At 40.7% G+C, this 54858-nt stretch carries 69 protein-coding genes and 1 pseudogene (1 of these 70 only partly in view); 6 read left to right on the top strand and 64 right to left on the bottom strand.

All coding sequences use genetic code 11. From position 1 onward, the window contains the following. Positions 1–355 precede the first annotated feature (355 nt). The 9 genes from ABES03_RS08395 to ABES03_RS08435 all read right to left on the bottom strand — a co-directional run bounded on the left by ABES03_RS08395 (position 356) and on the right by ABES03_RS08435 (position 3630). The gene (locus ABES03_RS08395; protein ID WP_430116792.1) at positions 356–697 is read right to left on the bottom strand and encodes a hypothetical protein; all 342 of its coding nucleotides are present in this window, start codon (positions 695–697) and stop codon (positions 356–358) included. A 17-nt stretch (positions 698–714) separates the two neighbouring features. Next, a complete protein-coding gene (locus ABES03_RS08400; RefSeq protein ID WP_430116794.1) occupies positions 715–966 on the bottom strand; it encodes a hypothetical protein in 252 nt (83 codons plus the stop codon). 62 nt (positions 967–1028) lie between these two features. Continuing rightward, positions 1029–1307 carry a hypothetical protein gene (locus ABES03_RS08405; RefSeq protein ID WP_430116796.1) on the bottom strand — a complete coding sequence of 93 codons (279 nt, stop codon included), beginning with the start codon at positions 1305–1307 and terminating at the stop codon, positions 1029–1031. A 72-nt stretch (positions 1308–1379) separates the two neighbouring features. Beyond that, a complete protein-coding gene (locus ABES03_RS08410; protein WP_430116798.1) occupies positions 1380–1562 on the bottom strand; it encodes a hypothetical protein in 183 nt (60 codons plus the stop codon). After that, a complete protein-coding gene (locus tag ABES03_RS08415) occupies positions 1537–1779 on the bottom strand; it encodes a hypothetical protein (protein ID WP_430116799.1) in 243 nt (80 codons plus the stop codon). Before ABES03_RS08415 ends, ABES03_RS08410 begins: the two co-directional genes overlap by 26 nt. 14 nt (positions 1780–1793) lie before the next feature. Beyond that, a complete protein-coding gene (locus ABES03_RS08420) occupies positions 1794–2195 on the bottom strand; it encodes a hypothetical protein (protein WP_430116800.1) in 402 nt (133 codons plus the stop codon). After that, positions 2192–2548 (bottom strand): sigma factor-like helix-turn-helix DNA-binding protein, encoded by a 357-nt coding sequence (locus ABES03_RS08425; protein ID WP_430116802.1) that lies wholly within the window; start codon positions 2546–2548, stop codon positions 2192–2194. The genes ABES03_RS08420 and ABES03_RS08425 overlap by 4 nt, the downstream gene beginning before the upstream one ends. A gap of 1 nt (position 2549) precedes the next feature. Further along, positions 2550–3113, bottom strand: a complete 564-nt coding sequence (locus tag ABES03_RS08430; protein WP_430116803.1) for a hypothetical protein — start codon at positions 3111–3113, stop codon at positions 2550–2552. Further along, complete coding sequence (locus ABES03_RS08435; RefSeq protein ID WP_430116804.1) at positions 3100–3630, bottom strand: hypothetical protein; 531 nt, start codon at positions 3628–3630, stop codon at positions 3100–3102. Before ABES03_RS08435 ends, ABES03_RS08430 begins: the two co-directional genes overlap by 14 nt. A 180-nt stretch (positions 3631–3810) precedes the next feature. On the opposite strand from ABES03_RS08435, the gene ABES03_RS08440 reads away from it, so the two are divergent. Then, complete coding sequence (locus tag ABES03_RS08440) at positions 3811–4032, top strand: helix-turn-helix domain-containing protein (RefSeq protein WP_430116805.1); 222 nt, start codon at positions 3811–3813, stop codon at positions 4030–4032. Between the two features lie 48 nt (positions 4033–4080). Here ABES03_RS08440 and ABES03_RS08445 read toward each other — a convergent pair whose 3' ends face one another. The 7 genes from ABES03_RS08445 to ABES03_RS08475 all read right to left on the bottom strand — a co-directional run bounded on the left by ABES03_RS08445 (position 4081) and on the right by ABES03_RS08475 (position 7191). Beyond that, positions 4081–4287, bottom strand: a complete 207-nt coding sequence (locus ABES03_RS08445) for a hypothetical protein (RefSeq protein ID WP_430116807.1) — start codon at positions 4285–4287, stop codon at positions 4081–4083. Further along, positions 4288–4776, bottom strand: coding sequence for a dihydrofolate reductase (locus ABES03_RS08450; RefSeq protein ID WP_430116808.1), 489 nt, complete (start codon positions 4774–4776; stop codon positions 4288–4290). It lies immediately after the preceding gene. Continuing rightward, the gene (gene thyA / locus ABES03_RS08455) at positions 4776–5570 is read right to left on the bottom strand and encodes a thymidylate synthase (RefSeq protein WP_430116809.1); all 795 of its coding nucleotides are present in this window, start codon (positions 5568–5570) and stop codon (positions 4776–4778) included. The genes ABES03_RS08450 and thyA overlap by 1 nt, the downstream gene beginning before the upstream one ends. Positions 5571–5797: 227 nt before the next feature. Beyond that, entirely contained in the window at positions 5798–5995 is a 198-nt protein-coding gene (locus ABES03_RS08460) for a hypothetical protein (RefSeq protein WP_430116811.1), read from the bottom strand. Then, positions 5995–6444 (bottom strand): dUTPase, encoded by a 450-nt coding sequence (locus ABES03_RS08465; protein ID WP_430116812.1) that lies wholly within the window; start codon positions 6442–6444, stop codon positions 5995–5997. The genes ABES03_RS08460 and ABES03_RS08465 overlap by 1 nt, the downstream gene beginning before the upstream one ends. Further along, on the bottom strand, positions 6444–7019 hold the full coding sequence (locus ABES03_RS08470; RefSeq protein WP_430116813.1) for a thymidine kinase: 576 nt from the start codon (positions 7017–7019) through the stop codon (positions 6444–6446). Before ABES03_RS08470 ends, ABES03_RS08465 begins: the two co-directional genes overlap by 1 nt. Next, positions 7012–7191: a hypothetical protein gene (locus tag ABES03_RS08475; RefSeq protein WP_430116815.1), complete on the bottom strand. Its 180-nt coding sequence runs from the start codon at positions 7189–7191 to the stop codon at positions 7012–7014. Before ABES03_RS08475 ends, ABES03_RS08470 begins: the two co-directional genes overlap by 8 nt. 130 nt (positions 7192–7321) lie before the next feature. Here ABES03_RS08475 and ABES03_RS08480 point away from each other — a divergent pair, with 130 nt between their 5' ends. Beyond that, positions 7322–7762 carry a hypothetical protein gene (locus ABES03_RS08480; protein ID WP_430116816.1) on the top strand — a complete coding sequence of 147 codons (441 nt, stop codon included), beginning with the start codon at positions 7322–7324 and terminating at the stop codon, positions 7760–7762. A 37-nt stretch (positions 7763–7799) separates the two neighbouring features. Here the strand turns inward: ABES03_RS08480 and ABES03_RS08485 are convergent, their stop codons facing one another. The 24 genes from ABES03_RS08485 to ABES03_RS08600 all read right to left on the bottom strand — a co-directional run bounded on the left by ABES03_RS08485 (position 7800) and on the right by ABES03_RS08600 (position 36974). After that, positions 7800–10196: a ribonucleoside-triphosphate reductase, adenosylcobalamin-dependent gene (locus tag ABES03_RS08485; RefSeq protein WP_430116818.1), complete on the bottom strand. Its 2397-nt coding sequence runs from the start codon at positions 10194–10196 to the stop codon at positions 7800–7802. Positions 10197–10339: 143 nt separating this feature from the next. Beyond that, positions 10340–10612 (bottom strand): thioredoxin family protein, encoded by a 273-nt coding sequence (locus tag ABES03_RS08490; protein ID WP_430116819.1) that lies wholly within the window; start codon positions 10610–10612, stop codon positions 10340–10342. After that, a complete protein-coding gene (locus ABES03_RS08495; RefSeq protein ID WP_430116821.1) occupies positions 10612–10971 on the bottom strand; it encodes a hypothetical protein in 360 nt (119 codons plus the stop codon). Before ABES03_RS08495 ends, ABES03_RS08490 begins: the two co-directional genes overlap by 1 nt. Then, entirely contained in the window at positions 10961–11902 is a 942-nt protein-coding gene (locus ABES03_RS08500; protein WP_430116823.1) for a PD-(D/E)XK nuclease family protein, read from the bottom strand. The genes ABES03_RS08495 and ABES03_RS08500 overlap by 11 nt, the downstream gene beginning before the upstream one ends. Continuing rightward, positions 11902–14307, bottom strand: coding sequence for a DNA polymerase (locus ABES03_RS08505; RefSeq protein WP_430116825.1), 2406 nt, complete (start codon positions 14305–14307; stop codon positions 11902–11904). Before ABES03_RS08505 ends, ABES03_RS08500 begins: the two co-directional genes overlap by 1 nt. A 49-nt stretch (positions 14308–14356) precedes the next feature. Continuing rightward, the gene (locus tag ABES03_RS08510; protein ID WP_430116827.1) at positions 14357–15730 is read right to left on the bottom strand and encodes a phosphoadenosine phosphosulfate reductase family protein; all 1374 of its coding nucleotides are present in this window, start codon (positions 15728–15730) and stop codon (positions 14357–14359) included. After that, positions 15730–15897: a hypothetical protein gene (locus ABES03_RS08515; protein WP_430116829.1), complete on the bottom strand. Its 168-nt coding sequence runs from the start codon at positions 15895–15897 to the stop codon at positions 15730–15732. The genes ABES03_RS08510 and ABES03_RS08515 overlap by 1 nt, the downstream gene beginning before the upstream one ends. A gap of 71 nt (positions 15898–15968) precedes the next feature. Beyond that, on the bottom strand, positions 15969–16370 hold the full coding sequence (locus tag ABES03_RS08520; RefSeq protein WP_430116830.1) for a group I intron-associated PD-(D/E)XK endonuclease: 402 nt from the start codon (positions 16368–16370) through the stop codon (positions 15969–15971). After that, on the bottom strand, positions 16367–17089 hold the full coding sequence (locus ABES03_RS08525; RefSeq protein ID WP_430116832.1) for a PhoH family protein: 723 nt from the start codon (positions 17087–17089) through the stop codon (positions 16367–16369). Before ABES03_RS08525 ends, ABES03_RS08520 begins: the two co-directional genes overlap by 4 nt. Positions 17090–17152: 63 nt before the next feature. Beyond that, positions 17153–17587: a hypothetical protein gene (locus ABES03_RS08530; RefSeq protein WP_430116834.1), complete on the bottom strand. Its 435-nt coding sequence runs from the start codon at positions 17585–17587 to the stop codon at positions 17153–17155. Between the two features lie 69 nt (positions 17588–17656). Then, positions 17657–18400, bottom strand: coding sequence for a hypothetical protein (locus ABES03_RS08535; RefSeq protein ID WP_430116835.1), 744 nt, complete (start codon positions 18398–18400; stop codon positions 17657–17659). 157 nt (positions 18401–18557) lie between these two features. Beyond that, entirely contained in the window at positions 18558–19268 is a 711-nt protein-coding gene (locus tag ABES03_RS08540; RefSeq protein WP_430116837.1) for an RNA polymerase sigma factor, read from the bottom strand. Between the two features lie 635 nt (positions 19269–19903). Further along, positions 19904–20857, bottom strand: a complete 954-nt coding sequence (locus ABES03_RS08545) for a toprim domain-containing protein (protein WP_430116838.1) — start codon at positions 20855–20857, stop codon at positions 19904–19906. Between the two features lie 386 nt (positions 20858–21243). Further along, positions 21244–22515: a DnaB-like helicase C-terminal domain-containing protein gene (locus ABES03_RS08550; RefSeq protein ID WP_430116839.1), complete on the bottom strand. Its 1272-nt coding sequence runs from the start codon at positions 22513–22515 to the stop codon at positions 21244–21246. Positions 22516–22517: 2 nt separating this feature from the next. Continuing rightward, the gene (locus ABES03_RS08555) at positions 22518–23291 is read right to left on the bottom strand and encodes an ATP-binding protein (protein ID WP_430116840.1); all 774 of its coding nucleotides are present in this window, start codon (positions 23289–23291) and stop codon (positions 22518–22520) included. After that, positions 23291–24214, bottom strand: coding sequence for a hypothetical protein (locus tag ABES03_RS08560; protein WP_430116841.1), 924 nt, complete (start codon positions 24212–24214; stop codon positions 23291–23293). The genes ABES03_RS08555 and ABES03_RS08560 overlap by 1 nt, the downstream gene beginning before the upstream one ends. Before the next feature lie 110 nt (positions 24215–24324). Then, positions 24325–24624 (bottom strand): hypothetical protein, encoded by a 300-nt coding sequence (locus tag ABES03_RS08565; RefSeq protein WP_430116843.1) that lies wholly within the window; start codon positions 24622–24624, stop codon positions 24325–24327. A 154-nt stretch (positions 24625–24778) separates the two neighbouring features. Next, entirely contained in the window at positions 24779–25009 is a 231-nt protein-coding gene (locus tag ABES03_RS08570) for a holin (protein ID WP_430116844.1), read from the bottom strand. Positions 25010–25069: 60 nt separating this feature from the next. Then, the gene (locus ABES03_RS08575; RefSeq protein ID WP_430116845.1) at positions 25070–25297 is read right to left on the bottom strand and encodes a BhlA/UviB family holin-like peptide; all 228 of its coding nucleotides are present in this window, start codon (positions 25295–25297) and stop codon (positions 25070–25072) included. 107 nt (positions 25298–25404) lie between these two features. Next, positions 25405–26505 carry a LysM peptidoglycan-binding domain-containing protein gene (locus ABES03_RS08580; RefSeq protein WP_430116847.1) on the bottom strand — a complete coding sequence of 367 codons (1101 nt, stop codon included), beginning with the start codon at positions 26503–26505 and terminating at the stop codon, positions 25405–25407. A 72-nt stretch (positions 26506–26577) separates the two neighbouring features. Continuing rightward, positions 26578–29595 (bottom strand): DUF859 family phage minor structural protein, encoded by a 3018-nt coding sequence (locus ABES03_RS08585; protein ID WP_430116849.1) that lies wholly within the window; start codon positions 29593–29595, stop codon positions 26578–26580. A gap of 17 nt (positions 29596–29612) precedes the next feature. Beyond that, the gene (locus ABES03_RS08590) at positions 29613–32378 is read right to left on the bottom strand and encodes a phage tail spike protein (RefSeq protein ID WP_430116850.1); all 2766 of its coding nucleotides are present in this window, start codon (positions 32376–32378) and stop codon (positions 29613–29615) included. 70 nt (positions 32379–32448) lie between these two features. Then, entirely contained in the window at positions 32449–34128 is a 1680-nt protein-coding gene (locus ABES03_RS08595) for a distal tail protein Dit (RefSeq protein ID WP_430116851.1), read from the bottom strand. Next, positions 34128–36974 carry a phage tail tape measure protein gene (locus ABES03_RS08600; protein WP_430116852.1) on the bottom strand — a complete coding sequence of 949 codons (2847 nt, stop codon included), beginning with the start codon at positions 36972–36974 and terminating at the stop codon, positions 34128–34130. Before ABES03_RS08600 ends, ABES03_RS08595 begins: the two co-directional genes overlap by 1 nt. 151 nt (positions 36975–37125) lie before the next feature. On the opposite strand from ABES03_RS08600, the gene ABES03_RS08605 reads away from it, so the two are divergent. After that, entirely contained in the window at positions 37126–37581 is a 456-nt protein-coding gene (locus tag ABES03_RS08605; protein ID WP_430116854.1) for a hypothetical protein, read from the top strand. A 5-nt stretch (positions 37582–37586) separates the two neighbouring features. Here the strand turns inward: ABES03_RS08605 and ABES03_RS08610 are convergent, their stop codons facing one another. From ABES03_RS08610 to terL, 14 genes and pseudogenes are all read right to left on the bottom strand, one after another. Beyond that, positions 37587–37832 carry a hypothetical protein gene (locus ABES03_RS08610; RefSeq protein WP_430116855.1) on the bottom strand — a complete coding sequence of 82 codons (246 nt, stop codon included), beginning with the start codon at positions 37830–37832 and terminating at the stop codon, positions 37587–37589. Continuing rightward, positions 37833–37931, bottom strand: a pseudogene (locus ABES03_RS08615) (phage tail assembly chaperone); the annotation flags it as partial. It lies immediately after the preceding gene. Continuing rightward, entirely contained in the window at positions 37931–38230 is a 300-nt protein-coding gene (locus ABES03_RS08620; RefSeq protein ID WP_430116856.1) for a hypothetical protein, read from the bottom strand. The gene ABES03_RS08620 and the pseudogene ABES03_RS08615, both read right to left, overlap by 1 nt. Positions 38231–38326: 96 nt before the next feature. After that, entirely contained in the window at positions 38327–38728 is a 402-nt protein-coding gene (locus ABES03_RS08625; protein WP_430116857.1) for a phage tail tube protein, read from the bottom strand. A 25-nt stretch (positions 38729–38753) separates the two neighbouring features. Then, positions 38754–39128, bottom strand: coding sequence for a minor capsid protein (locus ABES03_RS08630; protein ID WP_430116858.1), 375 nt, complete (start codon positions 39126–39128; stop codon positions 38754–38756). After that, on the bottom strand, positions 39129–39560 hold the full coding sequence (locus tag ABES03_RS08635) for a hypothetical protein (RefSeq protein WP_430116860.1): 432 nt from the start codon (positions 39558–39560) through the stop codon (positions 39129–39131). After that, positions 39560–39868, bottom strand: a complete 309-nt coding sequence (locus ABES03_RS08640; protein ID WP_430116862.1) for a hypothetical protein — start codon at positions 39866–39868, stop codon at positions 39560–39562. The genes ABES03_RS08635 and ABES03_RS08640 overlap by 1 nt, the downstream gene beginning before the upstream one ends. Beyond that, the gene (locus ABES03_RS08645; protein WP_430116864.1) at positions 39865–40236 is read right to left on the bottom strand and encodes a hypothetical protein; all 372 of its coding nucleotides are present in this window, start codon (positions 40234–40236) and stop codon (positions 39865–39867) included. Before ABES03_RS08645 ends, ABES03_RS08640 begins: the two co-directional genes overlap by 4 nt. Positions 40237–40250: 14 nt before the next feature. Then, entirely contained in the window at positions 40251–40454 is a 204-nt protein-coding gene (locus ABES03_RS08650; protein WP_430116866.1) for a hypothetical protein, read from the bottom strand. Positions 40455–40546: 92 nt separating this feature from the next. Next, positions 40547–41455 (bottom strand): major capsid protein, encoded by a 909-nt coding sequence (locus tag ABES03_RS08655; RefSeq protein WP_430116867.1) that lies wholly within the window; start codon positions 41453–41455, stop codon positions 40547–40549. Between the two features lie 76 nt (positions 41456–41531). Next, positions 41532–42188, bottom strand: coding sequence for a hypothetical protein (locus ABES03_RS08660; RefSeq protein ID WP_430116869.1), 657 nt, complete (start codon positions 42186–42188; stop codon positions 41532–41534). A gap of 132 nt (positions 42189–42320) precedes the next feature. Further along, a complete protein-coding gene (locus tag ABES03_RS08665) occupies positions 42321–43301 on the bottom strand; it encodes a phage minor capsid protein (RefSeq protein ID WP_430116871.1) in 981 nt (326 codons plus the stop codon). Positions 43302–43304: 3 nt separating this feature from the next. After that, positions 43305–44819, bottom strand: a complete 1515-nt coding sequence (locus tag ABES03_RS08670; RefSeq protein WP_430116873.1) for a phage portal protein — start codon at positions 44817–44819, stop codon at positions 43305–43307. 109 nt (positions 44820–44928) lie between these two features. Then, the gene (gene terL / locus ABES03_RS08675; RefSeq protein ID WP_430116874.1) at positions 44929–46635 is read right to left on the bottom strand and encodes a phage terminase large subunit; all 1707 of its coding nucleotides are present in this window, start codon (positions 46633–46635) and stop codon (positions 44929–44931) included. A 151-nt stretch (positions 46636–46786) separates the two neighbouring features. On the opposite strand from terL, the gene ABES03_RS08680 reads away from it, so the two are divergent. Then, entirely contained in the window at positions 46787–47320 is a 534-nt protein-coding gene (locus ABES03_RS08680) for a site-specific integrase (protein ID WP_430116876.1), read from the top strand. A gap of 12 nt (positions 47321–47332) precedes the next feature. Then, positions 47333–47527: a hypothetical protein gene (locus tag ABES03_RS08685; RefSeq protein ID WP_430116878.1), complete on the top strand. Its 195-nt coding sequence runs from the start codon at positions 47333–47335 to the stop codon at positions 47525–47527. Positions 47528–47570: 43 nt separating this feature from the next. Here the strand turns inward: ABES03_RS08685 and ABES03_RS08690 are convergent, their stop codons facing one another. The 5 genes from ABES03_RS08690 to ABES03_RS08710 form a co-directional block, all read right to left on the bottom strand. After that, the gene (locus ABES03_RS08690; protein ID WP_430116880.1) at positions 47571–47795 is read right to left on the bottom strand and encodes a hypothetical protein; all 225 of its coding nucleotides are present in this window, start codon (positions 47793–47795) and stop codon (positions 47571–47573) included. Between the two features lie 75 nt (positions 47796–47870). Then, on the bottom strand, positions 47871–48323 hold the full coding sequence (locus ABES03_RS08695; RefSeq protein WP_430116882.1) for a hypothetical protein: 453 nt from the start codon (positions 48321–48323) through the stop codon (positions 47871–47873). A 359-nt stretch (positions 48324–48682) separates the two neighbouring features. Continuing rightward, positions 48683–49096: a phBC6A51 family helix-turn-helix protein gene (locus tag ABES03_RS08700; protein WP_430116884.1), complete on the bottom strand. Its 414-nt coding sequence runs from the start codon at positions 49094–49096 to the stop codon at positions 48683–48685. A 329-nt stretch (positions 49097–49425) separates the two neighbouring features. Continuing rightward, complete coding sequence (locus ABES03_RS08705) at positions 49426–49803, bottom strand: hypothetical protein (protein ID WP_430116885.1); 378 nt, start codon at positions 49801–49803, stop codon at positions 49426–49428. Then, complete coding sequence (locus tag ABES03_RS08710) at positions 49803–49946, bottom strand: hypothetical protein (RefSeq protein WP_430116887.1); 144 nt, start codon at positions 49944–49946, stop codon at positions 49803–49805. The genes ABES03_RS08705 and ABES03_RS08710 overlap by 1 nt, the downstream gene beginning before the upstream one ends. A 185-nt stretch (positions 49947–50131) precedes the next feature. Between ABES03_RS08710 and ABES03_RS08715 the strand changes: the two genes are divergently transcribed. Then, the gene (locus tag ABES03_RS08715; protein WP_430116889.1) at positions 50132–50548 is read left to right on the top strand and encodes a hypothetical protein; all 417 of its coding nucleotides are present in this window, start codon (positions 50132–50134) and stop codon (positions 50546–50548) included. A 160-nt stretch (positions 50549–50708) separates the two neighbouring features. On the opposite strand, the gene ABES03_RS08720 is transcribed toward ABES03_RS08715, so the two are convergent. From ABES03_RS08720 to ABES03_RS08740, 5 genes are all read right to left on the bottom strand, one after another. Continuing rightward, entirely contained in the window at positions 50709–50909 is a 201-nt protein-coding gene (locus tag ABES03_RS08720) for a hypothetical protein (RefSeq protein ID WP_430116891.1), read from the bottom strand. 117 nt (positions 50910–51026) lie between these two features. Continuing rightward, a complete protein-coding gene (locus ABES03_RS08725) occupies positions 51027–51251 on the bottom strand; it encodes a hypothetical protein (RefSeq protein WP_430116893.1) in 225 nt (74 codons plus the stop codon). Further along, a complete protein-coding gene (locus ABES03_RS08730) occupies positions 51251–51406 on the bottom strand; it encodes a hypothetical protein (RefSeq protein ID WP_430116894.1) in 156 nt (51 codons plus the stop codon). Before ABES03_RS08730 ends, ABES03_RS08725 begins: the two co-directional genes overlap by 1 nt. 114 nt (positions 51407–51520) lie before the next feature. Then, positions 51521–53710, bottom strand: a complete 2190-nt coding sequence (locus tag ABES03_RS08735; protein WP_430116896.1) for a DEAD/DEAH box helicase family protein — start codon at positions 53708–53710, stop codon at positions 51521–51523. A gap of 5 nt (positions 53711–53715) precedes the next feature. Beyond that, positions 53716–54858, bottom strand: partial view of a site-specific DNA-methyltransferase gene (locus ABES03_RS08740; protein WP_430116898.1) — the 3' portion only. It continues 621 nt past the right edge of the window; the window shows 1143 of its 1764 coding nt (coding positions 622–1764); its start codon lies off the right edge, out of view — the gene reads right to left on this strand; it ends in the stop codon at positions 53716–53718.

The following is a 54858-nucleotide window of genomic DNA, read 5'->3' on the forward strand; positions in this document are numbered from 1 at the left end:
AACGGGTGTGGCCTTCTCGCTATCGTCACCAGCCAAATATTTATGTCCTACTCGTCAGGGTTTTCCTTTGGAGAGTTCGACCCTGACTTGGTGGGGAATCAATCTTACCTCATAGGGTGAGACCGAAAATGCTCACTAACATACTCAAGTCGTCCTAAACGGAACCTTTTATACGCTCTAACATGAACAGGCTTAAATTGCATAGCCAACACCTCCTCGTCAGTTAAGACGGTAGGACATGTAAATAATACCATTTTACACAGAAACTAGCAATATATTATTGACTCTAATCTCTTCAAAAAAATTTTCTCTTATTATATAAATAACTCTAGAGCATAGCCCTAGAGTTAAGATTCTAAAGTACAGAACGAATTTTTCCATCAAATTTGTAAAATAAGTTTTTCTTACGTAGGTCAAGTTTGTTTCCGTTATAAAATCCAATTTCCTCCCAGTCAAAAGCACCAGCAATTTTTCTGTGTAACTGGAAAACCTTATATGTCCCATTTATCATTTCTTTGTGTTGTACATATCCGTTTGTGTCTATGTTCAAGCGGTTCTTCACTGAAAGGTCAATCAGGGTTAAGTCTTCACGGTCAACAATTGCAATGTGTTCGAAACCAGCTCGGTTAATATGAATAAGAGCAACGTCTCCCTTTAACTCAACAAAGTTTTTAATATTTTTGAAGTTCTTGTTCATATCCATACCTCCCACGATTAAGCTAGAATTTCAAAGTCGTCACTTGCTAACCAGAGAATTTCACCGTTCCCAGAGTCTTTGAATAAAATTCCGTCGGTCAAATATTCCCTGTTATAGTTTTGAGAAAGGACTTCTGGGTCAGTTGCAATTCCTTCTGGGTTTGCAACATGAACCACAACACCTTGACCAGCAGAGTTCGGAACCATTGAAACGAATAAAGCTCCCATTCCGATTGCTTTTACTGTGTTTCCAATTTGAACGTTTATCATATTCAAATTCCCCTCCAAATTTCGTAATTAAGTAATAAAGGAACAGAGAAGCTCTCCAGTAATTAGTTCAAAACAGAATACTCAACATATTCCTCACTCACAATGAAAGCTCGGTTTGCTCCGTGGTCGAAGTAAACAACACCTTCAAGAACGTCTGGAACAACTCCGTCACGGACAGCCATTTCAAAGTTTTCGTTGTAAGTTGCAAACTCCTCTTTGGAAGGGTTAATTGCAAGGACTTCACCTTCAAAGCTTGGAATGTTACCTGAACCCAGAACCAATTCAGCGAACAACATTTCAGCTTTCATTCCGTCGTGAACCACTTTCAAATTCTTCTTCATTTTCAATTTCCTCCTCTTGAGCTTTTAGCTCGTTTTATTGGTTGCCTTACACTTAACACAACGACTCGGTTCTTACTCCGTGACATACTCAATTTCATTTTCGTGAAAAATTCCAATCTCGTTTCCGAAGTTTATATGAAAGCTTGCAGTTCCTTTGCTGGAACGAGTCACGTCAAATAGCTCACCAATTCTCCCAGCAAACTTTTCAATGTAAAACTCACTTTCCGGGTCATTCGTGAGCTTCACTGTTTTCACTCTCACTCTGTCCCCTATATGGAACCTCTTGCTCATGTTCCCCAACCTCCTCGACGTATTGAACTACTTGAAGTCTGTAAACAAGTTTCTGTTCAGTTCGTCCAAACCACTTTTCTCTTTCTTGAAAGTCCTTCTGGACGACATAGAAAAGACCGAGTCTCTCACAGGAAGCCATAATTTCAATTAATTCTTGAAAGCTTGCAACCTCGTAAGTCATGAGACCAGTCCTCCTTAATATCCTCCCTCGTACTCTCCAAAGACCCTAAAATTCTTTGGAGCTTTCCGTCCGTTTATTTTGTGACGAGAGCTGGGACTGAAACTCTCAACAGCTTGGTGAGGGAGTTCTCGTCTTGCTCTTAACTTTTGCTGATGTTCTGAAAGAATTGGATATTCTGTTTTAGTGACCTTGTCTGGGTCTTTTGTTTTATCAACGACCAACCAAGTTGTGAGTCTCGAAAGTTCATAAGAGTCTGGAACCTTCCCTGTTTGGTCAATGTAAGCGTCAGTGAGAGCTTGAATAAGTTTCATTTTGAACTCGTCAGTTAAGTCTTGTTTTATGAGCTTCTCAACTTCTTGAGAGAAGGTTGCTTTATAGTTCCCAGCTGTAAAAAGGTTCTCATAGAGTGTTTTCATGCTTTGCTCTCCTCCTCTTTTGCTACTATCACAATTTTTGCAATAGCGTTGTCGATATGTTTTGAAACAGCTTGTTGAGAGACGTTCATGACTTCAGCAACCTCTTGTTGCGTCAAGTCGAGTTCATAGTGATAGAACAGAGCTTGTTTTTGACGTTCTGTAAGTCTTGCTTTCTCCATGAGTCTCTCGAAGTCTATTAAGATACAAGACAAGAGCGTTGTGTCCGTGCCTTGAAACCTTTGCTCCCTCAACGTGTGAATGTCTTTTAAGACGTTTGTGACTCCAAAAATTTTGGTTATTGGGTAACGAGTTGAGAGAAGTCTTTCCATTGCTGTAAAATCACTGTGAGCCATATTAGAACCCTCCTCCAGTAATGTTGCTCAACATTGCCTGAACTTGAGTAATGAGTTCGTCATAGGTTCCGTTATTGTCGAGTTCCCAGTCAACGGCGAAGGTTCTCACAAAACTCTCTGTTGAGTGATAGAAAGTTTCTGGGTTAAATTCCTCACCAGAAGAAATAATTCGAGCTTTCCTCCTTCCTGGTTTACAGTTCACTCGGGCAATAGTGAAACCAGACTCGACGAGCTTCTCATATTCGTGAGGTTGTCTTAAATCAGTAATGACAACGTTGTCCTCTAATGGGTTAATATCGTTCCAGAGCATTTCTTTAAATAAATAGTTGACCCAGACATTTCTGTCTTGAGCCACACAAAACTGACCGAAGTCTTGAAGAAGTTTACGAGGTTTCTTTCCATTCTTGAATTGCTCTGGAAAGAGACGTTTGCAAGTTTTCACAATTCCGTCTCCGAAAGCAAACCTCTTGAACCCATACTCCTCAACGAGAAACTTTCCGACTGTGTCTTTGCCACTTCTCATTTCTCCAGTAAGAGCAATTTGGACTCCTTTAAAACCTGACATACTTCTTCTCCTTTCCAGCAAAAGTCAGCCAAGAATATTTAAGAGCGTCAATTTTGAAAGACTCTTTTCCTCCGTTTATTCCGTTTGGAGGAATGACTCTTTCACAAGTCCTCCTCATTTCTTTCAAGTCCTCAAATGTCCAGAACGTGAAAGCGGAGACTGGTCTTTCAATTCCGTTCACGTATAGAACAGAAGCTCCTTGACGAATGTACGAGTCAACTTGATTGACCTTGAGGTAAATTGTAGTATTGTGACCAGTGGACGTTTTGACTTCCAGAGGAAGCTTGTTTTCTCCCACTAAGTAGTCAGCTCCAGAGTTCACTTTCGATATATCGTTAATGAAATCTCCAGACATATCGCAACCATTTGGAACAATGTCTCCATAGAAACCAAACTGGTTCTTGAGGAAGTTTTTGAAAAGAATAATTGCAAGTCGTTCTCTTGCGTTTCCTTTCTCAATGTCAACAATGAATTGTTCTTTGGTTCTCACGTCAAAACGGTAAGCGTCCGTTCCCACTTACAAACACTCCTTTTCGTAATTTCGGAAGTGACTTCCTACTCGTGACAACGGAGTGTGTTTTTGACTGTGACAAAAAAAGTTTTAAATTTTTTTGGTAAGAACTTGAAAAGTCTGTATATATTTATTAAGATAAATACGAAATATCGTAATAGAGGAATTTGAAAGGAGAGCTTCATAATGGAACTAACATTTAGAATGAAACTGAAGGACTTACTGGAGCGTAAAGGTATTTCTCAAAAGGAACTTGCTAAGGCGACTGGTTTACGTGAAGCTACTATTTCAGAGTTGGTCAATGACACTCGTTCTGCATATAACAAGAAACATTTGCTTACAATCATGGAAGCACTCAAAGTTACTGACTTGAGTGAGGTTCTTGAAGTGATAGTGTTGAAGAAATAAAAGAAAACCTCCCACCAAAATAGAGATAAGGTAGGAGGTTTTATTGTTTTATTTAAGAACTTCAACTGGTTCTCCGTCTAAATGGTCATTCGTGCTGTCCATATATCCATTTGCGTAAGCAATCTCAAAAATTGCTTTTTCCCTCTCACTCAACTGACCAATGAACATTTCAAACATGGTCATTCCCATTTCAGATTTCTCAACAATCTCCTCTGTGTGTCTCCCTTTTACGTCTTCCAGAGTTAAATTGAACATTTACATTCTCCTTTCAAATTTCAAGAAATAGTGAGGAATGTTTTTCTCGTCAACCGTTCCCTCAATGTTTTCAACGAGTTTCCAATTGCTCTGTGACAACACCGGAAAGAACGTGTCACACTCGAAATTCCCGTCAACCTCCGTGACCAGAACCTCGTCAGCATAGGGAAGAAAGAGTTTATATATTTCAGCTCCACCAATAATAAAAGCTGGTCTTGAGATTTTGTGTAGCTTTTCAAGTAGAGTTTTAAAGTCCCTCTCAACATGAACTTTGTGTTGTTTTTGGAGAGTTGTTGAGAGAACCACATTTCTCCGTCCTCTCAAGGGTTTCCCAATAGACTCAAATGTTTTACGACCCATGACAACAATATTTCCCATTGTGACTCTCTGAAAGTGTTTCATGTCATTTGGAAGATTCCAAACAAGTTTGTTGTCTCTCCCAATTCCTCTAGCTCGGTCATGAGCGACAATTAGAGAAATTTTGCCCATTAAACAGCAACCTCAAGTTTAATTTGAGGGTGAGAGTCATAACCGAGTAAACGAATGTCATTTGGAAGGAAGTCGTAAAAGTTTTGAGTCCTATTTGTTATATGAAGTTGAGGTTTTACGTCTCTCATTATTGGTCTGAACAACATTTCCTTGAGTGGTTCCACATGGTTATCATAAACATGAGCGTCCGTGATTGTATGAAGGAGTTCCCCTACTTCCAGCCCAGCACATTGAGCAACCATATGAACCAGAATTGCATATTGAGCAGTATTGAAAGGAACTCCGAGACCCAAGTCACCAGAGCGTTGTACAAGCTGACAATTGAGCTTCCCTCTATTGACTGACCATATAGTTTGAAAAGCACAAGGTTGAAGACTCATATATGGAAGTTCTTCAATATCCCAAAGGGAAATGATGTGTCTCCGTCCGTGAGGGTTCTCTTTCAAGCCTTGAATGAGTTTATCAATTTGCTTATGTTTCTCGATAATGTAACCATAAGCGTGGCCTATTGTTCCGTCCTTCTGTTCCCACTCGTCCCAAACTTTGACTCCGTATTTCTCACGAAGAAGACGAACGTCATTTGACTGGTCTTGATATATCCAGAACATTTCCTTCTTTGCTGACTCGAAAAAGAGCTTCTTCAATGTTGGAGCTGGGAACTCCTCTTGTAAATTAAACCTCATAGTTTCACCAAAAAGTTTTCTGGTTCCCACTCCAGTTCGGTCAACGACTCTCTCACCGTCAACAATTGCACGGAAAACCAAGTCTCTGTATTGTTCATCAAATTTTGTCATGCCGACTCAACCTCCTTGCTAGTTCGTGAAGTTCTGTGTAAGCTTCACAAATCACACGGAGCTTTCCTTGCTCCATAAGTTTCAAGTCTGGGAGGAAGACTTCTCTGACTTCCTCCTTGACCTTCCACTTTCCGAATAGAGTTGTTATTTCGTTCAACTCTATATGGTCAACTTTCTTGGAGACAAAAATATAAGTCTCTCTTTTGACCATTCCTCGGAACCAGGTATCAATGTGTTTCATTTTTCTTCACTTTCCTTGAGTCGATTGCTGACAATGCAAAAAGAGAAAAGAAAGCAAAAAGAGTAAAGTTATCGACAACTTGAGCTGGAATTGTTTCTGGTTTCCCAGTGACCCAAATTTGTATTCCGTTGATAAGGTTGACAATTGCAGACAGCCAAAACAGAACTTTGAATAATAGAGACATTAGTTGTTCCCTCCGTCTCTGTAGTCTTTTTCAGTCGAGGTTCCTTTTTGACGTTTGAAGTTTTCCTCACGTTTTGCCTGGTAGACCTCGAAGACTTTCTCTGGAGTCAAACCAACTCGTTGTGACAGAGCAACTAGGAAATGCCATAAGTCAATGACTTCCTCGTGAAGCTTCTCAATATCAATTTGTTTCTCACTTTTCCACCACTTCCAGTTGACCTCTCCACGAACCTCTGAAATTTCATCTTCCATTGCAATAGTGAGTTTTGTGACCCATTCAGAAATTCCTTGTGGAAGTTTGTCAGAGTGTTTTTCCATAATGAAAGAGTCAAGCTCGTGTTGCATTTTGAAAATAGCTTTCAGCATATCCACTGGAAGACCCCCATTCACGTTGTCTCTCATACGTTGTTTTTCTGCTTCAGTCATTAAAGTTTTGTCGAGTTTCTTCATTAAATAATACCTCCCTTTTTGAAATAGCAAGTTCTGCAAAGCGGAACATATTTGTCCGACTCACCGACAACTATTTGTTCTTCAGAAATGAAGGTTCCAGCAGAGACCCAAGCGTCTTCCCCACACGAATGACAAACAGCTCTCACTTTCACGACTTCTTCAGCCATACAGAGAAGCTCTGGAACTTTACCAAACGGTTGAGCAAAACGGTCTAAGTCCAGACCAGAACAAACAACGTCAATTCCGTCCCAGAGAAGCAAATTGACAACAGCAACAATTTTCTCGTCGAAGAATTGAATTTCGTCAATACACACAGTTCCGACCAGACCAACTTGCTGTTCCACTTGTTTCAAAACTTCTCGAATACTTTGAGCGTCCTCAACTACGTAAGCGGCAACTTTCGTTCCATCATGTGTGGAAATTGCTGTTGGAGTATAGCGGTTGTCTTTCCTGGGTTTGAAATAAGCAACAAGCTCTCCAGCAAGTTCCTTTCTCCGTCCTTGACGTTGAAGTTCAGTTGACTTCCCAGAAAACATTGAGCCAACAATGACAGTGAGCTTCCCAGCTTTACTCATAACGAATTTCAACTCCCTTATTGAGTAACCAGTGAGCAAATTCTACTGTGAGCGTTGTTTCCTCGAACCAACCTTTCTTGTTTTCGAGTCTCACAGTTTGCGTTTTCGAGTTGATAAAGGCAACGTCATATCTGGAATAAAGCTTGTCGAACCAATCGTAAATATCAATCAATTGACTTCCTCCCCTCGTCTTTCTGTTAATCCAACGACTACTTGAAATGGTTGTGACCGAAAACTAAAAAGGATTTCTGAAAATCTTGTAGAATTTTATAAGGAGAATATTGGAAGGGAAGTGAAGCTTTTTGGATAAATACTTAAATCGAACCTGCTCTGTATGTAGTGAAAAAGTTGAATTGAATGGAGATACGGGGTCAATTCCTATTTTCCAAGACAAAGAAGCCATTTGTGGGAAATGTTCTGGTGAAGGTTGGAGGTTCTGTGAAAAATGCAGTAAGACCTTTAATTTCAGGAAGGTTGACTATTCTCAATTCAAACAATTATACAGCTTGTTTAGATGGAGAGAAGTTATTCCAACAGAAAAGTATTGTAGTAATGAGTGTTACAATATCGAACTGTTGGACGAAGAAATATCCATGAACCAGTTATCGGTTATTGAAGTTGAAGTGATGAAAATACACGAAGAAAAGACTCAAGCGGAAAAAGACTTAATTGTGGAAACAGCAAAACAAAGAATTGAGGAACTAGAAGGTTTTAAGAACCGTTTGAAAGCTTCTCGTGCATAGAAAAAAAAACAAGGGAACCCAAAAGGGTTCCCATTTTTTATCTGACTGGACAAATTCCAGACTCACAGCCGTCTTGACCAATGTCGAAGTCTTCAGTTGAGCCGACTTCATATTGAGCAAGAATGTTCATGTTAAATTCTTGCATTTGTTTTTTGAGCCTCTCGTAAGTTTCCTTGTCACATTTCTCATATGGAGCGAGAGCATAAGTCCCACCGTCATGAGCAAGGAAGGAAACTCCAACGAAGTTATTCCAGCCATTCCAAACACGTTCTTCAGCTCTGTCCCATTCATGCGGTTTTACTGTGATTGTGTTGGAAGCGTTGTGTTCTGTGTAATAGTCTTGGAACATGAAATAAGTGTCAAACTGTTCGTCAATGTCAACGTCGTCTTTGGTCACGTCAGCTCCAGAGTAAACTGGGAAGTCAATGACCAGAGTCCGAGCATTTTTCATTTGTTCCTCACGAGTTGCTCCCTCGGTTCCGACTTCTGGGTTCACAACCCAACCTTCATGAGCAAGAACAGCTTTTGCTAGAGGGTCATTTGCAGAAATACGAATACGACGAATGTAATATTCAGAGTGAGCATAATGAAGTCCAGAGCTTACTCCACCAGCAACTTGAGAAATGGTTCCCTCTGGTTTCACGGTTGTTGTCAGTAATGGAGTTGCAATTCGGAGTTTACGAGCGTAAGCGTCAGCTTCCTCACGACCAACTTTCTTGAGCAGAGCAAGAAGCTCTTTTTCCTGGTCACGGTTGAACTTCAATTGACCCATTGCGTCTTTCCAACCAGTCAAAGACAGACCAAGCAACCGGTCAGTGTTTTGACGTTTTGCCCAGTGTGGAAGTTCAAGCTCAACAAGGGTCATGCGAAGACCAGCACGAGTTGAACGTCTTTGAGCTTCCAGAAGTCCTTCCAAGTCGAGCTTTCCATTGTAGACGAAACGAGTCACGTTGATTGTGGTCAAGTTACACACTCCGAGCGTCCACAATAAAATTTCAGCACATGGATTCATTCCGAGCTTTTCCATTACTTCTTCAAGCTGTTTCCGTGTTGGATTGTTAGTTCCGAGCATTTTGAAGCGTCTCATTGCGAGTTCTTCCAAATTAATGAAAGCTGGTTCTCCCTCTGCTTTCATCATTAAGAAAATAAAACGGAGAAGCTCACGAGGAGGTTTGCTTGTAAATGCAACAGAGTTGTTGCTCATTCGTCTATGGTGAAGACCGGTTCCCAAATTGATAGGATACATATAGAAACCGTCACCTTTTTCAGTCATTAAAGCGTCAGCTTCTTCTTTTGTGTCGAACTGGTGAGTTATTCCGTCCAGAGAAACACCGTGTTTTCTTTCCCCTACTTTTCTTGCTGACTCTGGAACCTTAATTCCGAGACGGTCAGCTTCAGCCATAATTTGTTCGTGACGTTGGAACATTTCCTCTGTCCAGAAACCATTCAGACCGTATTTTGCAAAGATTGACTCAACGTCCTTCATTCCGTCAATGAGGAAAATTTCTGCTGTTCTCCGAACTCCTCCCACAACAACGTTGTTTCCGAGGAAGTTTCCAAAGTCCAGGACATGAATTGGACGAAGACGGACATATTTGTCGTCAACACGAACAGGAGGTTCAAGAGTTGGGTCAATCTGGTTTTTGATAACTTTTTCAAAGTTCGTGAACATTTCCATGAGAGGAATATGTCCAGAAGCGGTTCCTCCGAAAGTGAGAAGCCTTGCTCCGTTCGGTCTTACAAAGTCATAGACAAAATGAATTTCGGTCAAGTCTTCATATTGTTTGAGAGTAATAAGACGGAAGAATAATTTCAGAGACTCAACCCATCCTTCTTTGGAGTCACCAACAACAATTGTTGCTTTGTTTCCTTCAACGGACATTGTTGTTGTATCAATACGGACTCCAAGAGAATACAAGTCTTCATATTCCTTGTGGGTCACAGTGAAGTTGTCACGGACTGGAGCAATGTTTTCAGCCATTTTGAAAGTATGCTTGAAGCCAACTCCAGTTCCGACCAACAACAAATAGAATTGGTCAGCCAAGTCTTCCCACTTTTCAATTGCAATGAAAGAACAGTTGAAGTTTCCGAGAGGGAACTTTTCAGCAACTCCTCCTTCAGCTCCACCAACCCACATTGTTCTTCCAGACAAGAACTGGTCAAGGTTGAACATGGAGTGGAACCAAGCTTCAGCTTCTTCCATTAGCTCTTTGTAAGTAATAGGCAAATCAAAAAGCTCAACGTGTTTTCTCAAGAGGTTCACGTTGTACTGGACAGCACGAGTGACCGTCTCTTTCCAAGTTTCCCTCCGTCCCTTTTCTGGGAGATAACGAGAATAAGTTCTCAAATATACGAAAGTCCCAATTGCGTTCATATGACTTGGAAAGTCTGGGTATTTTCTCAAGAATTTTGGACTCAAAGTAATTTCCTTCATATTCCCTCTCCTTTGCTGTTCTTTTCTCCGACCATTGACCCCAAAGGGTCTCGGTAACTTATTTGTTAGCTGTAAGCTATCAATTACAACGAACTTTTGAGTTTGTCGTGACAACAAAAAGGGAGCTTTTCAGCTCCCATTTCTTACAGCTTCTCTTCTGCTTCTTTCACTTTTTCTCGAATAATTTCTGGAGTAGTTCCTTTTGCTCCAACGAGTCTTGTAAGCTCTCTTTCTCCGTCCAAGAATAGGAGAGTTGGAGTTCCCATGATAGTGTATTTTTCAATCCAGTCTTTGTTCTCGTCTCGGTCAATGTTCACTTTCTCAATTACAGCATTCACTTCAGGAGTTGCCATAAGGATAAAGTCCAAAGCTCTGCATTGTGGGCAAACGTCAGCTTCAATTTTTACAATTCTCATTATTCATTTCCTCCTTCATACATTTCCATTGGTTTTTTATGATAGAAACGGAATTTGACCCAACCTTTCACTCCGTCTCTTTGAACCCAGAACTCCACCCTCACGTTGTCTGGTAAGTAAGGGAGAGAGTCAACCCATTCTTGAATTGAGTCCATTTCCTCTCTATACATACTCGGAACGAGCTTCTTCCTTTTGGTTCGTTTGGTCTGGAGGAGAATACCTCCCCCAAAACCAACTCCGACCAAGTCAAACATTCCTTTGGAAGCTGGAGACCGAGTCAAATAAAAGTAACCCTCTTTTTCCAAGTGTCGTTTTGCTTTATATTCTGAATAACGTCCTCGTTGATAGTTAGAAGCCAAGAGCTTCAGCTCCCTTCTCTACCTCCGAACAAACTTCTTTGAATGGACAGAACAGACACTTTTCAAAGTTTGGAGCTGGAAGTTTGTCTTCACGAAGTTGTTTTGCAATTCCAGCAAACTTATCGAGAACAGCTTGTTTCATAGCTTCAGTAATTTTTATATGGAAGACACGAATGTCTGGTTTTGCGTCTGCTCCCTTTGTCCAACCGTCTTTTGCAAGTGACTCATAACAAATAATGTACTCGTCAACGTCGAACAGAAGGGAATAACAAACAGCTTGGAGAACGTTGTTTTCTTGGGGAGCTTTGAGCTTGTAGTCACCAATCGAGGCAATTGTTGTGGACTTGGTCTTGAAGTCAAAACCAATGCGTTTCTTTTCTGGTTTATAGTAGAGCATACCGTCAACCATTCCATAGAGCTGAAACTTCTCTCCATTGTGTTCAAACTTTTTGACGGTTCTCGTGTTTCGTTCCCAAGCTGGTTTTCCTTCTTTGGTTCGACACACTTCAAACGGAGCGTCTTTCAAGTATTTCTCAATGTAAATCAAATCTCTTTGAATTGCTTTATGAACAGCGGAACCGTTTCTGACCCACCGTTTTTGATAAGGTTCCATGACTTGTTCGTCCTCGTCTGCTCCAATGATTTTGAAAGCGAGTGACCGTTCACAGTCGTCAGCAGAGGAAGGAGAGAACGTTGGGAGCGACTCGTCCCACGTCCCTCTCAAGTTTGACCGTCCGTCTGTCATTTGCTCAATTTCGTCTTGAAGCAACATAACGTCCAATTTATAGTCATTGTTGACGTTCAGTTTGTGAAAGTCGTCCAGCATTTTGTGAAAGTCTTGAGCAATTGCTGGGTTCCCTTCTGGAGCGTTTTGCTTTGCTTTGTCATTTTTTCTTTTTATTGCCTTTGCTTTTTCTTTGTTCGTTATCATTAAGCAACCTCCTCAATGTATTTAACAGCTTCTTTTAAGTGAGCTGACTCAAACATTGTTTTGCCTGTCTTCTCGTCCTTGTGGAAGAAGACTTTGCGGTTCACGTCAAACTTAATTCCATTCCCCCAAGTTGCCATGACCTCAACGTCGGTCTTGAGTGGAACCTCAAGCTCAACACAAAGTCTCATACAATCATTCATTCGAATAATTTCTTCATGAGTAATTGTGTCGTCAGCAATCATGAGAAGCTCGTCGTGAACCGTTGCCATGAGTGACCAACCTTTTGACTTCAAGAAAGCGTCCATTCGTAACATTGCAATTTTCATAATGTCAGCGGAGGAGCCTTGAATAATTGCGTTGACAGCTTGACGACGAACCCTCTCAACGGACTTTTTAACAGCCTGGAATTTTTGTTTCAGCTTGTACGGTAATTGAGGGTATTTCTTTTTGTTCCAGAAGTCTTGAGGGAGGTTCTTTGTGCCGAGAAGTTTCAACATTTGAGCTTTGCAATCGTCATAAATAATTGCTTGCTGTCTGTGTTTTGGGAACCTTCTCTTTCGTCCGTAAAGCGTCTCAACATATTCGTTTTCCTTTACAAACTCCCAAATGGACTCAATCCAAGCTTTTACTTTTGGATAAGCTTCATAGAAGTCGTGAATAAACTGTTCAGCTTCCTCCAATGTAATATTCAATTGTTTGGACAGCGTCCACATTGAAGTTCCATACATTACAGCAAGGAGACCAGTCTTCATCATTTTTCGATACTTTGAACCGTCTCCACATTCTTCAATTGGTTTCTTGAAAGTTCGTGAAGCCAGCGTTGCGTATAAGTCTCCACCAGTCAAATAAGGTTTTCTCAATTCCTCGTCTCCAGTGATATGAGAAAGAACACGAGGTTCAATTTGGGAGAAGTCAATGCCGAAAATGACTTTTCCGTCTGGTGCAATGACCAATTTCCTAGCACGAGCTGGAAGGTTTTGAAGGTTCGGTTCCGAGCTTGAGAACCGTCCAGTGTCGGTTTTGTCTTGGTTGAACTGTCCGTGAATACGTCCGTCAGACTTCACTTTTTCTGGGAGAGCTGAAATATAGGTTGAGTTCAACTTGAACAAATCTTTGTATTTCAAGAGAGTCTCCAAGACAGGAAGCTCACCAGAAAGAATTTCGAGCGTCTTCTTGTCGGTTGACCGTTTCCCAGACACGTCCTCCATTTCAAAGTCGTCATATAGGACTTTCTGGAGTTGAGCTGGACTTTTCAAGTTAATGTCACCAAGTTCGGCTTTTATTTCCTTTTCAAGTTCAACGAGGTATTCAGTCAGTTCGTGACCGTACTCTTTTCCAAACTCCATGTCACACAACATACCAGTCCGTTCCATGTCAACCACCACTGGGAGCAACGGACTCTCAATTTCATAGAAGACACGTTTCAGACCGAACATTTTCTGAAAGAATTGTTCTTGCCATTTTCCGAGCAAATAGCAACCGTGAGTGTCCTTGCAAGCGTAAACTTTAGCCACTTCCAGAGGAACCTCATGGAACGGAGCGTTCTTTCCAAAAAGCTGTTCAAATGTGTAAGAGTCTTCTTTGAAACCCAAGTGGTTCTTGTATTTGGTCAGCAAGTCCTTGAGCCTGTTAGAAGGTTCATTCTCATTCAAGAGCTTCATAGCAATTTGAGTGTCGTGAATGGTTCCTCCAATGTTGTACTTGTGGCGAATGAACATATGTTTATCGAACTTTGCATTGTGAAGGAATTTCTTTGTATTGCTCATGAGATAAGGTTTGAGCATTTTCAACACATACTCACGAGGGAGTTGTTTCTCTCCAGTTGTGTGGCCAAACGGAATATAAACATGAACGTCCCTCTTTGGGAGAGTGATTGAAATTCCAACCATAACGTCAACATAAACGTCCAGGCCGGTTGTTTCTGTGTCCAGACCAGTTTCCGTCTCGTCCTCAAGGTATTTCACAAGCTTCTCCATCTGGTTTTTTTCAGTAATTAAAAAGTAGTTGTCTGGACAGTGCTCAACGAGTTCCTTAATGCGTTGTTCTCGTTTACGTTGTTCCAGAACAGCGTAAAGTTCTTTTGCTTTGGACTTGGAGAACTTCCCAACTGGAATTGGCTCTTTGGTCACTGGGTCTTCCAAACCAAGCTCACCAGACTCAATTGCGTCCTTTACTTCTTGTAGCCATTGTCTATGAACTGTCTTGGAATCTTTCAGTTCCCAAATTCCGTTTTTCCATTTTCCTGTCTTTGGGTTCTCATAACCGTTCCAGACCTGTTCCCAAGTCGGTTCAAATTTGGAAGCTTCTTTCTTTTGTGTTGCTTTCTTTGACCGAGCTTTTTTCTTGGTCTCTTTCACTTGTTCTTGTTCAAATTCTTCAGTAAGGTCAAAAGTCAATTCTTCCATAAAAATCAACCTCCCAACCGTAACAACGGAGAGGAGGTTTGGTTGTGACTTATTCAGTTGGAAATTCGTAAATTCCTTGTTTGAAATTTTCAATGAGACGGTCAGCAATTTCGTCTGGAGTTAAGTGAGCGAGTTTTGCAACGTCTTCCACATAGGTCTCCTCCATGTCCTCAAACAACATTCGACGGTCAAACTTTATTCCAAGCTTACTTCCAGCAATGTGCTGTCTCTGCTTTCGGTCTTCTTCTTGGAGTTTAATAATTGCGTACAACTCGTCTTTGCGAATAAGTTCCAGTGGTTCCAGACCGTCAATTGCTCTCAAGCGGTTCACTTCTGCTTGAGTTTTGAGAAGCTCTTGAAGCAAGAACTCACGACTTTCAAGAGAAAGGGTTCCAGCTCCAACGTTGTATTCTTCTCCTCTACGTCCGTAACCAGCTTTAGTGACCCTCAAAGTTGCGTAAGCAATTGCTTTATATTTTTTAATGACCAGAGAGCGAACTTTTCTCGGTTGTCCTTGTGGTTTGAGTGGTTTATACCGTCCATACATTCTCATGTGAAGTTCTCTCCACTGGGTCAGAGGTTTGAGCCATTCATATTGTTTTGCCATTTCCTCTGTTGAACGGTCAGCGACAATGACTGGACACGTCCAGCAACCAAACCTTGCTCCACAAGCTTCAACGGACTTCTTCTCGACTCCCTTTGGATTGACGAACCCACACTCACCAGTTGCGTCTCGGTAAATTCGACGAATGTCCTCTGTGTCTCCCCAGAGAGTCGGTTGTCTCAAAAGTCTCCAAACGTCCTCAACTGTGAAGTCCACAATTGCCATGAAAATTTTTGTCCCAGCTTTCGTGAGTTTCCCTCCGTCATAGAGAGCAATTTTCTCACTGATAGAACGTTTCTCAATACTCCTTCCCCTTGAGACTGACTCGGAACGACGAACCCCACTCAATACAAATGAAGGAGCCAGGTCAACGAGGAAATTCTCTTGAGGTTTTATTTTAAGTCGGTCAGTACACCAACGAATTGACTGTGAAGGAAGTGGGTGACCTTTACCAAGTAAACAATAGAAGTAACCTCTCTCAACTGGACGTTCAACCATGTGGCCAGAGAAAGGAGCTTCTTCTCTTTTTGCCCAGTCATTGAACTTCTGGAGCTGGTCTCTCATGTAAATGTCAAGCTCTGGGTTTTCAACAACCGTGTCACTCATAACAGCGTAAACATGACGGTTCCGTTGCTCCTTTGGAAGTTCCATGATAGCTTCAGTGACCAGTTTGAGGACAGCGGTTGAGTCCTTTCCACCAGACCAAGCAACAGCCCAGTGACCTTTGTCGTTTTCGTCCAGATACATTGTTTTAATGTCCTCTTTTGCTTGGTGAACTAGCTCGTTGTAAATCTGCAATTCTTGTAAAAATGTACTCATTAGCCCAGCTCCCTAGTAATCTTGATAACTTTGTTTTTGTAGTCAATCTCCCAAGCTTCAGCAATTTCAGAGAGGAAGTCGTTTGAGTCATAAAGACAATGGAGTTGGAGCAAGAGCTCACCGTCTGGTTTGTAAATGTTCCAAGTTGCCTTGTGACCAGCGAACATAATAAAAAACCTCCTTGTTGAAGTGTCGTTTTCTACCAACACCAACGAGGAGGTCTTTTTCGTGTGACGTATTAGCCAATGAATTTTCTGTAATGGTCAGCAATCAGAGCTTTTTCAGACTTCACTGAATAGAGATAAGGTTCAATTCGTAATCTAATAGAAGACATTCCTTCAACATGGTCTGTTGGAATGTAGTAAATCGTTCCGTCATTGCTGTCGAACATAGCAATCACGTCCACGTCTTTCTTCTCATAGGGAGTCTTTGAAAAACCGAGAAGCTCTCTTTCACCATTGAATGTTGAGCCATGTTTGACTTGAACTTTGACGGAACGTCCTTCCTTTTCAGCAATAAAGTCATAACGTGCTGGAGTCGTGGGAAGGTTTATGGTATAACCTCGTTTTGCATACTCCAACATGACGGACAACTCACTGACGGTTCCGACCATATGAGCGTTTTTCTTTGCTGTGTTCACAGTCTCCCCTCCAGTATTTTCACAGTTTCAAAAATATCGTCGGCTTTATCAGCGAACCAGCCACGGTAACAAGTGAGAAGCTCGTGGAAGGAAACTCTTGGGTCTCCCACAAAATGTTTCATGTAAATTTGAAATGGAAGAAACCCAGCGACTCTTTTCACTTTCTTGTTGTCCACTTGGCGAACGGAACCGATTGAGACAATTTTGCTGGTTGCGTCACAACGAGTATAAATTGCCTGGAGTTCTTCTAAGTCCAAGTTTTGAGCTTCATCAATAATGACAAAGGAACGTTTCCAAGTTATCCCTCGAACGAATGAGGTTGTAATTGGAACCAGCTTAGGTTGTTGCTTTCCTTGTTCAAAAGTCCATTCCTCGAACGTTGCTGGGTGAACCAGTTCCAGAGCGTCAGCAATTGGAGCCATGTACGGAGCAGACTTTTGTTTTATGTCTCCAGTCAAGAAACCTTGTTCACGGACTGGAACAGCGTTACGAATGTAAATAATTCGGTCATAGTGTTCTCCCTTTATAACCTCATAAGCTCCAGCAAGAACAGCAAGCGTTGTTTTTCCAGTTCCAGCTTTAGCTTCACAAAATACGGCTTGAACTTTGTCAGGAGTCTTCCAGAGGTTCAACATATAGTCCAATTGGTAAGGGTCTCCGTAAACTTCAATTCCTCTCTCCTCAAGCCACTTCCAACGAATATCGTCAAAATTACCCAAGAGAACCTCTCCTTTGCGTTCTGTTGGTACACAAAAAGGAGTCCAAAGACTCCCTTGTGTTTTTTAAATAATTTCGTGTTCATGGTCAGCCAACAAGCGAACGTCTCCGTCTTTGTCAATGAAGTAAGCTTGCTCCTCTGAGTCAACATGAACCTCGAAAACGTCTCCAACTCCGTACCCCTCTGCCCAGTCGTCCTCAAGCATACGAACCCTTTTTCCAGAGTAGTCTTCAACCATTTCCAAGTCCTCGAACACAATGTTTGCAAAGTCTTGGAAAGGATTATCTCCAGTCTTTACGTGAACTCGTTCCGGTAAGTCGTAAGGTTTAATTCCTTTCATTGCAAACATGAGTTGCATTAATGGAGGAAATTCTTTGAACGGAGTTGCTGGAGAAATGCTTTCAACGACGAAGACGGAACCAACAGGAAGATTATGCGGGTCAGCTTTGAAGGAGTCACCAATTACACGAACTTTTTGACCGGCTTGGAACTTTGACATATAAACAACCTCTCCTTTTCTTCTTATTCATCTTTTATAGGAAGGGGGGAAGCTCGTTCCCTCCGTTTATTAGAAGACTTTCTCTGGGTCAACTTCCTCGTTGTTTTGCTGTTTTGCGTCACCGTCATTGTTGCTGGACTCGTCTTGAATTTCGTAACCGAGTAATCCTTCAACGTCGAAATCAGCGTTCTCCAAGTCAATTCCCATTTGGTTTGTTGACTTAATGTAAAGAGCTTTCTCGAAGAAGTTTTCTTCAACAGTCATTCCTTCAGCTTTTTCAAACCTTGCTTGGTCATCACCTTTAAGCTTTAGAATTGGGGAAAGCTTGTAAGCGGTCTTTGTTCCAGTACCTTGACGTTTCAGAGTGAAAGCAACGTCATTCAAACTGTCCTCATATTCCTCAATGTCGTCCATGAGTGTTCCACCTTGACCATAAGACACGTCAATGTAACGAACCATTTCCATGTCAATGTCATAGAAAGCGAACAGGAACCGAGTGGAAGGTTTCAGTTCTTTGTAACCTTCATGTTTGGAAGCTTCACACATTAAGCAACGGTTTTCACCGTCTCCAGTTGGGTTAATGCAAGGAGTTGTGTAAATTCCTTTTTCGTAAGAGCCATGAGCTTCATAAGTCGTATAATCTTCAGCACCAAGAACACGAACTCGAATGGAGTCTCCCTCTTTCTTCAAGTCCTTGTTGATTTTGATTTTTTTGTAATCAAGTTTCTCACCGTCTTGACGTTTCTTTTTTTCCAACTCTCGTTTTTTCATTTCTTCCTTGATTGACTTACCTTTGCCTGTGAAAACTGACATGAGCAACACTCCTTCTGTGATTTTTAAGTGAGTTATGTTTCTCACTAATTTTGACAACGGAAACCGTTGACGCTCGTGACAAAATGGTTTGAATTTCCATGAATCTTTTATGTTTACAATCCGTACAAAGTGGTATGTAAAGCAACGGAGCAGGAGCTTACAGCTCCCACTCAAGTTGAGTTGCAACAGAAATGTTTCCACACTCTATTGATTTTTTTAATGCTTTCAAAGCTCGTGACTTTGCTTGACGAATAGCGTCATTGTTTGCTTCTGCTCCAGTTTCTTCTTTCAGTACTTTCGCAATTGCGGAATTTAGTAATTCTGCGTCCCAATCGTGCTTGTTAGCTTTGTAAATCAGCGGAACGATTTTGCTATTACGTCCTTTAGTTGAAGCAACGAAGTCTTTTACAACTTGTGCCAGTGTCTTTTCGTTTAGTTTTTCAACAACCAGGTCTTCAACGGATTTCTGGTCAGAGCAGACCTTTTCAGCCATTGTCATGTCACCGTCTTCCCCAATCATTGCTTGAAGGGAAATTTCACGGTCTTTATATAGAGAGCGTTTTTCTGCTCCGAAGGCTTTGTTAATATCAATCAGTTTGCGTTTGCAAGCTGTGTAAATTAGTCCGAGAACGTTGTTGGTTCCGTCATTGTAACGTTCAGCGAAATCGTAAGCTTTCTCAATAGCAACAATCATAAATTCTTGAGCCAAGTCTTCTTTATCCATTGGAGAGTACATTTTGGAAGCGTACTTTTTCAGAAGGGGTTGAACCTTTTCAACGAACTGGTTCCCAGCGACTGCGTCTCCATTTGCGAAAGCAACAGCTAAAACGTTCATTTCTTGGTCAAGGTTTACATTGAATTTTTTCATGGTCTTTTTCCTCCAAATTTTGAATTTTTGTTTTGGTTATTTGCTCCAACGACACGGTCAATTTCGTGTGACAATGTTTTTGAAAAATTGGAACTGTACGTATAGCCGCAAAGCGGAAGAATTTTTGGTGAAGCTCTTTTCTAACAGCTCCAACGACAATGTCCATTTGCTGTGACAAACCTTTTAAAAAATTTTTTAATCTGTTAAATTACGTAATTTCGTAATACAAAGACAAACCAAAGCAGAAGAACTCCAGCTGTATAAAGCCAAGTGACAATTCTGTCCAACATGGTTTCAAGACCTCCTTTTCATAAATTACGAAATTTAGTAATTTAAAGACAACAAAAAGAACGTTCCTCCAGAGGAACACCGACTCATAGACTCTCATTCCTTTAAATTGTCATTGTTTGTTAGAAACAAAAGAAGTTAAAGGTTTTTAGAAAGAATAATTGTAAGTAAACTGGAAAAACGTTCTTTTATAGGAATTGCTATAAATAGTAATCGAGTTGCCTTTCTTGTAACTATTTCGTAATTTAGTAATTTGTATTTGTATTATATTACGTACGTAATTCTCTGGTCAATTACTAAATCTCGTAATCAGGAAAAAATTCCTAAACCAAAAATTCCCCAGAGGGTCAGTCCTCTAGGGAAAAAGTCAGCTCAACCGTGTTGGTTGCGTATTCAATTAGCTCGTCCGTTGGAATGTCATTCACGTCCTTGTAATGTTCTGGGAAGCTCATTTCTTCAATGTTCATGAGTCCACCAAGCTGACCGTGAATGGAGTTCTTCAACCGTCTGCCTTGTTTGTCATTGTCGGTTGCAAGCACCAGCGTTTCAATTCCAGAATCGAGGAGCAACCGTTTCTGTTTTTTAGTCAGAGAACCTCCCATAACAGCAATTGCTGGAAAGCCATTTTTGAAAAGCGTAATTGCGTCAATTTCGGACTCAACCAGAAACACACGTTTAGCTTTCTTTTTCATTACCAAGTCAAGTAAGTACAAGTGTTCACGAACTGGGTTGTTGTTATGATACCAAAATATTTTGTCCTTTACGGAGCGAAACTTGATATTTATGAGGGTTCCGTTCTTGTCGAAGATAGGGAAGGAGACTGCTTTTTTGTGAGGGTCATATCCTATTTTCAAAGCTCGTTGGAAAATTTCCTCAATCCCTCGTTTTTGCTCAAGGTAAGGGTGAGTGAATTTGAACTGGTCAAGAACGGAAAGAGGAATGACTTCATTGGACTTCTTTTTGGTTTCCCAACCTTCAAAGGAGAGTTCCAGTTCGTTTATATCACGGAACCCAACAATGAAGTATTTCTCTAGCAAATACTCTTGAGTTTCCTCCACTGTCTCATTTCGGAGCCAAGAGAGAAGCTTCACAAAATTCCCGCTTCTCCATTCACCTTCTCCTCCAGAGTCAATGAAAATTCCACCTTTGTCATAGGTCACTGCAAAGCTTGGGTGAAACTCGTCACGAAAGGGAGAACAAGCAATTAGCTTGTTATCTTTCCAGCGAGGTTTGGCCCAGTCAAATTGTCTAAGTTCGGACTCGAAGTCAACTTCAACTTCATAGTTCCCGATAAGGAGCATTTTTCAATCCCCTTTCCGAAATAGGTTTCGTACTCAAATACGTCCCCATTTACAACGAGACTGTATAAATGTTCCATACAACACGGGCAATAAATATCCCTTTCAGAGAAGCCTTTTTTGACGTTGTAAATGAACATTTCTCCACAGTCTGTTGTAATTTCATACATTCCACACTCAAGTTGCATACCTCGGAACTCTCCTTTCAGAAGTATAGGTTGTTTCTAAATGCTTCCACAGTGAAAATTATACAAAATTACGTAATTTATTGTAAATATTTTTTAGTCAATCAAGGTCAAATTTTTCCTCCTTTCCCTATCACTCATTATGCGAACAAGTATTCCGTATATCAAGAGGTTCCGAGGTAATTATTTCGTAATTTAGTAATATCAGAAATAGTCAATGTCACTTTGTTCTTTTATAATTCCATTGTTAAAGTCAGCAACACATTCTATGATTTTTCCAATAGCTCTTGGTTCACGTGCCTTTTTAATTGCCAGCTTTGCAATTCCGTCATAAGCGTCCAGCGTCATGACCATAGAGCTGTCTTGGATTGTTGCCGAAGTTTCGGAGAAGTCGGTCAGTTCTGGAGGAGAAATAATTCTCATTCCGTCCTCGTCTTCCTTTGCTTTCTCCTTTTGTGATTGAGCAGAAGTCTGGTGAACAATGAGTCCAGTCACCTTGTATTTGCCGAGTATTTGACGGAGCTTTCTGGAGGTTGCGGTCATTTTGTTCCGAGTTGAGTCAGCTTTCTCGTGAACCATTAAGTTGAAACCGTCAATGATAACGAATTTCACGTCTGGGTTCATTTGCAAGTCAGCTTCAAAAACGTCCAGTGAAAGTCCAACTGGTAAGTCTTCCATTGTCTTCACAATGTACGGAACATATTGTTTCTCTGGGTTGAAATCTTGAAGGAACTTCTTGAACTTCCCTTCTTGGAAACTGTCCAAGCGTCCTCGACGTAGTTTTTGGTTGTCGAAATGTCCAGCAAGTGTGTCCAGCCGGAACAGCTGTTGTCGTTTGGTCAACTCTGGAGAATAGTGAAGCACACCAAACCCAGCTTTCCATGAGTGGAGACCCATTTTTGAAGCGTACCAGCTTTTTCCAACGTTCGTAAATGCAAGCAACATGAGATATTCTCCAAGCTCCCAACCTCCACCAATAATATCATTCAATTCGTTGAACGGAGTCGGAATGAGAACATGGTTTCCTGGGTCTTTGGCTTCTTCATACAGTTGGAGACGTTCTTCACCGTTCGTTGCGTAATTGGTTCCCGACTCATAGTCAATGGAAGTTATTTGTTCAATTTTCTTGGACTCGGTTGCCAGCCATTTGACGAACTCATCTCCGTCCATTGTTTTGTAAGCTTGCTTTGCTCTGTGTTGGAGCATTTCAAAAGCGAGTCGTTTTCCTGTCCTAGCTTTCAGTTGCTTGCAGAGGTATTTGAACGTGTCTGCAACGTCTGGTTCATATTCAAAGTCCTCGAACTTTTCAACAATTGTCCGATAGTCTGGAGTGGTTCCTTCACTTTTTACATAGTCGTGAATAAAACTGAAAACGTCCGAGTGGTTCTCGAAGTCATGAACGTCCACTCCGTACTTGTAGACAACATAGAACTGTCTTTCATCAAGCATTTTGGAGAGAAGCTTCTGTTCTATCATTCTTAAAAACCTCTCTTTCTATGGTCTCTACCCTCAAAAGCGAGAAGCTCACAAGAGCCTTCAATTCTGGAACGAATTTGCTCTGAAAGTATCTTTCCAACGGTCTCAATTGGTTCGTTGCTGGTAAGAATTATTGCTCGTTCCTCTGTGACCCTTTCGTCAATAATTTCATACATTTCATTTGTAAAACCTTCAGTTGCTCCACGGAGGGCAATGTCGTCAATGACCAGCAAGTCCGTGTCAATCATGAGCTTTTTCAACTTGTAGAACTTGGAGGAAGCTTCCTCTAGTTCCTCTTTCATTCCTCTGAATTGAGCGTTGTAAGAGTTTTGGAGTTTTGAAGCCTTGACGAACAGAGCTGGAAGTTCTTTTATTTCACGTTCTCCTTTAATATGCTGAACCAGTCTGTGAGTCAAGTAACTGTTCAAAATGGTAATTGCCGAAGTGGTCTTCCCTGTTCCAGTCCCTTTTGGATTCTCTGGACACGGAACCGAGTAAAGGTAAAGACCCACTCCTTCGTCAATGAAGTCTTCAATATTTTCACAAATTGAAATGATAGCTTCATAAATCTCTGGATTGTCCTTCTTTATTGGGAGGTTATGCTTTGTTGCGGTCTTGTATTTCTTTGGAACACCAGCAAGACCAACCACACCAGACTCCCCAGACTCACCGTGAGCTTTGCGGAAAGGGAAACAGAGGTCATGACAGTGACTCGGTTTTCCAGCAAACTTGCAAACAGGAGCCATGAGACAACGTTCTTTATTGGTTTCGGTCATTAGCGTTGTCCTCCTTTTCTCTTAATTCTTGCCATTATTGAACTCAAAGCAACGTCATTCCGTTTAGTTGCTTCAACGGACTGTTCTTTCATTTGTGACACACTCTCCTTCTCTTTCTTCAATTCCTTCAAAGCTCGTTCAACGACCCATCTCCGAGCAATCACTGAAACTTCCAAAGGATATAGGGAGTTATTGCCCCAGGTCTCGTATTGGTCAGCAACAATTTCACAAACCTTTTTAATGTCGTTGTTTATCAGTTCCGAGAAAAGAGGTTCAACAATTTTCATTTGTTTCATGAGTCTTGGGTAATTAGGTTTCTTGTCAATTCCTTTGTCCTTCAATATTCCGTTGAAGTATGAAACAATTTGTTTGTTGGTCATTCTTTCACGGTTCATAGTTTCAAGCTCCTCTTTGCTATTATTCTTTAATACTTGTTCTTTATATGTTTGTTCTTTAGTCATTTCAAAAAGTGAAGCACTAAATGGTTCCAGTTTTTCAGAATTTGAAATACTGGAGTCTAGTATTTCAGAATTTGAAATATTAACTTTCTCGTTGAACTGACTAACAAGAGGGTTGGGAAGTATTTTGTAGAGGTTGCGAGGTTTCTTTCCGTCATAGTAGTCCTTGACTTCCATAATTGGTTTTCCTTCATAAGTGAAATCTTTCAGCTCGTTGACAGCTCTCTGAACCGTTGTCAAACCAATTCCAGTGAGTTCAGCAATTTGCTCCAATGTAATGTTTGAATGACAAGTTGTGTCTTGGTGAGACGCTATACATTCAAACACGGTCTTGTTTCTGAATCCGAGCGTCTGAATAATGGTCTTTGTTTCACCTTTGCCAATATAGTGAAATGCGTCATACTTCAATTTGACAAAGCGGTCAGAGGGTTCAGTTGTGTAATTGCATACGGACTTCTTGGTCACACGGTCTTCCCTCCTTACGAATGTTTTCCACCAGCTTCAACGAGAAAAATTATTGTTTCGTGACCAAATAAAAAACCGTCTTTCGACGGTTTAAGGAGTTTTTTTCGATTTTATTGTTCAGCGATATTTTGAGTATAGTAGTTGTACCAAGCAGAAAATTCGCCGTCATTTACGCTCTTATTTTTAAGTTGTTCTATTGCTTCCCCTTTTACTTTGTCTCTAAAATCCTCAAACGTTATCGTATCAGTTGGATTTTTAGCTCTATAATTCCCATACTCATTTGCAATTTTGTTCGTTAGAGTTACACCAATGTGAATGTCAAAAAACTCTTTAAGGATAAGTTCTCCACCTTGTTTCGCAAAATACCCAATAACACTTTTAGCAATGAATGTGATAGCTTCTGCCAACATACCTAATTCTCCCCCACTCTTTAGCATTTTTACCAATCAAGCATATAGGAGTGAGAATTAGTGTGTCAATTTACTCCTCAACTAAATAAAAAAATGCTCACTCGGTTGACCAGACCAAGTGAGCGAAATGGAGGGAATAAAGACCATAGGGAATTTATTTCTTTGTGAGAAGCTTTGTTTGGTCATATAGACCAGAAGCAGAAAGTCCAATCATCATTCCAGTAATGACCTTTGTTGGAATGTCTCCGTTCCCAATCATAGTGAGACCAGCACCGACACCGAAAATGAGGTTCATTAGTGGAATGTATTTGTTGGAGAGACCAAGTTGTTTTGCCACTTGACCAAGACCAACAAGGACAGCAATGATAATTCCAAACTCAATCATTTTGAGTCCTCCTTTCTGTTCATTACACTCATACCAACGAGGAAGTAAGCCTCTTGTGACTTAACGTTTGAAGAAGTCCTTCATATCTTGACGAATCTCGTCCACGTCGTCAGCGAGCTTCTCATATTGCTTTGCAAGAGACTCAAACTGACTGGAAATGTTGTCGATAAAGTTCATGAGCCTTTCTTCTCGTTTACGACTGTCAAGTATTTGATAGAGGAACAATGCCACGAACATGACAGCAAATAACCCCTCTTTTGAAGCAAGTGACATGAGTACGTTCTCCACTCCAGACTCCTCCCTTCTCTTTAAAATAAAAAAGACCTTCAACGGTCTCCTTGACTCGTCAAAGGTCTTTGGTCAGCTCTTGTTTATTTCAACGGACATTCCAAGAATTAGTGACCTCTCATTTTAACCAGAAGTTTAGCGTTTTGGTCAGCGGTTCCCTTGTATTTTGCAATTCCGTATTTTTTAGCGAGTTTCTCACGGTTTGCAAAACTGGAGTCAACGTTGATTGACTTTAAATAGTCAACCAGGCTATTTGTTTTCTGGTCTCTTTTAGGAGCTGGAGGAGTCACTGTTTTTGTAGCTGGTTGAGGTTTTGGAGCTGGAGCTGGTTGAGGACTTGATTTTGTGGGAATGTTTATCACTTGACCAATTTGAAGCTTTTTAGAGTCAACTTTTGGGTTTGCTTTCAGCAAATCGTCAACGTTCAAATGGAACTCGTCAGCTATGCCATAGAAAGTGTCTCCCTTTTTGACAGCGTATTGAGTATATTTTCCGTTCGGAATAACCAGATTGGTTCCAACTTGCATTGCACGAGCGTTTACAGTTGGGTTTGCTTTTTGAATGTCAGCAACGTCCATTTTGAATTTGTTTGCAATGGAGTAAAGAGTGTCTCCTCTTTGGACAATGTAATGGCCGACTGTTGCTGGTTGAGCTGGAGCTGGTTTCACTTGAGGTTTAGGAGTTTCAGCGTAAAGCTTTTCATAAACGTCTCTCTTGAACTTCTCAAAACCAGCTGGGTCTTTTACCCAGAAAGCAGGACAGTTCTTGTGAGTTACGTCATAGTGACGGAAGAAGTGTTTCATTGGGTCAAGCTTGTATTGCTTACAAAGAATGACACCATATTCAACAGCATTTTTATAAGTTTCTGGTTCAAGGTTATTGTTTGCGTCAACACAAAGCTCAACCCCAATTGCTGTGAAGTTTGCATTGGTTCCGAAAATAGGAACGTAACAAACAGAATGGTCATGAGCATGGTAAGCAACCTCATCATGCGGAACCATGTGAATGACTTGAGTTTTGTCAATTGCGTCGTGAGCTGAAGCGTAACGTCCTTGACGAATACAAGTTCCGTCAAAATAGTCACGAATGTTTTGAGCTGTTGCTTTCGGAGAAGCTGTATAATGCCACACGACACCGAAGACACCTTTGTTCTTTTGAGCTGGACGAGTGTACTTATTAACTCTTACATATTGAGTTTTTATTTCCATTACCAATTTCTCCTTTCCGTAATTTAGTAATAAAAAGGAGCAAGGACTCTCACCTTACTCCTTTTTTGCTTCTCATTTATAAAGCCGAACATATTTCAGTTCGGTTGCAACTTCTTGAACAGCTTTCCAAAGAGTGGACAACATAGAATATAAATCAATTCCATCCTTGTTTACCGAGAGAAGCTCGTCTGGAACCTCGTCTGCCATTAGACCAACACGAAATTCTGGAGCCTTTCTCCCATTCTCCACAGTCGTCAAGTCCGTCAAATAACTGTAAGTGTAAACTGGAGTATTCTTGACCTTTAAAAGAGCGTCTCCACCAAATTTTTGTGAATACTTCTGAATATTGGTTTTGAGTTTTCTATCAGAGGTTGTTGTAAACGAACCAGCTTTAATTGTTGCGTTTCCACTTGTCTTTGAAGAAGCTGTGTCAGCTGTGAAGTGGTATGTGTTGTTTGTTTCGTCATACCATGTTTGGTCATAGTTGCCTGGAGGAGTCCAAATAATAGTACGGTCATTGTCAATGTAAATGTCTTGAACGTGCAATGCACCATTCAAGTTTGTACTATTAGAGTAAATTCGTAAGACTTCAATATTTGTACTAGCGGTTCCAGTTCGAGCAATCCTCAATTCAGCGGAAGTGTCATTCAAGTCCTTACCAGCTTGAATGTATGCCGAGTTAGCGTCAGTAACAAGTCGGAGGTTAATAGTTTCGGTTCCACCAGTAGCGTTCGGGATAATAAACTCACCTTTTGGAATGATAAGTTTTACTCCACCAGTGTTATTTCCAATCTTTACTTGACCTCCTTCATTCTGAAGGTAAAGAACACCAGCGGAACCGTTCTGGTTTGCAATAATTTCGTTTCCGTCAATTTTGATATTGTCACCATTCTCCGAACCAATCCTCAAACCAGCGTTTGTGGAAGTTGGAGAAGCGTCTCCAGTGTAATCAATGTTCAGATAACTTCCCACATTTATTCCACCGTCAACTTTTACAGAACCAGCAAACCAACCGTCTCCTCCAGTCCAGAACTTAATAGTTTCTGGGTCATTTGTTCCGTGAATAGCAACATAGTCATTGACGTTGTCATTGTCGTCAGTAGGACATAAATGGAGGACTCCTCGGTTTTGGTTTGCTGAGTCAGAAGAAGTCTCGTGCATAATCCAAGCTGGGTCATTGGAGCCTGAAGCTGGTTTGAATTTCAAGTAAGTCTTGTCAGTATTAGCTGTAAAGACCCCTCCAACCTTTGTTGTACCTTTCTCGGTTGCATACAACCATAAGTCACCAGTTACTTCAAAAGAATTGCTATTTTGAGGGAACATATTGACCGAAACAGACTTTTTCACGGAGTCAATGAAAGCAATTGGTTGACCAGTTCCAACTTGAGCTGGTTCCGTATGAGGAAGGAGTTTGTCACTTGCAACAATTTCAAATTCCCATGCTTTCGTGTTGTCCAAGTCAAGAATTACGTTGTTTGCTGTGTAGGTTGACCCAGAAATTGTGAAAACAATTGCTGTGTCGGCTGACCAAGTTGTTGTTCCTTTCACTCGGTAACGATAAACAAGGGAATCAATTGTGTTCTTGATTGTTGTTCCAATCGTAATCGGAGAGAAGCTTCCACTTACTTTCATTGTGGTTGAGTTCTCGAACTTGTTTGCACGACTCAAGGAAACGGAAACAACTGGTTCAGCGTAAGAAAGAACTTTGACGGTTGTCGTCACAGCAGTTGAGTTTCCTCGTGAGTCGTAAACTGTCACGGTCAAAGTCACGTTGGTCGAAGCTGTAATTTTCCCAATAGTTACGTTCCCAGTTGCGGTAGTAATTTCCCCAGTTTTACCGTTGACGGTCACAACGTACTTGGAGAAAGTAGCTCCGTTTTTCATGCTTGCAGAAGTGTTGACGTAAACTCTCAAGTCTGACTGGTTTTGGACAATGTAAGAACTATCATTTGTTACACCAGTTGTTTTTGAGTTCACGTCAGCGTAAGAAATGGACGAAGCTGAAAACGTTGGGTTCGAGTTCCGAACGTTCCAGTTTACGTCATAGTCCGTATATGTCCGAACCAGCTCACCGTTGTAATAGGTATATACTCGAATATTACCGTCAATGTTGTTGGAGTTCGGAGTTGCGTTATAAATCAAGTTCATTTCGTCTTGAGTCAAAGTGTAGGACGTTGAAGTTCCAACTCCAGTTAAACTTTTAACTTTAATTGCCCCAGTGTCAGCTGGGTTTCTGACCCATAGCTCAATTGTGTGAGTGAACCCAGAGTTTGCTCTGGAAATATTCACTGTGAGCGACTGGTCAATGTAAACTTCATTTGCAGAACTTCCGAAACCATTGACAGAGGAAACACTTGAAGCACTAGGAGCTGTGATTGTTCCAGTGTAAGTGTTCGTTCCAATTGGAGTTCCACCAGAATAAGTTATCAACTCAATTTTTGAAGTTGTGCTGGAACCTGTGTTGAGTACGTTGAAAATTTCCGTGTTGTCAGTAGTTGAGAAGCTCACCGTTGTTGAGGTTCCTATTCCAGTGATTGTTTTGAGAGGAGTTGTGTCGGAGCTTGGAACGTAAATTTTGACCGTATGTGTGAAATCAGCGTCAGCTCTGGAGATAGAAATTGAAAGGTTGTTTCCAGCTGTCCAGCTTGCCGAAGAAGTCAAAGTTGAAGCTCGTGGAATAGTGTTCAATGTCACGGTTCCAGAGCTTGCTGTGACCGTTCCATAATAAGTTCCTCCGAGGGTCAATTCAATTGCAAGAGAAGCTGACATTGAGAACGACTTTGTTCCGTCAGAGTTATGGTAAACACGAGTTGTCTGTGTGTGAACAAGTGTCGAGTCTTGGCCAGAAAGCTTTGCAGAGAAAGAGAAGCTCTCTGTGTCGTCACTTCCAGAAGAATTGTAATTGAAAATTGTTGAGGAACCACTCTTGGTTGTTGACGTGTAAGTCGTTCCGTAAGAGTCCGTTGACTCCCAATAGACTTTGAGAGTTACATCAGTATAGTTCCCAGAAACAGACTGGGAACCTGACCAAGTACAACGAATCCTCCAGTGAGAGTCAACTGTTTTTGAGAAACTACCAGATAGAGCCATTCATATTCCTCCTCGTATTAATCTAAAGCGATAAATGCCCAACCAGTGTATGAGGTTGATTGAACTGGGACAATTTTGACTGGAGACATGGAAATTTCTTTGTCAGCGTCCAACTTGGAAACCTCCGTCACGTCCTTGTTCAGAGAGAAAACTCTCGTCATAACAAGCTTGTTGTTTTCGTCTGGAACTTCTGCGTAACCAGAAAACTCTTGAGGAGTAATTGCTGTATATCCTTTGTAAGAGTTGGAGTTGACTCGTATTCCGTTCATGTCCATTTTGACGTTTGTGTTATAGACCTCACCAGAAGCGAGAGTCCACTGGAGAGCAATTTGCCCCATGTTGAACATAACGTTTGTGAGAACAGCTTCAGCTCCAGTTCCAGCAACAATGCGAACAGTAACCTCATTCAACTCTGTGTCAAGCGTGTAAGTGAATTGTTCATAACCCTTTGTGGTTCCTTGACCAGCGTCCTTTCCCATAAAAGTAATCAGTTTTCCTTCACCATAAATTTCAATTCCGACCCTTCCGTCTGTTGCGTTGTCAGCGGTCTTGTTCATGAAAAATGAGAGAGTGTAATTGTTGGAGTTTGGAACACTTACAGCTTGTTCGAGAGAAGCTCCAGTTCCGACTTTAGTCCACCAGCCAGAACCTCCACCGAGTTGAGCAAGTTCATCATTCTGGAGCGTATAAATGGTTCCAGAAATAGGAGTCCAGAAATCTGTCCCAGCGAAACCAACAGAATTTTTCAGCAAGTTGACTCCACCGGAATGAGTGAACTTGAAGTCAATCTCTCCAGCCTTTGTTTCAACGTCCGTGACTCGTTGTTTTAAAGCAGTAATTTCAAGACCAGCAATTTTATCGTCAACCGAGTTGTTTATGCCTGATACTGTTGAGCTTAAAGTTTCGTTGTCTACAAAGTTTTCTTTAACATAAGTTGTATCAACTTTCTGCCCCATTTGTACTTTGTATTCTTCAGACTCCATGACCGTTTGAATGAGAGCGTTTTTCTCTGTTCGTATGCTTAACTCATTCAGCAAATTGTCCATTTCAACTTTTGCAGTTACGTCCTCAAAGTTGAAGTAATCGACAACAGTGGTTCCGTCTCCGTTCTGATAATTGACAGTGAAAACTGGTCTGACGAACTTTGTTCCAACTGGGAAAGTACCAACGTCCGTTCCTTCACCAACAATGGTTCCAGATAAAACTTGCCAGTCGTCAGCAACGGCCAGCTGAACATTATTTGCAACGAAGAACCTGTGAGTTCCTCCAGTTATGTCATTGTAATTCTCGTCAAGACAAGCCACACCAACCAAAACTCCAGAAGTTCCAGGAACAGTTGGGTCAATGATTTGCCGAACACGGAAAGCAACTTTATATGTTCTGCTCGTGCTAATTGGGAAAGCATTTTTGGAGAATAGAGTTTGCTCACCTTGCAACTGTAACGTGTTAGCTCCAAAATCAGCTTCTTGTGAAGGAGCTACGGTTCCGACTTGTGCTGGAGGAGTTGTTTGACCAATCCCAGTTTGAGACCAGTTACTTGAACCGTTTTGGAATGAACCGTCATAATAGCTGTCAACAATAGGTTTTGTTTCTTCCCTCGTTTGAGTTGCAACGTCCAGAGCGTCCTTAACTGTGTCCCAAGTAGCTTCTTTTTTGAGCAACTTCATTTGGACAGCTCTCATTTGGGAAGTAATGTTGCTTTTCACAACTTTGAAATTTCCCAGAACACACCGGTCTTTGCCTGGGTCACTGAAACAGGTCTCTAGTTCTCGAACACGAGCTTCAAGGTAGAGAGCTGGACTGAAAGTTGTGTCCACTACAAAAACCGTGTCACCAAGTCGAACAGCTTCTTCCTCAATATCTGCCATTCGTTCTAGCAAGGAAACGTCCATTTCATATGAAATTTGTGGGTTCTTCCTCTTTTGAAGTTCTGCCCAAGTCTTTTTCAGCAACGTTTCCGGTTCACTTGTTTCATAAGTGAAAGTTCCAAAGATATGCTTCCCTTGAGTTCCGTAACGTTGGAGAGCGTCCTCGTCACCAACCCAGTCTTGATTGACTGGTTTTGTAAAAGGGTTTCCGTTTGATTTGTAATAACCAACAGTTTTGAAAGTAAGACCGTCTGTTCCAATCCCAATCAAAGCAGTTGCAACGTTTGACATATCAATGGTTCGTTTAATGGACTGAATATCTTTTCCGTAAACAAACCGTTTCTTTGTGTCCTTCCCTCTTTGTTCCAAAAGGTCAACGTACCTGTGAGAGACAACTCCGTTCTTCATTTTAATTCGGAACTGAAGCTCTCCTCCGAAAGTGTTGGCAACGTCTTGAAGGGTTCCCACAACGTTTTTGTATTCCTCGAAGGAAAAGTTCTCAACTCCGAAATAGTCAACGTGACCACGTTCCCAGCGAGTGTCCTGAAGAAGGAAGTCCAGAACGTATTCAGCTTCCTTCGAGTAAAGAGTTGCTGGTCTTACAATGTCATTTAAAAGTTCCATTCCAGCGGTCTCTGCGTAAACAAATATTTCACTGGTAGCTCCATGAGTTTCTTCAATGTGCATAATCGTAAACATGACCAAGTTTCCGTCAAGGTCAGTTCTTGCAACATATCCACCTTCTTCAATGAGGTCAGTAACATTATGGTTTGATGGAACTTTGAACTCATAAGAAGACATTCCAGTGTCGAGACTTTCTTTCATAACGTCGTCATAATACGGACAAGAGTTTGGACTTCCGTTGTTGGTCAGAATAGCAACAACTTGCTCGTGTCTGTTTAGAACGTAAATCATTCTTCTTCCTCCTTCTTAATAAAATAAAAGGGAACGCTCCGAAGAACATTCCGGATTTTCGTAAAGTAATTTACAAATAACGTTCGACGAAGTCAGCAGAGTGTGAAGCATTTTGGTCATTCGTGCTGACCTTCACTTCTGTTTGTCCCTCATAAATAGGGAAGAAAACAGAACCAACGTCAACTTCAGTCATGAAAGGGTCTCCGTTCAGTGTGACAATGCTTGAAGCCAAGTCAATTTCAAGTATGTCCTCAGCTTGGAAAATAGCTGGAGTGTCAACTTCAGTAATAGAGTTGTGTTTATAGACCTTTATGTCAGTAACACTCATTTTCTGGACAACTGGGTCAGTCTCGTATTGCAAGAAGGAAATGACAATGTAAGCAAGCTCCTCTTTCGTGTATTTCCCAGACTTGTCATAGAAAGTCTTTGAGATTGTCTTTGACTTCCTAAAGTTCGAGTCCATACGAGAAACTTCTGCATACCACTTGGTTCCGACCCTCGATAGAGTGAACTCTCCGAAAAAATCATTGTAAGAACCAACGTGTTCTGGATAAATGACCTTTGTAACTGTTTTGGAGCCGACTTTAATACGAGTTCCTTTTGTAACACTTGTTTTGGAACCTGACCAACCATTCAAAGCTCTCAAGGAAGCTTGACTCAAACCAAACTTCTTTGCGAGATATTCAACAGTATGGTTTGCGGTCAAAGTATAGTAAGTGTATTCTTTTTGAGAAATTTTCTTCCCAGCTGGAGCCTTTGGTTCACTAACCAAGAAGGTTGTGTTCTGAATGAAAATCTCTGGAATGTTGAACTCATAAGCGGAGTAAGAGTCTCTCATAACGAGCTTCCCAATTTTCGTTCCATTTGCAGAGAAAAGATAAATTTCCAAACGTCCCTTCTGGTTTCCATCGAGTTTAGAAGTCCCGTCTTGGGAAGAAAAGTCCAGTCTCACTTTGACCGTGAAGTCTTTCACTGTTTGGGAGAGGTTTTTTCTGTACCCAGCTCCATGCCAAATTCCACTTCCCTTTGTTCCAGCTCCGTAGTCAGTACAAATAATTCCTTCACCGTCACTCCTTACAGCAATGGTTCCAACGTTTTGACGACCAGCGTCCAGAATTGCCCCTGCTGGAACCCAACCTTGAACACTCCTCATTGGGTCATTCAGAATGGTTTGTTGTGCTGGAATTTTTGTGCTTTCAGCTTCATGAGGGTTTCCAATAAGAATTACTCCGTCTGGACTTGTTAATGAGAGGAAAGTTGCTTCACCAGCAAAAGTGGTGGTGAACTTGGGGAAAGTGGTTGTGGTTCCTTGATTGTCAAAAAGGAAATAACCGTCACCGTCTGGAGCTATGGTTTTAATTTCACTGGAGTAAGCGAATGGTTCTGGACAGAGGAAGTTCAGTGTCCCTCGACCAATAGAGAGAATTTCTTCAATGTCCGTTTTATCAGACAGAATTGCGTAATAAACACGGTTTGGTTCATCAGAAAACACAAGCTCCGTTGGTTTATCAATGTCCAAGCAATAAGCAAGGAACCTCATTGTGTTCATTAAGTCAACATTGGTTGAAGCTTTCACAATGATTTTGACTTGAATTTCCCTCACTCCATATCTGGAACTTTGAAAGTAAGCTCCATGACGAGCAGGAACCTCAAGCAAGTTGACCTCACGAGGAGGGAGTATGCTTCTTTGCACACTCTCCACCGTGAAGTAATCAGTTAAGTTATGTTCAGAGAAAGTTACCGTGAACATTAAATGTTACCCTCCATTCTGCTTTTGCGGTTTTCCAGCTTCTCAAGTTCTTCTTTGGTGAACTTTGCTGTTCCTCGTGCAACTTCACGTCCGTCCAGGTACAGAGGAATTGAGAAAGTGTAAGTCACGTCTTGAGGTTTTTCAGCGTTGTCTTTCATTGGAAGGTTGTCAGCCACAGCACGAGCAAACGGAGCCATGTAACGTTTGTGTTGAATTGGAATAACAGCTTCAGCTCCAGCTTCTCCAACACCTTGACCTCCACCAAGTAGAGTTGCACCGTTGAAGATAGCTCCCTTTGCGTTCCAGTGAACATTAAAGTCTGGGTATGGAATACCCATTGCACCTTTTTTCATGGACACTGAAATTCTAGGAATCTTTGGTTTTGGAATGGTAATGTGAAGCCTTGAGAAAGCTCCTTTGATAGTGTCGATTATCCCGAGAATAACTGACTTAGCGGTCTGAATTGGGTTTGTCATTGCTGATTTAATAGAGTTGAAAATGCTTGAAGCGGTTCCTTTCAAGCTATGGAACACACCAACAACAGCTGACTTCAGACCGTTGGCAATTCCAGAAATGGAAGACTTAATTCCGTTCCAGATACCAACCAGAGCCGACTTCATTCCAGAAACATTACCTGTCAAAGCTGACTTAATTAAGTTGAACACGTTGACAGCAACCGTTTTAATTCCGTTGAAGACACCAGACAGAGTTGACTTCATACCATTTACAATTGAAACAACAGAAGACTTCAACCCTTTCCACACAGCAAGAACGACTGACTTCAATGTGTTGAAAATTGAGACTCCAGCAGACTTCAAATTGTTGAAGCCACTAACAGCTCCACTTTTCAGAGCGGTCACAGCGTTCAGAACGTTTGCTTTAACTCCTTGCCATATCATTGACAAGGTTGCTTTGAAAGCATTGAACACATTAAGACCCATGTTTTTGAACGTGTTGAAAGTTCGGAGAGCCGAAATATAAAACTTGTCAACTTCTCTCCACATGGAGTTCCAAGTGGACTTGAAGAAGTTTATAATCTGGGAACCAAAGCCTTTAAACAGACCCCAACCTCCCTTGATAAACAGACCAATTCCTTTAATAATTCGACCCACAAACATTAGGTTGAAGTAGTTCCAGATTGCTTCAACAGCTCCGAAGAACATTTGCTTGATACCTTCCCACATTTTCGAGAAGTCACCAGTGAAAATTCCAGTGAAGACTTTAATGAGACCCATAATGAAGTTAAGAACTCCGTTAATGACTCCCTTAATAGACTCCCAAACCATTTTCACGACAGCGAGAATTAAAGGCATAACGAATTTAATGACTCCGAGAATGAGGTTCCAAGCGTTCTGCACAGCTTCAAGAATTTGACTTCCGTTTTCTGCCCAGAATTTTTGAATTTGAGCAAGCTTGGATTGAAGGAAGCTCACAACTACTCCGAGAGCTTGAGTGACTTTTTCCTTTACAGCGTTGAACACAGCAATGAGTCCATTACGGAAAGTTTCACTGTTTTTCCATAGAGCGACAAGAGCCACTCCAACAGCGACAATGACAGCAACGACAGCCAAAACAGGAGCCGAAATTGCACCAAATGCAACAGTTAAAGCTCCAATTCCTTGAGCAATAAAGCCAATTACAATTAGTAATGGAGCTATACTTGCCAGTAACAACCCGAATACCAGAATTGCCTTTTTTGTTCCTGGAGAGAGTTTGTTGAGCCAGTTAACAACTTCAGTAAGCTTATTTGCCAGCCTTTGCAAGTCTCCTTTCACCACGTCAGAGAAAGATATTGCAAGAGACTCCAAAGCACCAGTCAAGTTGTCCCATGCTCCAGCAAGGTTTTTCGTCAATGTGTCAGCCATTTTCCGAGCTTCACCGTTTGAGTTCTGTAACTCTTTTGTGTATGCGTTGATTTTTCCAGAACCAGCGTCCATGAGAACCATAAAACTAGAAACAGCTTCAGCACCAAACAACGTTGCAAGGTAAGAAGTCTTTTGCTCGTCGGTCATGTTCTTTGTTGCCTGTCTCAACGTGTCGATAATTCCAGCAAGGTTTTTCATTTTTCCATTAGCGTCAAAAAACTCTGACCCAGTTGCTTCCATGAGTTTCCCCATTTCATTTGTAGGAGAAGCAAGTCTTAAGAGACCCATACGGAGAGCAGTACCAGCAGAAGAACCGTCAATACCAGCGTTAGCAAGGAGACCAATTGCACCAGCAGTTTCTTCAAGAGAGATTCCAAGTGTCTTTGCAACTGGAGCAACGTATTTGAAAGCATATCCAAGACCAGTTGCGTTCGTTGCGGAAATAGCTGAAGCCTTTGCAAGAACATCAGCAACGTGGGAAGCGTCATTTGCTGAAAGACCGAAACCGTTTATTGCATTTCCAGCAATTGAAGAAGCTTCAGCCAAGTCAATTCCAGCAGAAGCGGCTAAGTCCAAGACACCTTGAGTTGCTCCGAGAATTTGGTTTGTGTTAAAACCAGCCGAAGCAAGTTCCTCCATTGCCATTGCTACTTCACTGGAACTGAAAGAGGTTGAAGCTCCAAGTTCCAGAGCTTTTGCACGGAGCTTCTCAAATTCTCCAGCAGTTGCTCCCGAGATTGCTTGAACTTTGGACATTTGCTTGTCGAATTTAGCACCAATAACAACAGCAGAAGTTGCGAGTCCCATAATTGGAAGTGTCACAGCTTGAGCCATTCTGGAACCAGCGTCTCCAACTGACTTTCCAACGTTCATCAGTCCTCGTCCAGTGTCCTTCATTTTGTTGTTCACTTGTTGCATTTGACGAGTAAACTCTGAAATGTCAGCTCCGACTCTGACCATAAGTTCAGCTAGTGAAGCCATTCATAATCCTCCTCCATTTCGTAATTTGGTAATAGATACAAAAATAAAAGGACGACTCCTCACTGGGAACCGTCCTACCTTTTTATGAAAAACCTTCCAATTCTCGACATAAACTTGTAAACTATTACTATCGAATTTTGGAGGTTGTATAATGTTAAAAGTAATATTTAAGCCATTTATTTTCGTTATTCCGTATTTCTATGCTGTCCTTCAAGGTGTAGCAACAATCACTGCTGGAAATAGTCTTGAATTAGTTAAAAAATTCCCTTATCACTCACTTATTTTTTTAGTTGGAACCTATATTTTCTTTGGTTATAAGGAATATAAACAAGTAAAGCTTGAAAAGGAAATTGAGAAACTTAAAGCTAACAGACTTGAACTAAAGAAGTTTGATATAGCAGATATTCCGGCAATGATGAAGCTTATTGAAACATTTCCAAAAGGTGAGTGGCAAGTAGCTAGGAAATTAGCAAGTAAGATTTCTACTGAATACCACGAACAAGTAGACATGAATCTCTTATACAAAGCTCTTGAAGAACTTGCTGAAAAAGGTCATATAGAAATAGACCACCAGCTTGGAGGAGCTATTTCCTTTATGAGAAAATGAGGAAATTATTTTCCAAATTTCATCATTAATTGTTTTAAATATTCCTCCTTCTGACTTGGGGACTCAAAGCGTTTAACAATGTTTGAGTTCCCCTGTTCCTCTCGATAATCCATAGGCTTATAAAGGTCAGTAGGCTGAATACGTTTTTTGTAGTTACCAGAAGCGTTCATTAAGTGACTCGTAAACCAAGAAACACGTTGGTTTTGCATATCGTCTTGACGTTTTTCTTCCTCAACAAAAGCTTCCAACATTTCGTTCAGTTCCCGAAGGGTTAAGTCCCAGAACTCGTCTGGTTTTAGTTTTAATGCTCCGAACCCCCAACGTTTAAGTTCTTTCCAGTCCAGAGCAATTAAGAGTTTTTTCCCTTCTCAACCATTGCGAAAGCTTCAGCAACTCGTTCTTGGACATATTCCATGTTGCCGAGGTCAACCATTTCACCAACGTCCTCTTGAGTTAACTCCTTGTCTTCATGAATAAGTCCTGCCCAGAGAATTACACGAACGTTTTTCATTGTCATTTTGACGTTTTGCAGTTCTGCAAGCGGAACTCCCAGTTGGTCTTCAATTTCAGCCAAAGCGTTCATTGTATAACGTAAGTGACGAGCTTTATCCAATTCAATTTTCACGAAACCTCTTTGTTTGTTAGCCATTTAAAACACTCCTCATTCATAGTTTTTTAGTCTTCCAATGTGTTTTGTAATTTCGTAATTAAGTAATTAAGGGAGTCAAAAAAGACTCCCCTCAAATTAAGCGGTTTTGGCTTTAACCAAAGCACCAGAGCCTTGAAGCGTTAGGGAGAAAGTCAGAGCGTCGTCTTGTGGAGCTTCAAGAGGGAACTCGGAAATGATAGCTTTACCAGAGTAAGTATTACCGGAAGGAACACGAACCTCAACGTCAATTTCTGTTCCATTCTCCCAAGCTGTTTCAAGAGCGTCATAAGCAGAGTCGGAAACAACAACGTAACCTTCACACTCAATTGACCAGCTCTTTACCCCAGCCAAGTTTTCTGCCCAACCAGACTCTTTTGAAGTAACCTCAATCACGTTTGTTTCACGGTTCAAGGTTGCTCCAGACTGTCCACCAACAACGGTTTTAGTTGTTCCAACCATTGCGTATAAAAGAACATCAACACCAGCAACTTTAGCCATTGTTCAAACCTCTCCTTTTCATAATTTAGTAATTGTCAACGATAGCTTCAATGTTGACAGAGTAAATGTGTCGTCCAGACTCGTCTGCTCCAGTGTAGAGAGGAACAGCTTGTTGCCCACGACTCATGACAATTTTTGAGCTTCCCACAAAGAAGTCAGTTTTATTGTTAAAGTGATTGAATAAGTCGAAAGCAGTTTTTTCAGCAAGCTCTGGGTCACGGTTCCGAACGAGGAATTGAAACTGTAAAGCTCCAACGTTTCGGTCAGAACGACCAGCAGAATTTAAAAGAACCACACAACAATTGTCTGGAGTTTCTTGGTGAAAGAAATTCATGACATACTTGTTGTATGGAACTTGAGTCTCCACATATTCTTTTAAGTCTTGAATTCTCACAACCATTTAACCTCCCAAATGTTGTCTTAATTGTTGGGCAATATATTCTTTGTAAGCTTCAGCTTCTCCCTCAAGGACTCTGGTCAAAAACTTACGACCAACAGCGTAAGACTGTCCAGACATTCCAGTTCCTCCAGCTTTTGCTTGCGAACCTTCTCCCAAGTTATACGTCCACTCGTGCATTGCAATAGCATAGTTAAAAGAACCTTTGAAGACAGCAAACTCAACTGTTGCCGAGACCATCCCAGACCCAAACTGGTAAGCGATAGCGTAAGAGTCTTCCAAGTCACCAGTTAAGTGAGGAGCTGACTCACTTGCAGTTCTTGCTAAGTCTTGAGCTATGGTTTTTATTGAGCTTCTCACAACTTGTCTCGTTGCCTTTGTAACTTGAGGAACAAGATTCCTTTCAAGACGAACGTCAAATTTGAGTCGAGCCATTAAACCACAACCTTTGTGAACAAAACTTTAGACGAGAAGTCTTTTAAAGGACTAACTGAAAGAGGTTTTGCTTCATGGTCTCCGTAAGCGTCCGACCATTTTACTGTGTCGTTTGTCGTTACCAGGGCAACTCCTTTTATAAGAATGACGCACTTGGAAACAGCGTCCTCCCCATTGTCGGTTTTCACGACTTCTGTTCGGTAATCAATTCGACACTTGAAAGTTTCAGTGGCGGTTCCAGTCGGTCTTCCCCAGTCGTCAAGTCCTCCTGCTTTCTCTACTGTGACTGTGTCTTTTAATGAAATCATAGAAGACTCCTCCCAACTCGAACTCCTCCAGCTCCGTGTTTAGCCATAATCATTTTGACTTCTGGAGCAATTGGATATGTTGGAGCATTAACCGAGATTGAAAGACCAGAGACGGAAACTTGCTTGACCCCAAGAGCTGACTTCTGAATGGTTTCATCAACCAATAGCAAGAAGTAAGACTGTTCAAAAACAGCTTGCTCTGGAACTGGTTTGTCAACTGGGTCAAACATACGGTAAAAACGATAAAGCATATTTTCAGCGTTCTTCAAAGCTCTCTGTTTGGTTTCAAGAGAAGCTTCCAACCAAAGCTGATTGTGAAGAACCTCATTTTGAAAGTAAGCGTCAGCGTTTGTGACTGAAACAGCCATTCACAAAGACCTCCTTACTTTTCATTTTTCTTTTGGGTCTTCTTTGGTTTTGGAGCTTCTTGTTTCTCAACAATTTCCTCGACCAAGTAACCCCAAGACTCAAACTCACTCACGGTTTGCTCATTAAGTTCAGCAACAGCTTCCCCATTTTCAAAACGAACACCGTAACGAGTACCATTGAAAGTTTCAACTGGGGTCTTGACTCTGAATTTCTTCATTGTCATAACCTCCTTTTTCAATCGTTATAAAAAGAAAAAAAGACCTCCGAGCTGGGAGGATAAGAACCTACCCAACCCAGAGGTCTATTAAATTAGGCTTTGAGAATACCTTGAAGACGAGCAACAGCTCTTGGGTGGAATACAGCAACACCAGAGTAGAACTCAATACGAGTACGGAACACAGGTTTTGCGTCAATTTCTCCCAAGTCACGAACATTTACAGAGCCGTTGCGAAGACCAGAAACATATTGGTCAGCACCGAACTTCACAGCGTAAATAGAACCAGCGTTGTTTGCACTTCCCATAGTTTCGTTGAAGCCAAGAATTTCTTCACCAGCACCGTCAGTTTCAATTACACGGATAGGAATACCACCGTAAGTTGCAACTGGACGACCAAATGCGTCAGAACCATTTTCAATATAGTGAGTAGAAGCTTGTAGAAGCTTCTTAACTTCACGTCTCATAGCTTTAGACATAAACAATACGTCTGGTTCACCTTCAACAGCGTCAATTAGCTCGTCAAGCATTGCCAATGTCAGAGTTGCTCCGTTAGCACCAGCAGTAATTAATTGCTTGCCAGCAATACGTTTTTCAAGACCGTCAAAAGCGTTTGCGTTTGAAGCGGAGTCACCTTTGAAGAAAGTACGAGTCCACTCAAGAGAAAGAGCCTTTGACTTCATTTCGGTCTGGATAGCTCGAAGGTCATTGACGTTGCCACGAGTTTGAGCAAGGAACTTGTCAACGTCTACGTCACCACCAAGAATTGTCAAGCCTTCAGACAGTTGGTTTACAATACCAGCAGACTCAACATAACCTTCGTTGACACCACGGAAAGCAATGCCAGGAAGAGCTTGTTCTTGGTTGTACTTGTAGGAGTTTCCGGCAATCTCCATGAAAGGAAGCAATTCAAAGACAGCAGAGTTACGAGCGAAAGTTTCAATTACTCCACGTTTCAGCGTATCAGTGGAATACTTTTCAGCTTCTAAGAGTGTTAGAGCCATGTATATTTCCTCCCCTTGAAGTAAAATTAAATATATAAATTTCGTAATTCTGTAATTGTTGGACACAAAAACAGAATTACTTTGAGCCATAAGCGGAACGGAACAACTGGGTTACAGACATTTTGCCAATTTCAATTGGTTGTTGTTGAGCTTGGTTGTTTGTTGCTCCACCAAGTTCTTGTTCCTCTTTGCTGTTCTGTTGAGTTGCACCAAATAGACCTTTCTTCTTTGCGTTGGTAATCCAGCTCAATTTTTGTTCTGGAGTAAAATTCTCTGGAACCAAGTCACGAAGTTCTTCTGGAACAGCTTCCAGTTCAGCGTCAACCAGAGTTTGAATAAGTCCTTCCAAAGCTTCAACTCTTTCACTAGCATTTTTGAATTGTCCTTTTACACTCTCTAGTTCAGTTGAAGCGTCATTATACAACTTCTCAAACTCACCTTTTTTCTTCTTGGCTTCAAGTTCTTCTTGCTCTTTCTGTTTTGTGAATTTTTCAAGTTGGTCTTGAAGCTCTTTCATTTTGTTGTTTACCTCGTCAAAACGAGATTTAGGAATCATAGTTTCCTTGTGTTGGGAAGCGTCCTTCCCTGGCTCATGAGCATTTTGTGTATTATTAGCTCCAGCATTATCTGGAGTTTGACCAGCGTTGTTAGTAGGTTGTTCGTTGTTACCTCCACCAGCTTGACCTCCGTCAGCGTTCATGAATGGAGTAGGAAACATATTTTTTACAAACATTGAACATTCTCCTTTCCCTTTCGAGTTTTACGTGCAACGACACGAGGGTTATTTTTGGGCAATAAAAAAGAAGAACAGTTTAATGACGTAACTTCAATTGGTCAGTCCGTATATCGTCACGGACAACGAAATTTAGTTTTTATTGTCGTCTTTCTTTTGTTTGTACCTTCTTGCGTTGTCTTTTGACTTTATTTCCTTTGCGTTCTTCAAAGCAAAGTCAGCTTGACTTTCTTTTTCACCGTGTTTTTGCTTGAGAGATTGAGGAAAAGCGTTAATGTCCCCAATTGCGTGAACACTGTGTTGACAATTTGGGTGAAAGATAAGACCAGAGTTTCTCAACTCTGCAAGAGTTCTATAACCTTTCGTTCTACCAGTCAACGAGATTATTAAACCCTCGAAGTTCCGACAAGCGTCCTTTGCTCCGTGCGAGCTGATAACAGCCAAGTCAGAACCATTCTCAAGAGCTGTTTGAGTGACTCCTTCAATATGAGCTTGCTGAAGCTTGGTTCTTGCAACCATTGACGTGTAAGTCGTCAAGTCCCAGCGTCTTCCACTTGCATCAATAATACCTTTCCAGTTTTCCTCAACGAGAGATTTTAAGAAACCTTCAGCAAGCAACCGTTGTTTCATGCCTTTTGCTGAAGTTACGGTTCCACGTTGGAGAATGGTATTTTGACGAAGGACTTCGGCTTGCAACTCTCTCACTCGTCGTTTCAAAGTGTTTTCCATGAAAGTTGTTGCTTTCAATACGTCACGGAAAGTGTCTGCAATCATAGCTTCCACACGGTTCCGAGAGATAAGGGAAAACTCTTGTGAGCCTTTAGCTTGGAGAATGTCTTTTGCAATTCCCATTGAAACGAGCGAGTTTGCAATACCTTGTTCGTAAGCTTCAGTGAGAGTTGTCTCCAGCCATTCACGAGACTTGTTGTTCAGCTCGTCTATAATAAACGTGATTTGGCGTAAAAGAGAATTATAGAGAGAAGCTCTCAAAGTGTCCTTTGGGTCAAGTTTGACCAAAAGTTTTGTGACCTCCTTGAGAGCTTTCTTGTAATGAGCTTCCAGCTTTTTTATATCACGTTCATACTCTGGAGTGGGAGGAGTACGAAAAGCCATTCATTATTCCTCCTCCTTTGGTTCCTCATTTCCGTTATCAGTTTTGGTTTCTGGGTCTTCCCCCAGGTCATCGTTTACTTGGAAAGCTGAAGGGTCAGACAATGCGGAGGACATTTGTTCCTCCTCAAGCTCGTCAAGAATTTGTTGAGCTTGTTCTTCAGAAATACCCTCAAGCTCCATTATTGCTCGTTTTTGCGAGATAGTTGGTTTTGCTCCAGTTCTGATTTGCATAATTGTTGCCTGTTCCATTTCGTCTTTTGGAAGCCCGTCTTGGAACTTAATGACCGTAACGAATGGTTTAAATTCAACCTTTTTACGTCTATCCATTTCAAGCAATTGAGCGATTGTAAAAATTCGTTTCAGAGCTTTGTCGTAATATTGACGTTTCCGGTTTATCTTTGCGAGTAAGGAGTTCAGTCTCCATTTAATAGCAAGACCAGAAGAACCAGAAGTTCCAGAGTCTCCAACTCCAAGAGCAACAGCAGGAATTTCAGCTTTCATGAGAATTAGGTCGAGAATTTTCTCAATCTCACGGAAAGCAAATTCAAGCTGACCGTTCCAAGTCAAATATTTTGGTTCCAGCTCACCAGTCATGACCTCGAAGACCTTGTCAACTCCAACCCTGTAAGCTGGTTGACCGTTTTCGTCTTCAACGAGTGTACCTTGTGGAACAATCATTGCTGGGTCAGCGTGTTTTGAAAGAATTTCCGAGATTTGAGACAGCCTTGTGTTTAGCTCGGAGAATAACCCTTTCAATTCAGACAAGTCGTCAATACCTTCCCAGGAGTCGTCTGTTGAGTAGTTTGGAACGTGAACCACTAGCGGGAATGGAACATTGGTGTCCACTTCACGAGCTTCACCAATTTCAGCGTAAATTCTCCATGAAGTAATTCCGTTAATGTTTTCTTCCACTGGGTTCATTCGGAAAGAACGATAAACGATTTTATTTGGGAAGTGAGACTCCACATTCAAAACCCATTCCTCTCCGTCCGTGTTTGGAACTTCAGAAGGAACAGCAATATGGAAAGCCATAATTCGAGTTGAGTCATTAGGGTAAGTTTCTGGGAAGACATATTCAGCGTTTTGAGCTTCAATAATTACTCGGAAAGGGTCAAGTTCTTTCGGAACCATTCCACCATGTTCTTGTCCCCAGCGAACTTTATAAAAGCTGTCTCCTCTGTAAGCATTGGAGAGGGCAGACTCATAGTTCGTAATGTGAATGTCATTTTGTTTGACCCACTCGTCCAGCTTTTCCTGTTCTGGTGAGTTGTCTTTTCCTCCAGCGGAGTAAAGAGCATTTTCACCGAATAGGAAGTCAGCCGACTTCTTTGCAATTAGACCAGCAAGGTTTGTTGTCACGTAAACTTGACGTTGCTGGTATGTTGAGAGAACGTCATTGTATTTCTCAAGAATTTCATAGTGTTGACCCATGAACAGCTTCTTGTTTTCACGATAACGTTTAATTCTCTTACCGTGAGCTTTAGTCACGTTAGGGTAAAACGAACCAATTCCAAACATTACTCAACCTCCTTCCTATTTCGTAATTGCGTAATGTTAGAATGTAACACAACGTATTTGCAGTTATAAGAGAAACTGGTTGTTGGAAATACAACCATATCTGCCAAAATTAAAGTCCAGCTGGTTTTCTTGCCCAGCTTTTACGAGTTTGGAGTGAGCATAAGTCGAGAGCCATTTGGAGAGCGTCTGGTAAGTCGTCATGGTCTCCGAACGGAAACATTTCGAGCTGTTCCAAGAGGAGTCTTTGAGCTTGGTGAGGACGAATGACTCCGTTCTCGAATAGAGGTTCCATTTGTTCAATACGTTCCTCTTTCTTACCATGAGAACGGTTCGTTGTTATTGGCTTGAGCTTGGTCATATAGACACGGTCTTTCATCATTTGTTCTCGGAGCTGTCTGTATAAGTCGAACTGACCTTGAACGGTTTCAACAGCAAAGACTCTTGGTTGATACTCCTTGATAATTTCCAGAGCTTTCTCCATTGCTTTATGAGCTGGACATTTTTCTGCCCAAGTATGAAGCACATAAAGAACACCAGTCCGTCTTTCCCTTCCAAGAATGACAACAGCGTTATAGTCGGAACGGTTTGACTTACCGAAAGCCATGTCCCAAGCTCCGTATATTTCAAGGTTCAAATCGTCCAGTTCTCCATAGTCCCAGAAGACCATTCTGTCTTTGCTGAAAGTTTGAGAGTCCTCGTCAATAGGAACATTCAAATATTCCGAAGCAAAAGCTTTTGAAGTCATGTTGCTTTTCTCAATCATGAGTCCCAGGTAACTCCAGCGTTGTTCCCAGAGAACCTCGACTCCTTTGTCCATTTCCTCTCTGTTCATTTCATAGAAAGCAAGAGCTGTTTCCTTTCGGTTTGGATTTGTCTGGTCTCGGAGAAGCTCGTCAAACATATCCCACAAGTCTTGTCTTTCTGGAGGACTAATAATTGCGGAGAACAGCTTGGACTGGAAGTCGGAACGTCTCATGACCTCAAACAAAAGACCAGACTGGTGAACCGCTGTTCCCATGTAAATGAAAGCAGTTCTGTCTGGGTCTCCAATAGGCATAACAACCGAGTTGAACCAATGAAGATTCTTGTCCCGGAGTTCAGCTGTGTTTGTGTTCTTGCTGGACTCCAGGTCGTCACAAATTACCAAGTCTGGACGATAAGCACCGTTCCTTTTACCCCTCATTTGCTTACCCATTGAAGAAGCTTCAACGAGAGTTCCAGCTTTTGTGAGGAAAGCTTCTTGATTGTCTCTTTCATTCATTTGACTCTTTGGACTCAATAGTTCACCGAAGTCCTCACGGAGCAACTTGTTGAACTTCAGAGCGTTTGCAACGTACTCAATGAATTTCTTGGACATTGAGTCAGTCTCGGAAATAATCAAAATGTATTTCCGTTTCTGGTAAACACACTGATGAAGTGGAAAAGCGTTTGACAAGTAAGCTGACTTTGCATGACCACGAGGAGCCGCCCAAGCTATCCTCTTGTTGACTTCCTCGTTGGAAACCACGTTCAAAATATCGGTGAGTTGAATATGGAAGTCTGGAGCCATATCAATTGAGACTCCCTTTGGAATAAGAGGTTCCTCAAACTCAGGGTTCATTTCTGCTCCGAGATATTGGTACATGAAAAACAGAACGTCATTTTCAGCTCGGTCAATTCGTTTCAGTTGTTTAAGCTTCACCAACCATTCACGTTTTTCTTCCAAGTCCGTGACCGTCGGAACCTTCCGTTTGATAAGCTCAATCATTCGTTTCCTTTTGGCCGGTTCCGTCACTGGACAAAAACCATATCTCTCAACTAAGTGTTGAGCTTTCATTTCCTTCCTCCTTCCTTTGTTCAAGAATTAGACCAAAGCGGTCTGGAACGCTCGAAAAATTTCTGTTAATTTCGTAATTTAGTAATTGACGAATGTAACATATCGAATTAAAATTTTAAGTAAATAAGAAACTAAATGAGGAGTTGATTGTATGGAGTTTGTTCAACCAATTCGTGACTTGGAGAAAATTGAAGAAATGAAAAGGAGACTCCCACCGAGAGACTCCTTTATGTTCACTATTGGAATAAATGTTGGTTGCAGAATTTCAGACTTGCTCCAGTTGAAAGTGAAAGACATACGAGGAAAGTCTCACTTGGTTATTGAGGAGAGCAAGACTGGGAAAACAAAACGCTTTTTGATTAACCAATCGCTCAAACAAATTATTTACGACTACACTGAAGACATGAAGGACGAGGAATGGTTGTTCCCTAGCAGAAAGGGAGACAAACCAATAACAAGGGTTCAAGCTTACCGAGTTCTCAACAAGACAGCTTCACAAATTGGTCTCGACGAAATAGGAACTCACACGTTGAGAAAAACGTTTGGTTATTGGTTTTATAAAAAGAAAAAGGACGTTGCTTTATTGCAAGAGATATTCAATCATTCAGCTCCGTCTATAACTCTCCGTTATATCGGAATTAACCAAGATACAATGGACGAAGCTCTGAAAGATTTTAACCTATAAGGAGGAGAAAAATTGGAGCCTTTGAAAATTAAAGTGAGAGACACTCTTTGGTTAACCGCCAAAGAAATTGAAGAACAACTCGAAGAACTGGAACAAGCTTGGTTCTTATTAGCTCATAATAGAACAATGGGACATGACCTAGTTTTCAGAATAACCCTTCAATTAGAAGCAGAAATTAAGAGACTTAAAGAAATACTAAAATATTAAAAGGGAGAGTCAGTATAGACCCTCCCTCTTTATGTGTCGTGAACTATTTCTTTTCAATCAATTTATAATGACTGAATGGAAGTGTGAGCAGGAGACCGGAACCCTTATGTCCACGTTCCACTCTCACATTCATTCGGTCAGCGTATTGAACCTCGAAGACTGCTTGCTGACTCGGAACGTAAACCAAGTCCCCCTTCTTTGGTCTCCGACCAGTTACCAGAACATATTTCTTTTGTAGTTCTGCAAGAGAAGTAATTTTCTCAACCATTCTGCTTACTCCTTTCCAAGTAAAAAACCTCCTTGAAGTGAGTGTTTTACACTGACTCCAACGAGGTTGAGTTCATTATTTAATTTGACCAGACTTTCTCAAAAAGTCTTCAACTTTTGGGTGAGCAAAGTCAATTTTGAGCTTCTTTGTCTCTACCTCTTTCGTAAACTGGAGAATTTTCACTCCGTCATAAAGAGTTGAAACCGTGACGGTCTTTGGCTTATCCTTGAGCGTTTTAATAAATTTATCAGTTTGAGAAACCACAGTCGAAGCTTGGCTCCGTTCTCCAATGCTTGTGTCCAACTCAATGACCAGGTTAATGTGACCAGTCGTTTTACGAGCGTCAGTGTGTACTTTCACTTTGACGTACTTGTAAACTTTCATAGCTTCCTTCAAGGTTCCGTTCTCTGTTTTCTCCTTTTTGACCTCATGAGTCGTTTCGGCTTCAACCGGTTTTCCGTTCTCATAGCGAACACAACCAGAGAGCAACCCAAGTGACAACAAAGCAACCAACATGAACTTGAACATTGTTTCTTTCTTCCTCCTCATTCTTCCTTTTCCTTTTTCTATACGGAGAGAACCAATGAAGGTTCCATTGTCGTTCTCCCCTAATTTTATTATTTTATTCAACACGCTTTGTCAGTCAAGTCTGACCCCAAACTTTAAAAATTTTGTATGTAAATTGTAGGACACAGAGGAGGGAGACCAGAGACCCCACTCCCCCTTGTGTACCCCTTTTGAGAAGCTCACAAAAAATTTCCGAATGTCACTCAATGAGTCGGAGAACCTGTTCGTTTCAGTTCGTTCTATTTGTTAAAACACTTTATTTCAAAACGTTCTTCAACAGCGTTCTCAATGTAACAAAATCTATATTGTGATACATTCATTTAGTCTTCAAGCAATTCGTTCTCCATGTCAATGACTTCACGTTCCAAGTCTTCAAGTGTTTGTTGTTGTTTTATTTCATGAACGTGTTCTTGTTTCTCTGTGAGCTTTCCTCTGTTCTGAAGAACCAGCTTAATTGCTTCAAGCTTTGTCTTTTCAGAGCGTCCTTCACGGAGTAATTGCTTCAGCATATTGTAAGCTTCAGACAAGAAGTCTTCCATTGCCTGTTCTGCAATGCTGTTCTGGTAGGCAATGAACTCCGGGTCTTTCTTCCAACGGTAAATGGTACGAGGGTCAACTCCAATTTCCGAAGCTATCTGGGCAATGGTCATTTTGTGAATATCGTTGGTAGCAAGAATTTCAGCACAGCGTCTCTGGGAAAGTGTCAGCGGGTTTTTACGTGGTAGTTGTGACATTTTTACAATACCTCCTTTCTTAATTCCAAAGGTTCACTCTCCTAGAAAACAAAGGGTTCTCTGGTACTTTTACTAGACATTTTCCTTTTGTCAGAAACGGTCTTTTCTCAAGTGAAAATAGGGTCTTTTTACGGTACTTTTCCAGAACTTTTCCCAGACTTTTTTCAACTTTTTAATTCTCAAAGAGAGCTTTAGCGTGTAATGGAACATGAGTGGCTCATAAGTATAAAAGAGGAATTTCACAAGCGGAGCAACAATAAAATGAACGAAGCTCACAAAGGAGAGTGAAACGAGGAGTCCGGCCAGCAATAAAATAAGTCCGTCACTCATTAGCGACGAACCTCAATAATATTTGCTTTTTCAACTACCTCGACTTCCTTGTTCATTCCGTGAAGTATTTTCAGAGCTTCTTTCATTTCTTTCCTCTCCATGTCAAAATACGGAACAGCAACGGTTCCTCTATAAAAACCAAATACAGCTTCAAAGAGAGTCATTTGTCTAAACGTTGCTCTCCTTCCAAGTTTAGCTTCAAAGACTAAACGACGAGACTCCTTCAAAGTTTCTTGCTTTCTTTTCTCCAGTCCCAGTTCCAGTCGTATTTCCTTGACGACTTCCTTAATTTCTTCATTTACGTAATGACCGGAACCTTGAACCTGACTCAATACATTCAAATATTCGAGAAGCTCTTTAACTCGTTCGTTTAACATTATTCTTCAGCTCCTTTTTCTTCTTTTGGTTCTGCTTTCAGTTGTTCTTCCAATGTCTGAACTTGAGCGTAAAGAAAAGCGTTCTCACGAGTAAGAACTTTAATTTTGTCCAGCAAATAGTCAATAATCAAATTTGCGTTCATTCGTCGTCCTCCTATTCTTTAGTTGTCAGAGCCATATGACTCTTACACTAATAAAGGCAACTGGAGAACTATGTCACAACCTTCTGACCACTCTTTAAAGAATGTGGGACTATCTGATATTATAAAAATAACAACATATGGATATACGAATCTGAATAAATTGAACCAAGAACGGAGGTGAAAGAATGGGACTATTCAAGTCGCTTTTCAATGGTTTTGTGCGAGCTGTAAACGAGGAAAACAACCGAGCAAAAAATGACCCTTTTTATGGCGGTAAAGTAATTAAAGAGCAGACTTATACCCAAGAAGAATATGACCAATACTTGAAAGACCAAAAGAGTCTCATGAGAGCTAGGCTCCGTAATATTGGAGCAAAGACTGTGAACAGGGTCAAACGCTCTGCTGAAAAATATAAGAAAACAGAAATGACATATCAAGACTTCGTTGAAACGTGGAAAAGAGAAGACGAAGAATTTATCAAACAATGTATTTTTATTTTCGACGACAAAGGATATTTGACCGAAGAAGAAAAGAAGGAAACATGGTTGGAGTACCGTGAACAATTAGACGATATAAAAGAAGAACTCAACCTAACATTTTGATTAAATAAAGGACGGTAGTATTTCAACCGTCCTATTTTATATTATTCTTTTTATTTGTTCTTATATATGTTCTTTAGTCATTTCAAATTTTGAAATACTGGAGAGTTTAATGCTTCACTTTTTGAAATACTGGAGTTCCAGTGAACCAAATTTTGAAATACTAGAGACTACTCATGAACCTTTGGACTCGTTTAATAGCAGAGGGAGAACCCTCAATTTCCACACGGTAAGACTTCACGAGTAGTCCTCCGAGTTTAAGAGCAGAGACAACTCTGACTCCGTGAACATTGCAAACCTCTTTGAAGTCTTCAATTGATAGACCAGACAAAGCTCCAACATTCACTGTTCCAACAACTCTCACTCAGACCAGTCCTTTCTATGTTTCTGTTTCCGTGTATAACCTTTCTTGTTCGGAACCACCTGGGTGATTGGCTTGCGTTCCCAAGTTCCCCTCAACTTTGTCATTTCACCGATTGTTTTACTTGTCTTCTTCAAGCGGCTTCACTTCTTTCAGGGAAACCCGAATAACTTTTTGACCGTGTTCGTCATAAGGTTCGTCAAGTTCGACTTGGACTGGGTTCATATGGTGAGTGTAAAGAGTCGGCTGGTCAATATACATAACCGTTGCTGGAGCGTTCTTAAGCTTCAACCAATTTGCTCTCCCTTTTATCGTGACAGCGACTCGGTCTCCAACTTTCAACATTAGTAGTCACCTCGGACAATAAGCTCGAAAATGCTCATTGCAAACATGACCATTCCCAGAACCCCAAATAGAATTGACTGGTAAAATTCCTTTGTTGTGAAAGCGAAATATTCTAGGACAGCAAAAGCGAACAGTAACATGAAAATTCTAATCATGCGGTTCCTCCTTTGTACTTTTTACAATAAGCACAACGAGAGGTTCTGGAATGTGTGACTAACAAGCTCAAAAGACAAAAAAAAGAGAGTCTGTAAATGACTCTCTCCACAATTCTATAAGACTTCTTCTAACAATTGCCATTCATCACTTGAAATGTCGTCGTTGTACTCGTTCATACAAATGAACAGCTCATTGTTACTCTTATCCTTCCTTACAAAGCCGCCTTTGAGGTTGTATTTATCCAAGTATCGCTTTAGAACTTCAAATTTCTTTGGAGAGAACTTGTCAATATCCTCTGACTCTCCAGTCCTATTAAAGCCACCTTTTGTTTCAATAATCCATGTTTCTCCGTCTTTTGAAACAATGTAGTCAGGGTAGAATGAGCGCTGGGTTCCATTGTTATCAACATAGACAATTGAGAAATATTCGCTTCCTTTATCACCGTTCTTGTAGAACCATTCAACTTCTGAAGAATCATTGCAATACTTCTCAAAAGATTTCTCTGAATCAGAGCGTTTCTCTGCTGATGAAAGATAACCTTTGTAAACATTGTTTTTATATTCTTTTTGCACCCGATTTTTCTTACTATAAGTGAATTGAAATTCTAGTGGGAAGCGAAATTCTTTTTCAACAACAACCGGAAGTGCGGCAGATATTTGTAATGTAAGGCTGGCATTAGCAATTTGAAAGTCCTCTGCTAATTTATAGTAATTGTTGATTACAAAAGCATAAACGTCCTTTGTTTCCAATGAAAGTATCTTATTATCATATTTAACACTCTTGTCAAACAAACGACGAATTATTGTATTCATTTTATCGTAGCTTAATCCTACTTTACCACCTAGCTTACCAACTCTATTGTGGTACTCACGACCATGTTTATGTGTGTTCAATGGTTCAACCATTTCAATAGCCGTAAGGTTTTCAAATTCTTGTTTAGTCAATTTGTGAACTTGACCTGTGAAAGTAGTTTTAACTATTTTTTCGGAAAATCTATAACCATTATGCTCCAAGCGTATAATATTTTCAGCTGACTTAGTACCAGTCCCATATGTTGTTTTATAAAATTCCAACATTGTTTTTAGAGATTGAGTAGCGTCACTAGCTGTTCCAAGAACTGACTTTTGCTCGCTGGTTAAAATAACTCCTCTATGTTCCTCTTTCAAAAACAATGTATCTGCGTCCAGAGCACCCTTACCTAAACTGGTTCTGACACCTTCTGTGTAATCTTCGTCAAAAGTATATAGATAGCAAGAATCAAGGAGGTCACTTTCATAGTGTTTTGCTTCAGGCATACGTCTAATTCTTCCGATAGTTTGAATCTCAAATGTTTCACTTGAACTATCACGAAGTTTTACAAGTATATGTGCTCTTGGGCAATCCCAACCAGTCGCAACTGCTTGTTTAATAAGAATGACAATAGGTTTTGCATCATTTTCTTCAATATCTTCAAGGTGCTCCTTCTGCTCACTTAACCAAATTGCCAGCAAACCATTATCGTACGTAATATCCTTTGTGGATAGGTAATTTTCCACTTCAAATTGTACTAGCTCACTGTTGTTAGGTAATTGAACAACAACGAGTGGATTAACAATAGAGTCTCTTTCTTCAAATGCTAATTTCAGTTCATCAAGCTTTTCTAAAGCTTTCTCAAGTAGATAATTCACCTGACTATCAGTCTCAATCGAGTTGCCGAAGTTTTCGTTGATTATAAGTACCTTTTTGATAAGACCCTCTGCAATTACGTCTTCTTCCATAACTTCTATTAACTTCGCACTTCCAATATTTTTTGGAGTTGCAGTGGTTCTTATAATATTTTTAGGTTTGAACATTGTTATTATGTCATCAGCTTTAACTGTGTCATTTTGGTGAGCTTCGTCCACAACAATAATAAACTCCAAACCTTCCTTATGAGCTTGTTTTATACGCTCTTTGAAGTTTGCTTTTTCGCCCTCTTTCAGAGCATTATTTCCTTTTTTAGTGAGCATTTCCCAGTTAATAAAACAAGAGTCGTTCTCATAAAAACCGTCTGTCAATACTTCAGTAATAAGTTTTGTTTGACTGTTATGGATATATTTATCCATTTTCGCTTTACTTTGTTCCTCTAAATTTCCTTTTCCAGGAGTAAGCCAGACAAATACATTATTTATATGACCTTTTCCGTATTCGTCCATAAAATGTGTTAAAACAATTGTCTTCCCTGACCCAGTGGGACTTTTAAAAACAATCTCTTTTTTATTATCTTCAACACATTCAGTCAGGTCTTTAATTGCTTTCTTTTGGAACTCAGCTAATTCAAACAAAACTCTTACCCCCTAGACTCTTTATAGTAATAATCAGGAATAACGTTGACTTTCATATTAAACTTTCTAAAGTGAGCTTCATGTTCACTTGACGGTAAAACGTCATGACCAACGTAAATCACCTTACATTCCTGGTTGTTTGCTATGTTATTAATAAATTCCTCTAGTTCTGTATCTGTAAGGATAATTGCAATCTTGGTATTATCAGTGAAATTGATAAAATGCTCTAGTTCTACAAGCTCTCTAACACTCTGAAGAAGTTCATCAGCATACTCGTAGTAAACTTTATTTTCCGTTTCTACAAAGTCAACCTTGAAATACTTTAAGCTTGTTTGGTAAGTCGTATCTGACTCAATTACTCGCTTAATCCTCTCATATGTTACCTCTTTGCAGATATTGTTTTCATTATCGGTAACTAGGATAAACTTTCTATTACCGCTATCCTCTGCATTAAGTTCAATAACAGCTTGACCGGTAGTCCCAGAGCCAGCGAAAAAGTCCAAAATAGTACAATCCTGATTTTCATACGTAATTGAATCTATTAATTCTTTCATTAAAGAATTGGACTTAGGGTAAGCAAAAACACCTTTCTTATTAAAGAACTTCTCTAGCTCCATACTTCCATCACTTTTTGTACTAATAATTGAGCGAAGCAACATTCTATCCACGTCTTTAAGCATTTTTATTGCACTAGGTTGCATATTTTCGTCCTTCGAGAACCAAATCTCTCCGCACATATAACTACCGTCGTGCCTTTCAATTATATTTTCGTAATCCACTTTACTCTTAAATGTAGTCTCACTCCAACGCCATCCTCTATCTGGTATTTTAACTGGCTTTTTGGTTACTGGGTGAAGAACTTCATATCTCGGCCCATATGTATTTCCGTTCGGCCAACTAAGATTAATCTTTCCCCAAACTTCATAGTCTTCATTTAAAGCGTTATATAAGGTAATACCTCTGTCCCATTTGTTCTTGTTAAATAATTGTTTTAGCTTTATTTCTGTCTCTTTGATTGACAGTTCTTTCTTTTTACAGTCCTCAACTAAAATGTCTATTTCCTCTAAGCCATCCTTACGCATTTTGAACTTATATTTAAACCCAGAATGCTTTGCATATAGAAGAATATATTCATGAATACTGCCAAT

It is taken from the genome of Neobacillus rhizosphaerae (assembly GCF_050477885.1).
Taxonomy (GTDB): Bacteria; Bacillota; Bacilli; order Bacillales; family Cytobacillaceae; genus Neobacillus; species Neobacillus rhizosphaerae_A.

What these genes read in the sequence shown, in the direction of transcription:
- ABES03_RS08710 (WP_430116887.1), bottom strand. Translation starts at nt 49,946, where the DNA reads ATGAACGCAAATTTGATTATTGACTATTTGCTGGACAAAATTAAAGTT.
- ABES03_RS08470 (WP_430116813.1), bottom strand. Translation starts at nt 7,019, where the DNA reads ATGAGTAAAGCTGGGAAGCTCACTGTCATTGTTGGCTCAATGTTTTCT.
- ABES03_RS08425 (WP_430116802.1), bottom strand. Translation starts at nt 2,548, where the DNA reads ATGGCTCACAGTGATTTTACAGCAATGGAAAGACTTCTCTCAACTCGT.
- ABES03_RS08395 (WP_430116792.1), bottom strand. Translation starts at nt 697, where the DNA reads ATGAACAAGAACTTCAAAAATATTAAAAACTTTGTTGAGTTAAAGGGA.
- ABES03_RS08465 (WP_430116812.1), bottom strand. Translation starts at nt 6,444, where the DNA reads ATGAAGAAACTCGACAAAACTTTAATGACTGAAGCAGAAAAACAACGT.
- ABES03_RS08400 (WP_430116794.1), bottom strand. Translation starts at nt 966, where the DNA reads ATGATAAACGTTCAAATTGGAAACACAGTAAAAGCAATCGGAATGGGA.
- ABES03_RS08620 (WP_430116856.1), bottom strand. Translation starts at nt 38,230, where the DNA reads ATGGCTAACAAACAAAGAGGTTTCGTGAAAATTGAATTGGATAAAGCT.
- ABES03_RS08645 (WP_430116864.1), bottom strand. Translation starts at nt 40,236, where the DNA reads ATGGCTGTTTCAGTCACAAACGCTGACGCTTACTTTCAAAATGAGGTT.
- ABES03_RS08595 (WP_430116851.1), bottom strand. Translation starts at nt 34,128, where the DNA reads ATGTTCACGGTAACTTTCTCTGAACATAACTTAACTGATTACTTCACG.
- ABES03_RS08415 (WP_430116799.1), bottom strand. Translation starts at nt 1,779, where the DNA reads ATGACTTACGAGGTTGCAAGCTTTCAAGAATTAATTGAAATTATGGCT.
- ABES03_RS08405 (WP_430116796.1), bottom strand. Translation starts at nt 1,307, where the DNA reads ATGAAGAAGAATTTGAAAGTGGTTCACGACGGAATGAAAGCTGAAATG.
- ABES03_RS08585 (WP_430116849.1), bottom strand. Translation starts at nt 29,595, where the DNA reads ATGGCTCTATCTGGTAGTTTCTCAAAAACAGTTGACTCTCACTGGAGG.
- ABES03_RS08630 (WP_430116858.1), bottom strand. Translation starts at nt 39,128, where the DNA reads ATGGTTGTGAGAATTCAAGACTTAAAAGAATATGTGGAGACTCAAGTT.
- ABES03_RS08430 (WP_430116803.1), bottom strand. Translation starts at nt 3,113, where the DNA reads ATGTCAGGTTTTAAAGGAGTCCAAATTGCTCTTACTGGAGAAATGAGA.
- thyA (WP_430116809.1), bottom strand. Translation starts at nt 5,570, where the DNA reads ATGACAAAATTTGATGAACAATACAGAGACTTGGTTTTCCGTGCAATT.
- ABES03_RS08695 (WP_430116882.1), bottom strand. Translation starts at nt 48,323, where the DNA reads ATGTTCAAGTTCATGTTGGTTGCTTTGTTGTCACTTGGGTTGCTCTCT.
- ABES03_RS08705 (WP_430116885.1), bottom strand. Translation starts at nt 49,803, where the DNA reads ATGTTAAACGAACGAGTTAAAGAGCTTCTCGAATATTTGAATGTATTG.
- ABES03_RS08580 (WP_430116847.1), bottom strand. Translation starts at nt 26,505, where the DNA reads ATGGAAATAAAAACTCAATATGTAAGAGTTAATAAGTACACTCGTCCA.
- ABES03_RS08510 (WP_430116827.1), bottom strand. Translation starts at nt 15,730, where the DNA reads ATGAGTACATTTTTACAAGAATTGCAGATTTACAACGAGCTAGTTCAC.
- ABES03_RS08490 (WP_430116819.1), bottom strand. Translation starts at nt 10,612, where the DNA reads ATGAGAATTGTAAAAATTGAAGCTGACGTTTGCCCACAATGCAGAGCT.
- ABES03_RS08715 (WP_430116889.1), top strand. Translation starts at nt 50,132, where the DNA reads ATGGGACTATTCAAGTCGCTTTTCAATGGTTTTGTGCGAGCTGTAAAC.
- ABES03_RS08550 (WP_430116839.1), bottom strand. Translation starts at nt 22,515, where the DNA reads ATGATAGAACAGAAGCTTCTCTCCAAAATGCTTGATGAAAGACAGTTC.
- ABES03_RS08450 (WP_430116808.1), bottom strand. Translation starts at nt 4,776, where the DNA reads ATGGGCAAAATTTCTCTAATTGTCGCTCATGACCGAGCTAGAGGAATT.
- ABES03_RS08545 (WP_430116838.1), bottom strand. Translation starts at nt 20,857, where the DNA reads ATGCTCCTTATCGGGAACTATGAAGTTGAAGTTGACTTCGAGTCCGAA.
- ABES03_RS08730 (WP_430116894.1), bottom strand. Translation starts at nt 51,406, where the DNA reads ATGATTAGAATTTTCATGTTACTGTTCGCTTTTGCTGTCCTAGAATAT.
- terL (WP_430116874.1), bottom strand. Translation starts at nt 46,635, where the DNA reads ATGAAAGCTCAACACTTAGTTGAGAGATATGGTTTTTGTCCAGTGACG.
- ABES03_RS08420 (WP_430116800.1), bottom strand. Translation starts at nt 2,195, where the DNA reads ATGAAAACACTCTATGAGAACCTTTTTACAGCTGGGAACTATAAAGCA.
- ABES03_RS08460 (WP_430116811.1), bottom strand. Translation starts at nt 5,995, where the DNA reads ATGTCTCTATTATTCAAAGTTCTGTTTTGGCTGTCTGCAATTGTCAAC.
- ABES03_RS08650 (WP_430116866.1), bottom strand. Translation starts at nt 40,454, where the DNA reads ATGAAGAAATTCAGAGTCAAGACCCCAGTTGAAACTTTCAATGGTACT.
- ABES03_RS08530 (WP_430116834.1), bottom strand. Translation starts at nt 17,587, where the DNA reads ATGTCAAAGTTCCAAGCCGGTCAAAAAGTTCGTGTAATTGGTGACTCC.
- ABES03_RS08655 (WP_430116867.1), bottom strand. Translation starts at nt 41,455, where the DNA reads ATGGCTCTAACACTCTTAGAAGCTGAAAAGTATTCCACTGATACGCTG.
- ABES03_RS08535 (WP_430116835.1), bottom strand. Translation starts at nt 18,400, where the DNA reads ATGTCAGTTTTCACAGGCAAAGGTAAGTCAATCAAGGAAGAAATGAAA.
- ABES03_RS08500 (WP_430116823.1), bottom strand. Translation starts at nt 11,902, where the DNA reads ATGATAACGAACAAAGAAAAAGCAAAGGCAATAAAAAGAAAAAATGAC.
- ABES03_RS08540 (WP_430116837.1), bottom strand. Translation starts at nt 19,268, where the DNA reads ATGAAAAAATTCAATGTAAACCTTGACCAAGAAATGAACGTTTTAGCT.
- ABES03_RS08555 (WP_430116840.1), bottom strand. Translation starts at nt 23,291, where the DNA reads ATGACCGAAACCAATAAAGAACGTTGTCTCATGGCTCCTGTTTGCAAG.
- ABES03_RS08570 (WP_430116844.1), bottom strand. Translation starts at nt 25,009, where the DNA reads ATGATTGAGTTTGGAATTATCATTGCTGTCCTTGTTGGTCTTGGTCAA.
- ABES03_RS08700 (WP_430116884.1), bottom strand. Translation starts at nt 49,096, where the DNA reads ATGTCACAACTACCACGTAAAAACCCGCTGACACTTTCCCAGAGACGC.
- ABES03_RS08565 (WP_430116843.1), bottom strand. Translation starts at nt 24,624, where the DNA reads ATGTTGGCAGAAGCTATCACATTCATTGCTAAAAGTGTTATTGGGTAT.
- ABES03_RS08600 (WP_430116852.1), bottom strand. Translation starts at nt 36,974, where the DNA reads ATGGCTTCACTAGCTGAACTTATGGTCAGAGTCGGAGCTGACATTTCA.
- ABES03_RS08515 (WP_430116829.1), bottom strand. Translation starts at nt 15,897, where the DNA reads ATGTTCGCTGGTCACAAGGCAACTTGGAACATTTACAAACCAGACGGT.
- ABES03_RS08690 (WP_430116880.1), bottom strand. Translation starts at nt 47,795, where the DNA reads ATGGTTGAGAAAATTACTTCTCTTGCAGAACTACAAAAGAAATATGTT.
- ABES03_RS08505 (WP_430116825.1), bottom strand. Translation starts at nt 14,307, where the DNA reads ATGGAAGAATTGACTTTTGACCTTACTGAAGAATTTGAACAAGAACAA.
- ABES03_RS08445 (WP_430116807.1), bottom strand. Translation starts at nt 4,287, where the DNA reads ATGTTCAATTTAACTCTGGAAGACGTAAAAGGGAGACACACAGAGGAG.
- ABES03_RS08590 (WP_430116850.1), bottom strand. Translation starts at nt 32,378, where the DNA reads ATGATTTACGTTCTAAACAGACACGAGCAAGTTGTTGCTATTCTGACC.
- ABES03_RS08635 (WP_430116860.1), bottom strand. Translation starts at nt 39,560, where the DNA reads ATGGCTCGACTCAAATTTGACGTTCGTCTTGAAAGGAATCTTGTTCCT.
- ABES03_RS08485 (WP_430116818.1), bottom strand. Translation starts at nt 10,196, where the DNA reads ATGAAGGAAATTACTTTGAGTCCAAAATTCTTGAGAAAATACCCAGAC.
- ABES03_RS08725 (WP_430116893.1), bottom strand. Translation starts at nt 51,251, where the DNA reads ATGTTGAAAGTTGGAGACCGAGTCGCTGTCACGATAAAAGGGAGAGCA.
- ABES03_RS08640 (WP_430116862.1), bottom strand. Translation starts at nt 39,868, where the DNA reads ATGATTTCATTAAAAGACACAGTCACAGTAGAGAAAGCAGGAGGACTT.
- ABES03_RS08625 (WP_430116857.1), bottom strand. Translation starts at nt 38,728, where the DNA reads ATGGCTAAAGTTGCTGGTGTTGATGTTCTTTTATACGCAATGGTTGGA.
- ABES03_RS08440 (WP_430116805.1), top strand. Translation starts at nt 3,811, where the DNA reads ATGGAACTAACATTTAGAATGAAACTGAAGGACTTACTGGAGCGTAAA.
- ABES03_RS08610 (WP_430116855.1), bottom strand. Translation starts at nt 37,832, where the DNA reads ATGTTGGAAGCTTTTGTTGAGGAAGAAAAACGTCAAGACGATATGCAA.
- ABES03_RS08660 (WP_430116869.1), bottom strand. Translation starts at nt 42,188, where the DNA reads ATGTTTGTAAAAAATATGTTTCCTACTCCATTCATGAACGCTGACGGA.
- ABES03_RS08605 (WP_430116854.1), top strand. Translation starts at nt 37,126, where the DNA reads ATGTTAAAAGTAATATTTAAGCCATTTATTTTCGTTATTCCGTATTTC.
- ABES03_RS08680 (WP_430116876.1), top strand. Translation starts at nt 46,787, where the DNA reads ATGGAGTTTGTTCAACCAATTCGTGACTTGGAGAAAATTGAAGAAATG.
- ABES03_RS08665 (WP_430116871.1), bottom strand. Translation starts at nt 43,301, where the DNA reads ATGGCTTTTCGTACTCCTCCCACTCCAGAGTATGAACGTGATATAAAA.
- ABES03_RS08670 (WP_430116873.1), bottom strand. Translation starts at nt 44,819, where the DNA reads ATGTTTGGAATTGGTTCGTTTTACCCTAACGTGACTAAAGCTCACGGT.